The organism is Agrobacterium sp. DE0009 (assembly GCF_007680755.1).
GTDB classification, from domain to species: Bacteria; Pseudomonadota; Alphaproteobacteria; order Rhizobiales; family Rhizobiaceae; genus Agrobacterium; species Agrobacterium tumefaciens_B.
Genome location: NZ_VEIU01000001.1, coordinates 1,412,517 through 1,469,253, shown reverse-complemented (window position 1 = coordinate 1,469,253; position 56,737 = coordinate 1,412,517). Strand labels below are relative to the sequence as shown.

Annotated in this window: 54 protein-coding genes and 2 tRNA genes (2 of these 56 only partly in view); 25 read left to right on the top strand and 31 right to left on the bottom strand. The window is 59.9% G+C overall.

Features of this window, described 5'->3' with window-relative positions; all coding sequences use genetic code 11:
* Nucleotides 1-614: the 3' portion of a ligase-associated DNA damage response endonuclease PdeM gene (gene pdeM / locus FS804_RS07445; protein WP_144575909.1), read on the top strand. It extends 115 nt beyond the left edge of the window; the window shows 614 of its 729 coding nt (coding positions 116-729); its start codon lies off the left edge, out of view; it ends in the stop codon at nt 612-614.
* Between the two features lie 14 nt (nt 615-628).
* Here the strand turns inward: pdeM and FS804_RS07440 are convergent, their stop codons facing one another.
* The 4 genes from FS804_RS07440 to podJ form a co-directional block, all read right to left on the bottom strand.
* Nucleotides 629-1,066: a universal stress protein gene (locus FS804_RS07440; protein ID WP_144575907.1), complete on the bottom strand. Its 438-nt coding sequence runs from the start codon at nt 1,064-1,066 to the stop codon at nt 629-631.
* A 154-nt stretch (nt 1,067-1,220) separates the two neighbouring features.
* Complete coding sequence (locus FS804_RS07435; RefSeq protein WP_063949658.1) at nt 1,221-2,048, bottom strand: TIGR02186 family protein; 828 nt, start codon at nt 2,046-2,048, stop codon at nt 1,221-1,223.
* Entirely contained in the window at nt 2,045-2,971 is a 927-nt protein-coding gene (locus FS804_RS07430) for a sulfite exporter TauE/SafE family protein (RefSeq protein WP_144575905.1), read from the bottom strand. The genes FS804_RS07435 and FS804_RS07430 overlap by 4 nt, the downstream gene beginning before the upstream one ends.
* A gap of 262 nt (nt 2,972-3,233) precedes the next feature.
* Nucleotides 3,234-6,977 (bottom strand): cell division protein PodJ, encoded by a 3,744-nt coding sequence (gene podJ, locus FS804_RS07425; RefSeq protein ID WP_144575903.1) that lies wholly within the window; start codon nt 6,975-6,977, stop codon nt 3,234-3,236.
* A gap of 373 nt (nt 6,978-7,350) precedes the next feature.
* Between podJ and FS804_RS07415 the strand changes: the two genes are divergently transcribed.
* The 7 genes from FS804_RS07415 to FS804_RS07385 all read left to right on the top strand — a co-directional run bounded on the left by FS804_RS07415 (nt 7,351) and on the right by FS804_RS07385 (nt 14,507).
* Entirely contained in the window at nt 7,351-9,147 is a 1,797-nt protein-coding gene (locus FS804_RS07415; RefSeq protein ID WP_144575901.1) for an acyl-CoA dehydrogenase C-terminal domain-containing protein, read from the top strand.
* A gap of 37 nt (nt 9,148-9,184) precedes the next feature.
* The gene (locus FS804_RS07410) at nt 9,185-10,393 is read left to right on the top strand and encodes an acetyl-CoA C-acetyltransferase (RefSeq protein ID WP_004439838.1); all 1,209 of its coding nucleotides are present in this window, start codon (nt 9,185-9,187) and stop codon (nt 10,391-10,393) included.
* A 98-nt stretch (nt 10,394-10,491) separates the two neighbouring features.
* Nucleotides 10,492-12,708: a 3-hydroxyacyl-CoA dehydrogenase NAD-binding domain-containing protein gene (locus tag FS804_RS07405; protein ID WP_144575899.1), complete on the top strand. Its 2,217-nt coding sequence runs from the start codon at nt 10,492-10,494 to the stop codon at nt 12,706-12,708.
* A gap of 161 nt (nt 12,709-12,869) precedes the next feature.
* A complete protein-coding gene (locus FS804_RS07400; RefSeq protein ID WP_144575897.1) occupies nt 12,870-13,301 on the top strand; it encodes a hypothetical protein in 432 nt (143 codons plus the stop codon).
* Between the two features lie 252 nt (nt 13,302-13,553).
* Nucleotides 13,554-13,629, top strand: a tRNA-Phe gene (locus FS804_RS07395).
* A gap of 153 nt (nt 13,630-13,782) precedes the next feature.
* Nucleotides 13,783-14,055 carry a hypothetical protein gene (locus tag FS804_RS07390; protein WP_144575895.1) on the top strand — a complete coding sequence of 91 codons (273 nt, stop codon included), beginning with the start codon at nt 13,783-13,785 and terminating at the stop codon, nt 14,053-14,055.
* Between the two features lie 98 nt (nt 14,056-14,153).
* Nucleotides 14,154-14,507 carry an alpha-ketoglutarate-dependent dioxygenase AlkB gene (locus FS804_RS07385; protein WP_246665861.1) on the top strand — a complete coding sequence of 118 codons (354 nt, stop codon included), beginning with the start codon at nt 14,154-14,156 and terminating at the stop codon, nt 14,505-14,507.
* Nucleotides 14,508-14,511: 4 nt separating this feature from the next.
* On the opposite strand, the gene mnhG is transcribed toward FS804_RS07385, so the two are convergent.
* From mnhG to FS804_RS07350, 7 genes are all read right to left on the bottom strand, one after another.
* Nucleotides 14,512-14,856, bottom strand: a complete 345-nt coding sequence (gene mnhG / locus FS804_RS07380; protein ID WP_063949663.1) for a monovalent cation/H(+) antiporter subunit G — start codon at nt 14,854-14,856, stop codon at nt 14,512-14,514.
* Nucleotides 14,853-15,134, bottom strand: coding sequence for a K+/H+ antiporter subunit F (locus FS804_RS07375; RefSeq protein ID WP_004439850.1), 282 nt, complete (start codon nt 15,132-15,134; stop codon nt 14,853-14,855). The genes mnhG and FS804_RS07375 overlap by 4 nt, the downstream gene beginning before the upstream one ends.
* Nucleotides 15,131-15,619 (bottom strand): Na+/H+ antiporter subunit E, encoded by a 489-nt coding sequence (locus tag FS804_RS07370; RefSeq protein ID WP_063949664.1) that lies wholly within the window; start codon nt 15,617-15,619, stop codon nt 15,131-15,133. The genes FS804_RS07375 and FS804_RS07370 overlap by 4 nt, the downstream gene beginning before the upstream one ends.
* A complete protein-coding gene (locus FS804_RS07365) occupies nt 15,616-17,262 on the bottom strand; it encodes a monovalent cation/H+ antiporter subunit D (protein ID WP_186376692.1) in 1,647 nt (548 codons plus the stop codon). Before FS804_RS07365 ends, FS804_RS07370 begins: the two co-directional genes overlap by 4 nt.
* Nucleotides 17,259-17,594 carry a Na+/H+ antiporter subunit C gene (locus tag FS804_RS07360; RefSeq protein ID WP_003493763.1) on the bottom strand — a complete coding sequence of 112 codons (336 nt, stop codon included), beginning with the start codon at nt 17,592-17,594 and terminating at the stop codon, nt 17,259-17,261. Before FS804_RS07360 ends, FS804_RS07365 begins: the two co-directional genes overlap by 4 nt.
* Nucleotides 17,594-20,512: a monovalent cation/H+ antiporter subunit A gene (locus FS804_RS07355; RefSeq protein WP_063949666.1), complete on the bottom strand. Its 2,919-nt coding sequence runs from the start codon at nt 20,510-20,512 to the stop codon at nt 17,594-17,596. The genes FS804_RS07360 and FS804_RS07355 overlap by 1 nt, the downstream gene beginning before the upstream one ends.
* 102 nt (nt 20,513-20,614) lie before the next feature.
* Nucleotides 20,615-20,992 (bottom strand): hypothetical protein, encoded by a 378-nt coding sequence (locus tag FS804_RS07350; RefSeq protein ID WP_144576359.1) that lies wholly within the window; start codon nt 20,990-20,992, stop codon nt 20,615-20,617.
* A gap of 452 nt (nt 20,993-21,444) precedes the next feature.
* On the opposite strand from FS804_RS07350, the gene FS804_RS07345 reads away from it, so the two are divergent.
* From FS804_RS07345 to FS804_RS07285, 13 genes are all read left to right on the top strand, one after another.
* Nucleotides 21,445-23,103, top strand: coding sequence for a methyl-accepting chemotaxis protein (locus FS804_RS07345; RefSeq protein WP_371417824.1), 1,659 nt, complete (start codon nt 21,445-21,447; stop codon nt 23,101-23,103).
* Nucleotides 23,103-23,402, top strand: a complete 300-nt coding sequence (locus FS804_RS07340) for an STAS domain-containing protein (protein ID WP_144575891.1) — start codon at nt 23,103-23,105, stop codon at nt 23,400-23,402. The genes FS804_RS07345 and FS804_RS07340 overlap by 1 nt, the downstream gene beginning before the upstream one ends.
* Entirely contained in the window at nt 23,399-23,764 is a 366-nt protein-coding gene (gene cheY1, locus FS804_RS07335; RefSeq protein WP_003493773.1) for a chemotaxis response regulator CheY1, read from the top strand. Before FS804_RS07340 ends, cheY1 begins: the two co-directional genes overlap by 4 nt.
* 16 nt (nt 23,765-23,780) lie before the next feature.
* Nucleotides 23,781-26,045, top strand: coding sequence for a chemotaxis protein CheA (locus tag FS804_RS07330; RefSeq protein WP_144575889.1), 2,265 nt, complete (start codon nt 23,781-23,783; stop codon nt 26,043-26,045).
* Nucleotides 26,046-26,058: 13 nt separating this feature from the next.
* On the top strand, nt 26,059-26,967 hold the full coding sequence (gene cheR / locus FS804_RS07325; RefSeq protein ID WP_144575887.1) for a protein-glutamate O-methyltransferase CheR: 909 nt from the start codon (nt 26,059-26,061) through the stop codon (nt 26,965-26,967).
* Nucleotides 26,964-28,019: a protein-glutamate O-methylesterase CheB gene (cheB, locus tag FS804_RS07320; protein WP_063949672.1), complete on the top strand. Its 1,056-nt coding sequence runs from the start codon at nt 26,964-26,966 to the stop codon at nt 28,017-28,019. Before cheR ends, cheB begins: the two co-directional genes overlap by 4 nt.
* Nucleotides 28,019-28,408 carry a chemotaxis response regulator CheY2 gene (cheY2, locus tag FS804_RS07315; RefSeq protein WP_003503467.1) on the top strand — a complete coding sequence of 130 codons (390 nt, stop codon included), beginning with the start codon at nt 28,019-28,021 and terminating at the stop codon, nt 28,406-28,408. Before cheB ends, cheY2 begins: the two co-directional genes overlap by 1 nt.
* Entirely contained in the window at nt 28,405-28,950 is a 546-nt protein-coding gene (gene cheD, locus FS804_RS07310; RefSeq protein ID WP_063949673.1) for a chemoreceptor glutamine deamidase CheD, read from the top strand. Before cheY2 ends, cheD begins: the two co-directional genes overlap by 4 nt.
* A gap of 14 nt (nt 28,951-28,964) precedes the next feature.
* A complete protein-coding gene (locus FS804_RS07305) occupies nt 28,965-29,348 on the top strand; it encodes a hypothetical protein (protein WP_063949674.1) in 384 nt (127 codons plus the stop codon).
* A 128-nt stretch (nt 29,349-29,476) separates the two neighbouring features.
* Complete coding sequence (gene fliF, locus FS804_RS07300) at nt 29,477-31,159, top strand: flagellar basal-body MS-ring/collar protein FliF (RefSeq protein ID WP_186376691.1); 1,683 nt, start codon at nt 29,477-29,479, stop codon at nt 31,157-31,159.
* A 373-nt stretch (nt 31,160-31,532) separates the two neighbouring features.
* Entirely contained in the window at nt 31,533-32,264 is a 732-nt protein-coding gene (gene visN, locus FS804_RS07295) for a transcriptional regulator VisN (protein ID WP_063949676.1), read from the top strand.
* 51 nt (nt 32,265-32,315) lie between these two features.
* Nucleotides 32,316-33,017, top strand: coding sequence for a transcriptional regulator VisR (visR, locus tag FS804_RS07290; RefSeq protein ID WP_063949824.1), 702 nt, complete (start codon nt 32,316-32,318; stop codon nt 33,015-33,017).
* A 140-nt stretch (nt 33,018-33,157) separates the two neighbouring features.
* Nucleotides 33,158-35,005, top strand: coding sequence for a methyl-accepting chemotaxis protein (locus tag FS804_RS07285; RefSeq protein ID WP_063949677.1), 1,848 nt, complete (start codon nt 33,158-33,160; stop codon nt 35,003-35,005).
* 52 nt (nt 35,006-35,057) lie between these two features.
* On the opposite strand, the gene FS804_RS07280 is transcribed toward FS804_RS07285, so the two are convergent.
* Nucleotides 35,058-38,567, bottom strand: coding sequence for a hybrid sensor histidine kinase/response regulator (locus tag FS804_RS07280; protein WP_144575883.1), 3,510 nt, complete (start codon nt 38,565-38,567; stop codon nt 35,058-35,060).
* Between the two features lie 219 nt (nt 38,568-38,786).
* Between FS804_RS07280 and mscL the strand changes: the two genes are divergently transcribed.
* The 3 genes from mscL (at nt 38,787) to galE (ending at nt 41,872) form a co-directional block, all read left to right on the top strand.
* A complete protein-coding gene (gene mscL / locus FS804_RS07275) occupies nt 38,787-39,215 on the top strand; it encodes a large conductance mechanosensitive channel protein MscL (RefSeq protein WP_144575881.1) in 429 nt (142 codons plus the stop codon).
* Nucleotides 39,216-39,347: 132 nt separating this feature from the next.
* Entirely contained in the window at nt 39,348-40,514 is a 1,167-nt protein-coding gene (locus FS804_RS07270) for a pyridoxal phosphate-dependent aminotransferase (protein ID WP_144575879.1), read from the top strand.
* Between the two features lie 326 nt (nt 40,515-40,840).
* The gene (gene galE / locus FS804_RS07265; protein ID WP_144575877.1) at nt 40,841-41,872 is read left to right on the top strand and encodes a UDP-glucose 4-epimerase GalE; all 1,032 of its coding nucleotides are present in this window, start codon (nt 40,841-40,843) and stop codon (nt 41,870-41,872) included.
* 83 nt (nt 41,873-41,955) lie between these two features.
* Here galE and yacG read toward each other — a convergent pair whose 3' ends face one another.
* The 9 genes from yacG to FS804_RS07220 form a co-directional block, all read right to left on the bottom strand.
* A complete protein-coding gene (gene yacG / locus FS804_RS07260; RefSeq protein WP_063949682.1) occupies nt 41,956-42,180 on the bottom strand; it encodes a DNA gyrase inhibitor YacG in 225 nt (74 codons plus the stop codon).
* 3 nt (nt 42,181-42,183) lie between these two features.
* Nucleotides 42,184-42,807, bottom strand: coding sequence for a Maf-like protein (locus tag FS804_RS07255; RefSeq protein WP_063949683.1), 624 nt, complete (start codon nt 42,805-42,807; stop codon nt 42,184-42,186).
* Between the two features lie 33 nt (nt 42,808-42,840).
* Nucleotides 42,841-43,059 carry a translation initiation factor IF-1 gene (gene infA, locus FS804_RS07250; protein WP_027673809.1) on the bottom strand — a complete coding sequence of 73 codons (219 nt, stop codon included), beginning with the start codon at nt 43,057-43,059 and terminating at the stop codon, nt 42,841-42,843.
* 143 nt (nt 43,060-43,202) lie between these two features.
* Nucleotides 43,203-43,691, bottom strand: coding sequence for a low molecular weight phosphatase family protein (locus FS804_RS07245; protein ID WP_063949684.1), 489 nt, complete (start codon nt 43,689-43,691; stop codon nt 43,203-43,205).
* Nucleotides 43,692-43,693: 2 nt separating this feature from the next.
* The gene (locus FS804_RS07240; RefSeq protein ID WP_144575875.1) at nt 43,694-44,167 is read right to left on the bottom strand and encodes a UPF0262 family protein; all 474 of its coding nucleotides are present in this window, start codon (nt 44,165-44,167) and stop codon (nt 43,694-43,696) included.
* Nucleotides 44,168-44,170: 3 nt separating this feature from the next.
* The gene (hisD, locus tag FS804_RS07235) at nt 44,171-45,469 is read right to left on the bottom strand and encodes a histidinol dehydrogenase (protein WP_144575873.1); all 1,299 of its coding nucleotides are present in this window, start codon (nt 45,467-45,469) and stop codon (nt 44,171-44,173) included.
* Nucleotides 45,470-45,601: 132 nt separating this feature from the next.
* Nucleotides 45,602-46,042 (bottom strand): DUF2948 family protein, encoded by a 441-nt coding sequence (locus FS804_RS07230; protein ID WP_063949687.1) that lies wholly within the window; start codon nt 46,040-46,042, stop codon nt 45,602-45,604.
* A 111-nt stretch (nt 46,043-46,153) separates the two neighbouring features.
* Entirely contained in the window at nt 46,154-47,446 is a 1,293-nt protein-coding gene (murA, locus tag FS804_RS07225) for a UDP-N-acetylglucosamine 1-carboxyvinyltransferase (protein ID WP_144575871.1), read from the bottom strand.
* A 102-nt stretch (nt 47,447-47,548) separates the two neighbouring features.
* Entirely contained in the window at nt 47,549-47,788 is a 240-nt protein-coding gene (locus FS804_RS07220) for a hypothetical protein (RefSeq protein WP_236734428.1), read from the bottom strand.
* A 182-nt stretch (nt 47,789-47,970) separates the two neighbouring features.
* Between FS804_RS07220 and FS804_RS07215 the strand changes: the two genes are divergently transcribed.
* Nucleotides 47,971-48,045 (top strand) — tRNA-Thr (locus FS804_RS07215).
* A gap of 186 nt (nt 48,046-48,231) precedes the next feature.
* Here FS804_RS07215 and FS804_RS07210 read toward each other — a convergent pair.
* The 10 genes from FS804_RS07210 to flgG form a co-directional block, all read right to left on the bottom strand.
* Entirely contained in the window at nt 48,232-49,173 is a 942-nt protein-coding gene (locus FS804_RS07210; RefSeq protein ID WP_063949690.1) for a flagellin, read from the bottom strand.
* 240 nt (nt 49,174-49,413) lie between these two features.
* The gene (locus FS804_RS07205; protein WP_144575869.1) at nt 49,414-50,370 is read right to left on the bottom strand and encodes a flagellin; all 957 of its coding nucleotides are present in this window, start codon (nt 50,368-50,370) and stop codon (nt 49,414-49,416) included.
* Between the two features lie 405 nt (nt 50,371-50,775).
* On the bottom strand, nt 50,776-51,636 hold the full coding sequence (locus FS804_RS07195) for a flagellin (RefSeq protein WP_144575867.1): 861 nt from the start codon (nt 51,634-51,636) through the stop codon (nt 50,776-50,778).
* A gap of 373 nt (nt 51,637-52,009) precedes the next feature.
* Entirely contained in the window at nt 52,010-52,747 is a 738-nt protein-coding gene (gene fliP / locus FS804_RS07190; protein ID WP_063949693.1) for a flagellar type III secretion system pore protein FliP, read from the bottom strand.
* Nucleotides 52,744-53,244 carry a flagellar basal body-associated FliL family protein gene (locus FS804_RS07185; RefSeq protein WP_144575865.1) on the bottom strand — a complete coding sequence of 167 codons (501 nt, stop codon included), beginning with the start codon at nt 53,242-53,244 and terminating at the stop codon, nt 52,744-52,746. Before FS804_RS07185 ends, fliP begins: the two co-directional genes overlap by 4 nt.
* Before the next feature lie 28 nt (nt 53,245-53,272).
* A complete protein-coding gene (flgH, locus tag FS804_RS07180) occupies nt 53,273-53,992 on the bottom strand; it encodes a flagellar basal body L-ring protein FlgH (RefSeq protein ID WP_063949695.1) in 720 nt (239 codons plus the stop codon).
* Nucleotides 53,989-54,525, bottom strand: a complete 537-nt coding sequence (locus FS804_RS07175; RefSeq protein ID WP_063949696.1) for a MotE family protein — start codon at nt 54,523-54,525, stop codon at nt 53,989-53,991. Before FS804_RS07175 ends, flgH begins: the two co-directional genes overlap by 4 nt.
* Entirely contained in the window at nt 54,522-55,643 is a 1,122-nt protein-coding gene (locus FS804_RS07170; RefSeq protein WP_144575863.1) for a flagellar basal body P-ring protein FlgI, read from the bottom strand. The genes FS804_RS07175 and FS804_RS07170 overlap by 4 nt, the downstream gene beginning before the upstream one ends.
* A complete protein-coding gene (gene flgA / locus FS804_RS07165; RefSeq protein ID WP_077224842.1) occupies nt 55,640-56,128 on the bottom strand; it encodes a flagellar basal body P-ring formation chaperone FlgA in 489 nt (162 codons plus the stop codon). Before flgA ends, FS804_RS07170 begins: the two co-directional genes overlap by 4 nt.
* A 20-nt stretch (nt 56,129-56,148) precedes the next feature.
* Nucleotides 56,149-56,737: the 3' portion of a flagellar basal-body rod protein FlgG gene (flgG, locus tag FS804_RS07160; protein WP_063949698.1), read on the bottom strand. Its footprint extends 200 nt past the window's final position; the window shows 589 of its 789 coding nt (coding positions 201-789); its start codon lies beyond the right edge, outside the window; the stop codon is at nt 56,149-56,151.

The window sequence follows — 56,737 nt, the reverse complement described above, 5'->3', positions numbered from 1 at the left end:
TGCCTGACCTCTCGCTTCTCGTCGTCTCCGATCTGCATCTGGAAAAGGGCGCGGCCTTCGCTCGGCGCGGCTCCATGCTGCCGCCCTACGACACTATCGCCACGCTTAAAATCCTGTCGTCGCTGATCAGCCGCTACGATCCGAAGATCGTTGTCAGCCTCGGCGACAATTTTCATGATCGTGTCGGCTCGCAGCACCTGCCGCTGCCGCTGCGCGAACTCATCCGCGAGATGGCCCGCGGTCGCGAATGGATCTGGATCAACGGCAACCATGATCCCGATGGCACGGTCGATCTGCCGGGTTCTTCGGTGGATGAGATGTTTTACGGCAATCTCGTTTTCCGCCACGAGCCGAGGCTCGGGGATGCCCTGGGGGAGATCGCCGGGCATCTGCATCCGTCTGCAACCGTGCGCCGTCGCGCGAAGACGGTACGGCGGCCCTGTTTCGCGACCGATGGGTCGCGTCTGCTGATGCCGGCATTCGGCGTGATGAGCGGCGGGCTGGACCTGCGTCATAAGGCCATGCACGGCCTTTTCGATCATGCCGCCCTCGTCGCGCATCTGATGGGGCGAGACCGCATCTATTCGGTGCGGTTTTCCAATCTGCTCGGCTGAGATTTTACCGCGCCCTATTGGCGGTAGACCAGCACCGGTATCTTCGAATTCTTGAGGACTTTGGCCGTGATGCTGCCGAGCAGCATCTCGATAAAGCTCCTGCGCCGGTGCGAGGCCATGGCGATGAGATCGCAGCCGGTCCTGTCGGCAATTTCGATGATCGCTTCATCCGGCCGGCCCGCGCGGGCAAGCAGCGCCTCGCAGTCTATCCCCATGGCGGCGGCATGCGCCTGCGTGTCGCGGAGCAAATGCTCGGCCTCTTCGCATCGGTGAAATTCTTCTTCGGCAATGGCGGCAATGTCGTCGACATCGCTCGCAATCACGTGAAAGGGCTCCGATACCGTCACGACGGTCACCTTCGCGCCTGCCTCCCTGGTGAGGGCGAACCCTTGGTCGATTGCGATCTGCGCCAGCGGCGAGCCATCGGTGGGAATGAGAATGTGCTTGAACATGACATTTCTCCTTTTCATCCCCGCTACAAATCCGCGCTGCCTTGAAGGCTACGCAGGGTCGTAACGGCATGAATTTTACCGCAAACCGGTGACGGAAGCGAATGCTATCTCTGGCGGGCGGGTTGCTTCGCCGGATTTCCCAGAGTGAGAGGGATCAGTCCTTGCGGAAGATGATACTGGCGCCCCAGCCGGTCACGACCGCGAGCAGGACGCAGAGCGCGCCATAGGCAAGCGGTGTCTGGTGCGCGGCATCGGTGATCGCCTGTTCCATGCCGGTCTTGACGACGCGCAGTTTCAGTTCGCGCTGAGCGATGAACTTGCCGCTCTTGAAGAGATAGGCGCGCGCGGTGTGCACACCATTCGGCACGTTGGCGGGCAGGCGCAGCGTCGCCCAGAACAGGCCGGTTCGTTCCAGCCGCACCCCGGTCGTGTCGTTGCGATAGATGCCGCTTGAAAGCTTGAGCCGACGATAGGCCTCCTGGAAATCGAAGACGTTGTCCGGCACGCCGGAGAAGACGGCACTTTTGAGCGACAGATGGTCGACGCCGAGCCCCATGGCGCGCAGCGTTCCGGGCGAGGCGACGTCGTTGATATTGCGCGTGCTGGCCATGGAATAGGATTCCGGCAGCGGCGTGAAGGTGATGGCGCTGGTGTTGATCCAGATGCCTGCCACACGCTGCTTCTTGCGCACGGTCATATAGTCGCTCGGCCCTTCCAGCGTCACGACGATATCATATTGGCCGATGGCCAGGAGCAGCTGGTCGGTATTGTTGAGCGCGCCGAAGAGGGTGAAATCCGCCCCGCGAAAATCAGACGCGATGGGGATTTCGGTCGTCGAAGCGCCGATTTCGATATTTTCCTGCAACGGTCGCTGCTGCGGGCCGGGCGGCAGGGCAAGCGGGGGTGTCTGCGCAGAAGCTGTCTGTCCGACGACAAGCAGGAAGAGAAGCGACAGAACGGCGAGCAGCGGGCGTGCGGTCAATACCCCAGCCCTCCAACCGCTACCGAAAACAGATCGTCCGGCCGCACCACGAGCGAAACCGCAAGACGCAGCGCAACGGCAAGGACAAGCAGCGCCAGCAAGGCGCGCAGCTGTTCGCCGCGCAGCTTCTGGCCCACCCGCACGCCATATTGTGCACCGATGACGCCTGCCACCATCAGGATGAAGGCGAGCACGACGTCGACGGAGTAGTTGGTCGCGGCCTGGACGATCGTCGTATAGGCAGTCACGAAAATGATCTGGAACAGCGATGTGCCGACAACAACGCTGGTGGGGATGCGCAAGAGATAGATCATCGCCGGCACCATGATGAAGCCGCCGCCCACACCCATGATCGAGGTGAGAATACCAATGCCGAAACCCAGGGTGATGACCGGAATGATGCTGAGATAGATCTTCGATTTCTTGAACCGCATTTTTAGCGGCAGGCGATGAACCCAGTTGTGATGGCCGGGCCGACGCAGGGTCACGGTTTCGTTGCGGGCGGCGCGGCGAAGCGCCGAAATGCTTTCCTTCAGCATCAGCCCGCCAACGGTGCCGAGCAGGATGACGTAAAGCAGTGAGACGATGAGATCGAGTTGGCCGATGCTGCGCAGGAAAGAAAATATCCACACGCCAACGGTAGCCCCGACGAGGCCGCCGACGAGAAGCACGCTGCCGAGCTTGATATCGAGCGTCCCGCGCCTGAAATGCGTGATCGAGCCTGAAACGGAGGATGCAACCACCTGGTTCGCACCGGTCGCCACGGCGACCACGGGCGGAATATTGTAGAAGATCAGAAGTGGGGTGATCAGAAAGCCGCCGCCCACACCAAACATGCCGGACAGAAAACCGACGGCCGCGCCCATGCCGAGAATGATGAAAATATTCACCGACAGTTCTGCGATCGGCAGATAGACAGTCACGGCTCGGACCTCGGGCAAATGGTTCCGGGCGGCAGGGCTGTCCGGGTGAGGGGGCCGCGCCGCGATTTACACTTTCTGTCTGAAAAGACCGGGCATGCCCAGCCTTCCTTCGTCATGCCCGCGAGGGCCTGACCTGTCAACATTCAACGGTAAATACGTTGATAATTAGGAAAGATAGCTGACATGCGTGGGCACGGGGCCACATTCCGGCGCGGCGTCGCACAGAAGCGGCCACAGGGGCCGCCTCACATGGTTTCAAAACTTATTTGTTGCGGGCGAGAAGCGCGGTCACCAGCTCATTGGTGATACGCCCATCCGGCGTCTGGCCGACGGACTTCTGGAAGTCCTTGATGGCTGTCACGGTGTTCTTGCCCAGCTTCCCGTCCGGCTGGCCGGCATCGAAACCGTTCTTGTTGAGGATCGCCTGAATGTTGCGGATTGCCTTCTCCATGTCGACGGAGGCGGTTTTCACACCTTCCTTACCCGCCCATTCCTCGGGTGGGTTGACGCTATTGGCGTCTTCCGAAAGCGGCTTCACCTTCCAGGCATCCACCTTGGCCTTGGCGCTCTGAAGCTGCTGCGGGCTCATGGCGCCTGCAACCTCGTCACGCTTTTGTGCTGCGTCCGCATCGCCATCCTTGGCGGCGATGGCGAACCATTTGTAGGACTCCTCGATATCCTGCTTCACACCGCTGCCGCGCGCATAGAGAATGGCGAGGTTGAACTGGCTGTCACGCACACCGAGTTCGGAGGCCTTGATGAACCATTGCGCGGCCGCGCCGAAATCCGGCTGGCCGGCTGCGTCGGAGGCAAGCAGAACCGCGAGATTATGCATTGCTCCGGCATTCCCCTGTTCGGCAGCCAGCGTGTAATAGCGCTTTGCTTCGGCAAGATTGCGCTCGACCCCGTTTGCCTTCTCGTAGAGGTTGGCAAGACGGTATTGCGCAGGGGCAAGGCCGCGATCGGCCGCCATTTTGTACCACTTTGCTGCTTCCGCACGGTCAACGGTGACGCCGCGACCCTCGGTGTAGCGCGCCGCGATCTCGAACAGGGCCTGTGTATCGCCTTTGGCAGCGGCTTCAGCAAGCGATGCGGGCTCGATGCCGGCGGGGACCGCAATGGCGTTTTCCGCAGACGGTGCGGCCACAGTAGATTGAGCCGGTGCCGGAGTGCTGCTCTGTGCGACGGTGCCGGCCTTCGTGGGTTCCACGGCAGGTACATCCGCAACTGGAGGCTCGTCCGGCAGCGGCGCGCCGCCTATCGTGCGGTTGTCGATGATGTTTTGTGCCGGGGCCGAGTTTTCGATGCTGTCGGCCGATGCCGCATCTTCCGGATCGACGGCGAGGGTGGAGGGAATGGTGACGGCCTTCTCGCCCGTTTCCGGAAGCGCGGAAACCGGCGCGTTGTCCATCTTCTGCTCGATGAGCCGTGCCGGGGCTTCCGCGCCACCGATCAGCGTCTTGACGAGCGGCATGGCCATCATCGCCAGCAGAATGGCGCCGATGCCGAGCAGCAACGGGCGGCGATAGCGTGAAAGAGCGGACGCGTCTGCCTTGCGGCTCTTCTTTCCGGTGTCCAGCTTCTCGGGCGATGTTTCCATCGCGGCGGCCTGGGCGGCGCGGCGGGCAGCGGCGATAAAATCCGTCCGTCCTTCCGCATCTGCGGGCTTACCGGTTGCGGCCACCTGGCTTGCACGCACGCGCTCGAGGATTTTCTTGATATCGGGCGCGCCTGAGCCTGGCTCCAGAAGTTCATTCTCCTGGCCAGCCGGCAGAACGTCGATCGGATCGAGCGACGGGGCTGGCTCAACCTGCGTGCGGGCGGAAGAGGCCGAAACGGGCTCTTCCTTCGTCTTGGCGGGCTTTGCCGTGCTTGTCTTGAAGCGCTTGGTCAGGCCGGCGAGCAGGCTCTTTCTTTCCGTTTTTGCTGGCTTGGCGGCGGCCGGCGGCACGATCGCGGTCGCGTCGTCTTCGCCGGCATCGTTGAGAATGGCCTGCTCTTCGGCGATATAGCCTTCTTCCGGGAAGATAGCGGCAGGCATCGCGATGTCTTCGCGGTCTGCGGCAACCGCCTGCTGCGTAACGTGGCGAGGAGCCGCCTCGCGGTAGCCGTTGTCGAGATTGTCGAGGCGGCCGGCGATCTGCACCAGCGTTTCATGCAATGCTTCGAAGGTGCGGTGCGTACGCTCTTCGGTGTTGCGGCTCAGTGCTTCAAGGTTGCGCAGATCGGCCGCAAGATCGGTCAGCATCGACATGTCGGCGATGTTTGCGCCAGCGGAAAGATTGTTGCGCGTATAGGCGTCGAGAACGGCCTCGGCCGCCTGCCGGGCCGCTTCGATGATATATTCGTCGTTGGACGCCATGTAGTCTTCGATCGCCGCCATACGGGCGTCGAGTTCCGGCGACATGCCAGCCGCCTGCACCTGCACCGGCTGGCTGATCAGCGTGGAGAGATGGGCGATCTGGTTTTCTAGGCTCGCCAGTGCGTGGCTGTCGGCGGGCGCGGCATGGGCGGACTCGTCAAGGCGGGCGGCGATCGTGCCGAGACGCTCTTCCAGACGGGAGAAGGCGCCGTCGCTGAAACCCGAAGCCGGCTGCGGCTGGCTGTAGCGGTAATCGAGATCTTCGATCCGGCGCGACAGCAGGTCGAGCCGCTCGGCCAAGCCGTCATTGACGGCACCATGATCCAGCGCATCGATCTTGCGAGAGATATCGCTGAGGAAAGATGTCAGTTCCGCCTGCTGGGAGGGGCGCTGCGAGCGCTCCAGAAGCAGGGAAAGCTGGTCCAGCCGGTCGTGCAGCTGCGCAGCGTCGCGCGCGGTGCTGAGTTCATCGATCTTGCCGGAGAGCGCTTCAAGGCGGGCGGTGAGGTCGGACGCCGGTTCCGGCTTAGCGGCGGCAAGGCGATTGATGTCGCCGAGCTGTTCGGCAAGGCCGTTCAGCCGGCTTTCCAGCCGCTGCGCCAGCGCATTGTCCGTTGCCTGTGCATTGGCATGTGTGCCGGTTGCGGCTATGGCGCGGCTGATTTCGTCCAGCCGCTGGTCGAGACCCGAAAAGTGCTCGGTAAAGGCAGCCTCGTTGGGCTGCATATGCTTGCCGAGCTGCTCCACGGCGCTGGCAATGGTGATGAGCTTGTCCTCAAGCACGCGCACGGCGGGATTGTTGCTCATGCCGCCGAGCTGGGTCTTGATGTCATCGAGACGGTAGGCGAGCGAAACGATCTCATCCTGCAACGAGGCCGCATCGAAACCGCGCAGCGTGTCTTCCACAGTGTTCCAGCGGCTTTCGATCCGATGCATGCTGTCTTCGCGCGCAAGCTGGTCGATGGTCAGACGCAGGTCTTCGAATTCGTTGCGCAGGCCATAAACGTCGGGCGATGCCAGATTGCCAAGCTGGTCGATGCTCCCGGCAAGCCGTGCGATGTCGTCACGCAGATCGCCGATAAATTGCTGGTCTTCCGCCACCGCGCGGATGTTGCGGATTTCGTCGCGCAGTCCCTGCGCTTCCCGCGCAACCCCCTCGGCAATATCGCTCTTCAGCTCATGGCGAAGATTAACGAGCGCCTGGGCGATTTCCTGCAGGGCCGCGTCATTGCGCGGTGTTTCCTGCTGGTAGGAAGGAATGGCGCGCGCGCGTGGCGCAGCCTGAGGAGCCGGCTGAGCCTCCCTCTGCCGATATTCCGGCGCGAGCGGCCGTGTGATGGTGCGTTCCGGGCGGGCCGCAGGGTCCTGCGGCCGCTGGAAGCTCGTCTCCAGCAGACGCTGACGCTGGCGAATTTCATTGACGGGGTCGAGCTGCGGCGGGGTCACGCTCGCGCGGACTTCACGCGGCGCGGCAGGGGCGTCGTTCTTCTCCACTGGCTGCGCGCTCGCAGACCGCGGGTCGCGCGGAAACTTCTGGCTCATCAGCCCTTCGATACGGGCTTCAAGGCCTTCAATGGTGCGATTGAGAGCATCAAGAGACGACCTGTCGCCTGGCTGTTGGGTTTTCGATCGCAATCCGTTCATCTTCTCGCTCGCTTCGCTTCCGCCCGCCGTGCCCGGTTTCTGTCGCGACGTTCTGTCCCATCACGTCATCGCCGCAACATGCAGCAGTTCCTGAGCCGGTATTTGCCCCCATCGAGGAAATTGCGCCGCCGAACGAAGCAGTTACCTCTGTCCGGAGAATTCACGAAACGTGGTAAAGAAGTGGTTAACCGTGGTCGGAATTTTTTAACTTTTGCCGCGTCTGACCGGCCCGAGGCCGATGGGCAGGGTAATGCGCAACACGCCTTGGCAATATTCCGCCGAAATCTGTTTGACGTTTACGCGCACGTCAAATATTGTCACGTCATATCGGCCGGATTAGCTCCGGCGCCCACGATGCGGAGGAACATCGGTAATGCCTGTTTACAAGGCCCCAGTTAAGGACACGCTTTTTATCCTGAATGACGTTCTCGGCCTGGAGCGGTATAATAACCTGCCCGGCTTCGAGGATGCGACGCCTGACATGATCGAGGCAATCACCGGCGAAGCGGCAAAGCTTGCCGAAGAGCGGCTTTTCCCGCTTAACCTTTCCGGGGACCAGCAGGGCTGCAAGCGCGCCGATGACGGCTCCGTCTCCGTGCCGGATGGTTTCAAGGAAGCCTATGACGCCTATTGCGAGGGTGGCTGGATCGGTCTTGCCGTGCCGCCGGAGTTTGGCGGTCAGGGCCTGCCCTATACGCTGCATGCGGCAATCGGCGAATATATGTCGTCCGCCAACCTTTCCCTGATGATGTATCCCGGCCTGACGCAGGGCGCGATCGCTGCGATTTTAGTGCACGGCACGCAGGAGCAGAAGCAAACCTATCTGCCGAATATGGTTGGTGGCACATGGTCCGGTACCATGAACCTCACCGAACCCCATTGCGGCACCGATCTCGGCCTGCTGCGCACCAAGGCCGTGCCACAGGCTGACGGCAGCTACAAGATTTCCGGTCAAAAGATTTTCATCTCGGCCGGCGAACATTCCATGACTGATAACATCGTCCATCTGGTGCTCGCCCGCATCGAGGGCGCGCCTGAGGGCACCAAGGGCATTTCGCTCTTCATCGTACCGAAGTTCCTGGTGAAGGAAGACGGCACGCCGGGCGAGCGCAACGGCGTCACCTGCGGTGCGATCGAACACAAGATGGGCATTCACGGCAACGCCACCTGCGTCATGAACTACGATGACGCGACCGGCTATTTGCTGGGTGCGGAAAACAAGGGCCTCTCGGCCATGTTCGTGATGATGAACGAAGCCCGCCTCGGCGTCGGCCTGCAGGGGCTCTCGGTTGGCGAGATTGCCTATCAGAACGCCGTCGAATACGCCCGGGAGCGCGTTCAGGGCCGTTCGCTTTCCGGCGCAAAATTCCCGGACAAGAAAGCCGATCCGATCATCGTGCACCCGGATATCCGCCGCACGCTGATGACCATCAAGGCCTATAACGAGGCAGGCCGAGCTTTCCTTTTGTGGACGGCGCTGCAATCCGATATCGCCCATCGCTCCACCGATGAGAAGGAGCGGCAGGCGGCAGACGACCTGCTCGGTCTCGTCACGCCGATCCTCAAGGGCGTGCTGACCGACAAGGGCTTCGACCACGCCGTGATGGCGCAGCAGGTCTTTGGCGGTCACGGCTACATCGAAGAACATGGCATGAGCCAATATGTCCGCGATGCGCGCATCACCATGATCTATGAGGGGGCGAACGGCATTCAGGCACTCGATCTGGTGGGCCGCAAGCTCGGCATGAATGGCGGCCGCGCAGTCATGGCGCTGTTCAAGGAAATCGGTGATTTCTGTGAGGAAAACCGCGCCGACGAAAAGCTGACCCTCTACACCAAGGGTCTGAAGAAGGGTTTGAACGACCTTCAGGCCGCAACCATGTGGTTCATGCAGAACGCCATGGCCAAGCCCGACAATGCCGGTGCCGGTTCGACCGACTATATGCATCTCTTCGGCATCGTGGTGCTGGGTTACATGCAGGCGCGCATGGCGAAAGCGGCAAGCGAAGCGCTTGCGGCAGGCAGCGCGTCGGACGAAGATTACCTCAAGACCAAGCTTGTCACGGCGAAGTTTTACATGGAGCGCATCATGCCGGAGACGGCGCTGCGCAAAGCGCGCATCGAAACCGGCGCGGATACCATGATGGAACTGGCCGCAGAAGCATTCTGAGACATCTGGCGTTCAAGACGCCGCAGGGAGAGAATTGATGACCGACGTATTTATCTACGACCATGTCCGCACCCCCCGCGGACGCGGCAAGAAGGATGGCAGCCTGCATGAGGTGCCCTCCGTTCGCCTGGCCGCCAAGACGCTGGAGGCCATCCGCGACCGCAACGGACTTGATACATCTGCTGTCGACGACATCATCATGGGCTGCGTCGATCCCGTCATGGATGCCGGCGCGGTGATCCCCAAAGCCGCCGCCTTCGAGGCCGGTTACTCCAACAAGGCCCCGGGCATGCAGATTTCGCGCTTCTGCGCTTCGGGTCTTGACGCCATCAACTTCGCGGCCGGCAAGGTGAAGGCCGGTTCGGACGATATCGTCATCGCCGGCGGCGTCGAAAGCATGTCCCGCGTCGGCATGGGCATGTCGGGCGGCGCCTGGTACATGGACCCCTCGGTCAACTTTCCGGCGTTCTTCATGCCGCAGGGCGTGTCGGCCGATCTCATCGCCACAAAATACGGTTTTTCCCGTGACGATGTCGACGCCTATGCCGTCGAAAGCCAGAAGCGCGCCGCGCATGCCTGGGAAAAGGGCTATTTCAACAAATCGGTCATTCCGGTGAAGGACCAGAATGGCCTGACGATCCTTGACCGCGATGAGCACATGCGCCCCGGCACCGATATGCAGGCGCTGGCCTCGCTCAACCCGTCCTTCCAGATGCCTGGTGAAATGGGTGGCTTCGAAGCCGTTGGCATCATGGCCCACCCGGAAGTCGAGCGGATCAACTACGTCCACCACGCCGGCAACTCATCCGGCATCGTTGATGGTGCTGCTGCCGTGCTGGTTGGTTCGAAGGCGGGCGGCGAGGCAATGGGCGTGAAGCCGCGTGCCCGCATCAAGGCTTTCGCCAATATCGGCTCCGACCCCGCGCTGATGCTGACCGGCCCGGTGGACGTAACCGAAAAGCTTCTGAAGAAGACCGGCATGTCGCTCGCCGATATCGATCTCTTTGAACTCAACGAAGCCTTCGCCGCGGTGGTCCTGCGTTACATGCAGGCCTTCGACATCGATCATGATCGGATGAACGTCAATGGCGGCGCGATCGCCATGGGTCATCCGCTGGGTGCAACCGGCGCGATGATCCTCGGCACGGTGTTGGATGAACTGGAACGGCGCGATCTGAACACCGCACTCGTCACGCTTTGCATCGGCGCCGGCATGGGCACGGCGACGGTTATCGAGCGGGTCTGAGACAGCGGCTACAGCCCGCTTCCGTCATCCTCGGGTAAGGTCCGAGGATGACGAGGAAAGCGAAGCGGCCATTACGATTCAGGGAAGAGGAATCCCAAATGAGCACTTACACCAATTTCACCATCGAGACGGATGCAGACGGCATTGCCCTCGTCACCTGGGACATGCCGGAAAAATCCATGAATGTCTTCACGTCGGAGGTTCTGGAGGAACTGAACGCCGTCGTTGATGCGACCGTCGCCGATGCTGCGGTCAAAGGCGTTGTCTTCACATCAGGCAAGAGCACCTTTTCCGGTGGTGCCGATCTCTCGATGATCAAATCGATGTTCTCCTTTTACCACGAGGAAAAGGCAAAGAACCCGAACGAAGCGGCACAGAAGCTGTTTGATCTTGTCGGCAGGATGAATGGCCTGTTCCGCAAGATTGAGACCAACGGCAAGCCCTGGGTCTCCGCCATCAACGGTACCTGCATGGGCGGCGCGTTCGAGCTGTCGCTCGCCTGCCACGGCCGCGTGGCCTCCAGTGCCAAGAACCTCAAGATGGCGCTACCGGAGGTCAAGGTCGGCATCTTCCCAGGTGCGGGCGGCACCCAGCGTGTGCCGCGCCTGACCGATGCACAATCCGCCTTGCAGATGATGACCACGGGCCAGTCGCTGACCGGTGCGCGCGCCAAGGCCATGGGGCTGGTGCACCAGGTGGTCGAGCCGGATCAGCTGGTCGCAACCGCAAAGCAGATGATCAAGGACGGTCTGAAGCCAGTCGCGCCTTGGGATGAAAAGGGCTTCAAGGCCCCCGGCGGCGGCATCTGGACGCCTGCGGCTGCCCAGCTCTGGCCCGCAGCCCCCGCGATCCTGCGCCGCGAGAGCGCCGGCAACTATCCGGCGGCACTCGCCATCCTCAAATGCGTCTATGAAGGCCTGCAATTGCCCTTCGATACGGCGCTGAAGGTGGAGCAGCGCTATTTCACCGAAATCCTTCGCTCGAAGGAAGCCTTCGGCATGATCCGCTCGCTGTTCATTTCCATGCAGGAACTGGGCAAGGGCGCGCGCCGCCCGGCCGGCCAGCCGAAGACCGAGTTCAGGAAGGTCGGCGTCGTCGGTGCGGGCTTCATGGGGGCGGCCGTCGCTTATGTCACTGCCGCAGCCGGCATCCCCGTCACGCTGGTGGATCGCGATCAGGAAGCCGCAGACAAGGGCAAGGGTCATTGCGAGGAAAGCGTCAAGGCCGCCATCGGCAAGGGCAAGCTGACGCAGGATGAAGGCAAGGCCCTGCTTGACCTCGTCACGCCCACATCCGACTACGCCGTACTCTCCGACGCCGATCTCGTCATCGAAGCCGTGTTCGAGGACCGCGACGTGAAGAAGGCCGTCATCGAAGCCGTGGAAGCCGTTTTGCCTGAAGGCGCGATCTTCGCCTCCAACACCTCCACCTTGCCAATCACGGGGCTGGCAAAGAACTCCAAGCGTCCAACCGATTTCATCGGCATCCACTTCTTCTCGCCGGTCGAGAAGATGATGCTGACGGAAGTCATCTTGGGCAAGGAGACCGGCGACAGGGCCCTCGCCGTCGCGCTGGATTACGTGGCAAAGATCAAGAAGACCCCGATTGTCGTCAACGATACGCGCGGCTTCTTCGTCAATCGCTGCGTCCTGCGTTACATGGCGGAAAGCTACGATATGCTGATCGAAGGCGTGCCGCCCGCCATGATCGAAAATGCCGCGAAATTCGCCGGCATGCCGGTCGGCCCGCTGGCGCTGAACGATGAGGTGGCCATCGATCTCTCCTACAAGATCCTCGAAGCCACCGTCGCCGATCTCGGTGAAAAGGCCGTCGATCCGCGTCATATGGAGCTCGTGAAGAAGCTGGTGGAAGGCGAGGGCCGCTTCGGCCGCAAGAACGGCAAGGGCTTTTACGACTACCCGTCAAAGCCCGCTAAAAAATCCCTCTGGCCCGGCCTGAAGGATCTTTATCCGCAGCAGAAGCCTGAAGACGTGGATATGGAGGTGCTGAAACAACGCTTCCTCGTCACCGTGGCGCTGGAAGCCGCCCGCACGGTGGAGGAAGGTATCGTCACCGATCCGCGCGAGGCCGATGTCGGCTCCATCCTCGGTTTCGGCTTTGCGCCCTATACCGGCGGTGCGCTGTCCTACATCGACGGCATGGGCGTGAAGACCTTCGTGGCGCTCGCCGAAAAGCTCAGCGAGACCTATGGCCCGCGCTTCAGGCCGACGCCGCTGCTGAAGGATATGGCCGCCAAGGGTGAAACCTTCTACGGCCGCTTCGATCCCTATGCCGGCGCGGCCAAGGCCGCGTGATCGACGGTCAAGGCAGGATTTTTGAGCAGGCCCTTCGGGGCCTGTTTTATTATGTTGGCACTGCCGCTTTCCGTGCATCCTTTGCCCGGCTCAGGCGTTGACTGGCAGGACAGGGCAGGAAACGCCCGCCCCAAGCAATAAGCACGTCTCAGGAGACAGCCATGAAAGCGCCACTGCGATCCCACGGTTTTGAAAAGCCTTCCGACCTCGATGATGAACTCGCCGAATTGGACGAAGAGGCCGAGGCTGTCGCCGCAGAAGAGAAGACAGAGACATCCGCCGCACGAAGCAACAGCGCCGCCGATGCCATCGACCCTGCGGTAAGGGCCGAACTCGATGAGCTGCGTCGGCAAGTCGACAAGATCAGACGCGAACTCAAACGGCTGGAGGCTGCCCAACACCCCCGTCGGGAGCACGAACACCCAAGGCACGAGCGCGACCGGGAAAATTCCCGTTTGATGACCGTCGTGCGCTCCGTGGCCGTCACGTCGCTCGCCAGCCGTATATTCGCCACGTCACCGGTCATGGCGGCACTCGTCGCAGTCGTTCCGTTCGCATTGGGCTTCGCCGCGCGTCGAAGCGAGGACGCCTAACGCAGGACCTGTCCGTCCCACGCATTTGTGGTCTCATCCGTCAGCCTGTTACGGGTGGGGCCGGGCATTCAAGCCGCCTGGTGATGCGGTCGAAATGCAATGTTTATCCCATCCACAGGCAGTTTGAAAAAACTGTCAAAAAACTTTGCGATGGCGCTTGCCATGTTCGAACAAGATGTTATAACCCCGCTCACTTTCGGGGCGCAAACAACCCCGACCGCGAAAAGCGGAGGTTCTTCAAGGACCTGAAGTGCCCGGATAGCTCAGTTGGTAGAGCAGCGGATTGAAAATCCGCGTGTCGGTGGTTCAAATCCGCCTCCGGGCACCATTAAATTTCCCGATGCCGAGACTGTCATCGACCAACTCCCAGTCTGGTTCGATCACTACAATCGCATTATCCCTCGCAAAGCTCGCGGCTACCGTTCGCCAAGGAAATTCCTGGCCGACAAGATACGCCAGCCTCGTTCATTGGAGAAATTCGATGAGAGTAACTGTGATATTCGGTCCGGAATACGATGGGACCCTACGAACAACGGTCATGGATGTTGTGGAGCAGCTCGGTGCTTCAGTCGAAAGTCGGAATTGGTCCGTTGCTGGTTCGCAGGAAATTGAGACCGTTCAGGCGCGATTGGCCGACCAAGAAATCATCATAGAGGCAGAAACCTATATGGGCCTTTCCATCACTGGCGATGAGGCCACGGTCAATGAAATCTCCGAGCGAGTGAGGCAGGCCACTCAAACGATCCCAACCTGATCCTGTCCGGTATCTGGGGCCATTACAGAGCGCGCAGTCACGGCGGATGCCTCTTGGAGCCTTTGCCGCCATGGCCGGGCGTTTTCGCCAAAAGATTGGTGAGGGACTGCAGGAAATTGGCTGATCAGATTATCGCAAACGAATATTTTCCGGGGCGGGGCATCAGCGCGCATGTCGACTGTATCCCACGTTTTGATGATGCAATCGGGTCGATAAGCCTTCTATCCGCTTGCGAAATGTTTTCGCGATCTGCGCGGACCGGCACATGCGCCGTGCTTCAGCCCCGAGTGCTTCAGCCCCGATCGGGCGGCCTGCCCACGGACTCCGGCCGGTTTGATTGGACCCATGAAGTTTCGGCTCGCAAATCGGATATTGTGACAGGGGTAAGGACCGTCCGAAGCAGAAGGATTTCCCTCACTTTTCGCAAGGTCATTGCTTCAACATCGACCTGAGCAATTACAAATGCTCCCGGTTATCCGTATTCTGCTCCGCCCGGTCCCGGTAAAGTGCTGCCCGCCCGAGGAGCATCAGGGAAACCGGCGTCGTCACCGTCATGAAGATGCCGATGAAGATCTCGTGGAAAGCGAAGCGGCCGCCGGAGACGGAGAAATAGATGATGGAGGCCATGACAATGCCGCCGGTGCCCCAGCTGGTGCCGAGTGTGGGGGCATGCAGCCGCTCGTAAAAGCTGCTTAGCTTTGCAAAGCCGATGGAACCGATCAGCGTCAGCGAAGCGCCAAGGAGGACGAAGAAAGCCACGGCGATCGCGGCCCAGAGCGGGAATTCTTGAGCTTCGATCATTCGATCACCTCGCCACGCATGAGGAATTTTGAAAGGGCCACGGTGGACACGAAGCCCAGGATGGCGATCAGCAGCGATGCCTCGAAGTAGATATCGTTGCCGGTGCGCAGGCCGAAGGTCAGCAGCAGCAGCATGGCGTTGACATAGAGCGTGTCCATACCCAGCACTCGGTCCTGCGCACGGGGGCCGATGGCGATGCGATAGACCGAGATCGTCATGGCGATGGCCAGCATCAGCTGCGCTAGTGAAAAGGACCAGAAAAGGATAATCGAACTCATTCGAATATCTCCATCAGCAGTTTTTCATATCGGTTCTTGATAAGGCTAATCCAGGCGGCCTCGTCGACGTCGTCGAGAACGTGCAGCAGAAGCGTGCCTTGGCTGGAATTATATTCGAGCCAGGCGCTCCCGGGCGTCGAGGTCAGGATGGTCGCCAGAACGGCCAATGCCATCGGGTCGCGGATGTCGAGCGGCACCGCCAGAAAGCCGGATGTACGGTCGCGGTCACGCCGGAACAGAATGATCGTCATGACCGCGAAATTGGATCTGATGATGTCGTAAAGCACGATCAGGATCAGATAGGCGAGCTTGTGCCAGTTGCGGATGCGCGGCTTGGCTGGACGCAGCGACGCCATCGACCAGGACGCGATGAGCGCGACGCCGGTGCCAAGCAGCAGATGGCCGGGGGAAAAGCTGTTGATCGTCATCCAGAAGATGATGAGTGAGAGCGTCAGCAGCGGATAGGGAAGGAGACGGCGGATCATGGCTCTGCCTCCGGATTGGTGCCCGCTCGTGGTGCGGAAATGACGCCCTGAATATAGCTCGCCGGCAAATCCAGAATGCGCGCCGTCTCCTGCATGTAACGCATGACAGGCCCGGCCTGCACGGTCATGGCAAGGGTGAGGGCGAGCAGCAGCATGATCGGCGCGATTTCGATGACGAGCACACGCGGCACGGTGCCCTCGATGGACGCCCAGAAGGTGCGGATGCCGGCTCGGGTCATCGAAATCAGTGAGGCGAAACCGGAAAAGACGATCAGGAAAATGATCCACCAGGAGAGCGTGGAAACGCTGTCGTTGGCACCGAGACCCGATGGGTTGAGGATTGCCGTGAGCATCGAGAACTTGGCGATGAAGCCTGATAGCGGTGGCAGGCCGGCAAGAAGAATGCCGCAGGCGGCAAAGCAGGCGCCGAGCACCGCCATGGTCGCGGGCATGGTGACCCCAACTTCCTCTTCTTCCTCCTCCTCCTCGCCTTCGCCATAGGCCTCCATGGTCACGGCAAGAACGTTCGCACCCGCGTCCTGGCCGCGCTCGACAAGTTCGATGAGCATGAAAAAGGCGCTGATCGTGAGGGTGGAGCTGACGAGATAATAAAGCGCGCCCGCCGCCACTGTCGGATTGCCGGTGCCCATGGCGGCGAGCAGCGTGCCTGAGGAAACCAGAACCGAAAAGCCGGCAAGCCTTCCCAACGCCTGCGATGCCAGAACCCCGATCGCCCCGAAGATGATGGTGGCGATGCCGCCGACGAGCAGCGCATCATGGCCAAAGCCGGCGGATTCCCCGGCTGTCTGTCCAAAAAGCAGGAAGGACAGGCGCGCGATGACATAAATGCCGACCTTGCTCATGATGGCGAACAGGCCGCCAACCGGGGCGGAGGCTGCACCATAGGCGGAGGGGAGCCAGAAATTCAGCGGCCACATGCCGGCCTTGACCAGGAAGGCAATACCGAGAATGGCGGAGCCGGTTTCGAGCAGCATGCGCTGGTCCGGGTTCAGCCCCTCTATCCGGTGGGCAAGATCACCCATGTTCAGCGTGCCCGTGACGCCATAGATCAGGCTGACGCCGATCAGGAAGAACAGCGCGGCCACGAGGTTGATGGCAATGTAATGCAAGCCCGCCTTGACGCGCTGCTGGCCCGAACCATGCAGCAAGAGGCCATAGGAAGCCGCCAGCATCACTTCGAAGAACACGAAGAGATTGAAGAGATCGCCGGTCAGAAACGCGCCATTGACGCCCATCAGCATCATCTGGAACAGCGAGTGGAAATGCGCGCCGGACTTGTGCCACTTCGCCATGGAATAGATCAGCGACGGAATGGCAAGCAGCGCTGTGAGCAACACCATCAGGCCGGAAAGCCGGTCGGCGACGAGCACGATACCAAATGGCGCCGGCCAGTTGCCGAGCAGATAGACCCCGCTCGAAACGACGGCGGCGATCTCGGTATTGACCGTCGAATTCACTTCGCGGAACAGCAGGATCGCAACCACCAGCAACAGCACGGTGGAGGTAAAGCTGATGGCGGCCTTCGCCACGCGCTGGCGCTCGTCGAAGAACAGCAGCAGCGCGGCGGTAATTAGTGGCAAAAGGATCGGCGCGATCACGATGTGGAAGGGGAACGACATCATTTCGACTCCCTCCCGTCCACATGGTCGGTGCCGGTAAGGCCGCGCGCGGCAAGCAGCACCACGAGGAAAAGCGCGGTCGTGGCAAAGCCGATGACGATGGCGGTCAGCACCAGCGCCTGCGGCACCGGGTCTGCCAGCGTTGAACTGTCGACGCCGTTGACCAGCACCGGCGGCGCATTGGTCTTGATGCCGCCGACGCCGAATATGAAGAGATTGACGGCGTAGGAGAGCAGCGACAGGCCGACGATGACCTGATAGGTGCGCGGGCGCAGGATGAGCCACACGCCGGAGCCGGTCATGATGCCGATGCCGATGGCGAGAATGAGTTCCATTACACGTCCTCCGCTTTTGCGGCGTCAGGCGTGCGAACGCGGTAGTTACGCAACGATTGGTGTGCCAGTGCTATCAGGATAAGAACGGTGGAGCCGACGACCAGCGAGAACACGCCGAGATCGAACAGCAGGGCGGAAGCAGTCGGCATTTTGCCGATATAGGGTATTTCCGTATATTGGAAATAGGACGTCAGGAACGGGTAGCCGAAATACCACGAGCCGATACCCGTGGCCGCGGCCATCAAGAGGCCAAAGCCCATCCAGCGCAATGGCAGGATGCGGATGCGATCTTCCGCCCAGCGCGCGCCCCCGGCCAGATATTGCAGCAGGAAGGCGATCGCCATGGTGATGCCGGCCGCGAAACCGCCGCCGGGCATGTCATGGCCGCGCATGAACAGGAAGATCGAGAAGGTGATGATGACAGGGAACATCCACTGCATGACGATGGACGGCACGTAGAGATAGTCGCGCACCGTATCGCCCTTGCTCCGGTCAGGACGTTCGGCATCGAAGGCATTCTGCAGCTGCTGCTGTTCCGGCACGCCAATGCTTTCATGAGCGGGACGGAAACGGCGGAGCAGGGCAAACACGGTAAGCGCCACAATGGCCAGAACCGCAATCTCCCCGAACGTATCGAAGCCGCGGAAGTCGACCAGGATGACATTGACGACATTGGTGCCGCCACCTTCGGTATAGGCCCGTTCCAGGAAATAGGTGGCGATCGCATTCGGCACCGGCAGCGTCATCACGGCGTAGGCGATGACGGACATGCCGATACCGCTGGCGGCGGCCAGCAGGAAGTCCCGGGCGCGGCGAAGCTGCGCCGGCAGTTCATCGCTGCTGTCGACCTTTTCGAAGCGTTTCGGCAGCCACCGGAGACCAAGCAGGATGAGAACCGTGGTGACGATTTCCACCAGCAACTGGGTGATGGCGAGATCCGGCGCGGAAAGCCACACGAAGGTGAGGCAGGTGACAAGCCCGGAGACGCCGAGCATGACGAGCGCGGCGAGGCGGTGATATTTCGCCTGCCAGGCGGCGCCCATGGCCGCAATCATGCCAATCAGCCACAGAATAGCGAAGATCGGATCGAAGGTCGTGACGCGCGGCAGCGAGAGGGAGAATTCAGAAAGGAAGAGCGGCGAGAAACCGGCAAGAAGCGCCACGAGGATGAGAAGCCTCAGCTGCGGCTGCAGACGCCGCGTGCCGAGCGTGCTTTCCAGCCACCGCGCCCATTTCCAGGACACGGTGACGATGATGCGCTCGAAGATGCGCTGTCCCCGTAAATGCCGGAAGACAGGCGGGCCATCGTCACAGCGCGAGAAATATCCGCCGAGGAGGGCGTAGATCGCCACGCCGCCGATCAGCGCCGCGATACTCATGATCAGCGGCAGGTTGAAGCCATGCCAGATTGAAAGGCTGTAGACCGGCGTCTGCGCGCCGAGCACCGAAAGCACGGCGGAATGCAGGAAGGGACCAATCGACAGGCTCGGAACGATACCGACGATCAGGCAGGCGAAAACCAGGAACTCGATCGGGAAGCGCATCCAGCGTGGCGGCTCATGTGGATTGGGGTTGGGCAGATCGACGGGCTTGGGTCCGAAGAAGACCGTGTGGATGAAGCGCAGCGAATAGGCGACGGCGAAGGCGCCCGACAGCGTCGCGACATAGGGCAGCGCCCGGTCGAGAAGCGAGTCGGCATGGGTCTCGACGGCCTCGGCAAAGAACATTTCCTTGGAGAGGAAGCCGTTGAACAGCGGCACGCCGGCCATCGCCGCGCTTGCCGCCATGGCGAGTGTCGCGGTTGCAGGCATATAGGTGTAAAGCCCGCTTAGGCGTCGCATGTCGCGGGTGCCGGTCTCATGGTCGATGATGCCGGCCGCCATGAACAGCGAGGCCTTGAAGGTGGCGTGGTTGACCATATGGAAAATGGCCGCCACTGCTGCGAGCGGACTGCCAAGGCTGAGCAGGGTGGTGATAAGGCCAAGATGGCTGATTGTGGAGTAGGCGAGCAGGCCCTTGAGGTCCTGCTGGAACATGGCGAAATAAGCGCCGAGCAGCAGCGTGATCACACCGGCGACACCCAGCAGCCAGAACCACTCGGGTGTGCCTGCGAGCACCGGCCAGAACCTTGCCAGCAGGAAAACGCCCGCTTTCACCATCGTGGCCGAATGCAGGTAAGCGGAAACCGGCGTCGGAGCGGCCATGGCATTGGGCAGCCAGAAGTGGAAGGGAAACTGCGCGCTTTTCGTCAGCGCACCGCCGAGAATGAGGATGAGCGCGGGCAGGTAAAGGGGATGGGCGCGGATGGTCGCACCTGCCTCGATAATCTTGTCGAGGTCATAGCTGCCGGCCATGTGGCCGAGGATCAGCAATCCGGCCAGCAGACTGAAGCCGCCGATACCGGTCACCGTCAGCGCCATGCGGGCGCCGTCACGCGCGCCAGCGTTCTGGTGCCAGTAGCCGATCAGCAGGAACGAAAAGATGCTCGTCATTTCCCAGAAGATGGAAAGCAGAATGACGTTGCCGGACAGGACGACACCGAGCATGGAACCCATGAAGGCAAGGAGAAAGGCAAAGAAGCGCGGTATCGGGTCTTCCGCCGACATGTAATAGCGGGCGTAGAGGACCACGAGCAGGCCGATGCCGGTAATCAGCATCGAAAAAATCCAGGCAAATCCGTCAAGCCGGAGCGTGAAGTTCAACCCCAGCTGCGGTAGCCATTCGACGTCGTATTTTAAGGCCGCGCCGCCGCTGACGCTGGTATAAAGGAAAATACTGCTGACCAGCCCGAAAAGGGCGACTGCACCCGCAACGGATGCGGGAGCGGCGGCGGCACCCTCGCGCGGCATGAATGCCGTCAGGAGGGCGCCGACGAAAGGCAATGCGACAATGAATGGTAGAATGGTTGCAAGTGTCATATGCGGCGGCGGTTTTCTCTCTGGAATGGAGCTTGCGGCGGATTTCCGACGACTCCAATCCTTCGGGATTCCCAATGAATCCCACGATGATCGCCGGAATGACTAGTACATAAGATGCGGAGGCGCGCGTGGTACCACGCTGGCAAAGTCTCGTGACGCTTGTGGCGCGACGGCAACAGCAAGGAGCCGCGCCTTGGTCTCGCGGGCGATGCCCATTACGGGCAAAGGAAATGCCGTCTGGTCAAACCCGGCAATACTATGACCGGCCCTGCAGCCGAAATTGCTGTCGCTATCGCACTGTTTGTCGCGAAGCGAAGGAGAACGGCCGAGATCGACGGTCTGCATGCGCTCGAGGCGGCTGGACTTCGTAAGGGGCTTGAAACCCGATGGCGCCTGGAAGCCGATCATCACGAGAAGGCTCGCGACCACGAGACCGATCAGCACTTGCGGATGGCGCCTTGAACTGCGGCCTTTCTCCATCCATTGCAAGTTGGCATCTCCTTGATCGAAAAGGTCTCTTTAAAGCATCACCGCTCAGCGAATATCCCGTTGATTTGTTTTAGGGGAAGCCACCGGCGCTTGTCCAGCACGCAGGCCGGAAAAACCGCCTTGAACGGCCAATTCCTTTTCGTTTTTGCCCGTTTGCGGCAAAGTCGGGGCGGGGGCTGTTAAAAGACTTTACAAATTTTACGGTTTGACCGGGAACGCGCCGTTTCTTAACTTTCAAGCAAGGAATTAACCATAAAGATTGGTGGTATTTCCACGGCGGAATGGGGCCTCTCCCCTTCCAGGCATGACGCCGCACTGCCGTACCGGTGCCGATCCGGTATTTCGTTTCTTGGTTCAAGAAGGTCTGGCAAGCGTCGATGCCGCATCGTCCGCGATGGGTATGTTCGTTCAAAAATCCCTGGAGGGTGCTGACGTTCTGAACCTTGGTCAATCTGGCCGGGTTCTTCCGGCTGTCATGGTGTTGGGGACGTCGGTTGGGGCAGGACTTGCCATCAGATCAAGCGCGCAGATCGCCAGGCGGGAGCCTGGCGGGACGGTTGCGCTTTGCCGGTCTCGATGAAAAGCAATCCGATTTTCTGCGCAGCTACCGCGGCATGCTGGAGCCTTACGTCAAGGCCGGCCTGCGCGACGTGATGAGCCGCTTCCAGTCCATGCCGGACTGTTCCCCGTCGTTCGAAAGCGAAAACCAGCTTGAGCGCCTGCACGATCTGCAATCCTCGCACTGGAGCGTGCTGACCGATGCGCGGTTCGACGCGCTTTACGCCGAGCGCGTGAAGGTTCTCTCAGACAATGCCAGCCGCATGGGTCTCGACCCGCGCTGGCAAATCGCCAGCCACGCCGTCGTTCTGGAACATCTTGTCGGTGGGCTGGTTGCCGAACACGCACCCCGATCCATCCTGCCGGGCGGCCGGAAAAAGAGCCGCGAGCTCGCCGAAGCCGTTAAGAATGTTGTTCGCCTGGTGATGGTCGATAGCGAGATAGCCGTCTCGTTGCGTTTTAACGAGTTGCGCCTGCGCCATGGCCGCGAGTTGCAGGAGCAGCGCGATAATGACCGTGCCGAAGCGGCAAACCTGCTCGGTTCGGCGCTGAAGGCATTTGCGGCGGGCGATTTGCAGGCACGTGTCGCAGGTGATGTTCCCGATGCCTACCGGGATGTCGCGACAAGCTTCAACACGGCGCTTGAGACCATAGGTGCGTCGCTGACGGCGGCCCGTAACAGCGTCGGCGAGGCCGAGGCCTTGAGCGGACGTTTTGCCGATATCGGTCGTTCCATTGCCGAGCGTTCACGCCAGCAGGCCGAAGCCCTTGCCGAAACCTCCCGCGCGATTCAGGGGCTCATCGGCAACGTTGCCGAAAACGGGGCTCGCATCGCGGCGACCGAAAGGGCCGTGTCTAGCGCCCGTGACGCAGCGGTCGAAAGCGGCCGGGCGATCGGCGAGGCCATCGACGCCATGTCCGATATCGAACAGTCAGCCGAGCAGATCGGCAGGATCATCGGCACTATTGACGAGATCGCATTCCAGACCAATCTTCTTGCGCTCAATGCAGGCATAGAGGCGGCCCGGGCGGGTGAAAGCGGTCGTGGTTTTGCCGTTGTCGCGCAAGAAGTCCGTGCGCTTGCGCAACGGTCCGCCGATGCCGCACGGGAGATCAAGAGCCTTGTCGGCACCACCAAGACCCAGGTCGAAGGCGGTGTGCGCATGGTCAACCGCACGCAGGAAGCAATCGGTGGCGTCGTCCAGCAGGTTTCCGGCATCAGCGACATGATCGTGGAAGTATCGCGGCACACGACCGGTCACGCCGGCGAACTGCAATCCGTCGCGGCCGATATCGTTGAGCAGCAGCAGCAGGCAACCCGCAATGCATCCGAAAGCGGCGCCAGCGCTTCCGAGGCGGACGCGCTTCACACCGTCATTCTGGAACTCGGCCGCACCGTGCGCGAATTTCGTATTGCCCGCCAGGAACATTTCGCTGCCGCCGCCGGTGTGGATCGGCATCAGGCATCATTTATCGCCCGTGAGGATAGCCGCACGGATTACCGCCAGGATTACCAACAATTCAGACGTCAGGGAGTCATGTAATGGCAGCCAGAAAAGCAGCTGAGGCGACGCTGAAACTGTCACCGGTGCTGGACCTCAACGAAGCATCGGCCCTGCACGGCAAGCTGATGACGTTGCGGGGAGCACCGCTGTCGGTGGATGCGTCAGAGGTGGAACGTATCGGCGCCCTTTGCGCGCAGGTCCTGATGGCCGGTGCCAAATCGTGGCAGGAGGACGGCAAACGCTTCGGCTTTGCCAGCGTGTCCGACGCATTCGACAAGACCATGAAACTGATAGGCGTCGATATCGATCATTTGCTCCTGAAGGAGATGCAAAAGTGAAGAAAAAAGTCCTTACCGTGGATGATTCCCGGACGATCAGGAACATGCTCCTGGTCACCCTCAACAATGCCGGTTTCGAAACCATTCAGGCCGAAGACGGGATTGAGGGCCTCGAAGTACTCGAGCAAAGCAACCCCGACGTCATCGTGACAGACATCAACATGCCGCGTCTCGACGGCTTCGGCTTCATCGAGGGTGTGCGTCGCAACGAAAAATATCGGGCGATCCCGATCCTCGTTCTGACGACCGAAAGCGATGCAGAAAAGAAAAACCGCGCCCGCCAGGCCGGTGCGACCGGCTGGATCGTCAAGCCGTTCGATCCTGCCAAACTCATCGATGCCATTGAACGCGTAACCGCCTGATACGGGACATTTCACGATGGATATGAACGAAATCAAGGAAATCTTTTTCCAGGAATGCGAGGAGCAGCTCGCCGAACTGGAATCGGGGCTTCTTAAATTGAATGACGGCGACCGTGACCCGGAAACCGTCAACGCCGTTTTCCGTGCCGTTCATTCCATCAAGGGCGGGGCTGGTGCCTTCGGTCTCGATGATCTCGTGGCCTTCGCCCACGTCTTTGAAACGACCCTCGACTGCGTGCGCTCCAACAAGCTGGAACCGACGCAGGACGTTCTGAAAGTCATGCTGCGTTCCGCCGATGTGCTGGCAGACCTCACCAATGCCGCAAGAGACGGCGGCAGTGTCGATGACAGCCGCACCCGTGGCCTCGTGAAGGAACTGGAGGCTTTGGCAAACGGCGAAGCCGTTCCGGCATCCGCGCCAGCTCCCGTTGCCGTCAAGGCGCCGGAACCCGTGAAGGCCAAGCCGACGGATGAGAGCGGTTTCGAGCCGATTCCTTTTTCCTTCTCGGATTTTGCCGACGAAACCACGCCGCTGATGAAAGCACCGTCCTTCCAGATCAGCTTCAAGCCGCATGCGTCGCTTTATTCCAAGGGCAATGAGGCAGCACTTCTCCTGCGTGATCTCTCGCGGGTCGGCGACATGAGCATCAATTGCGACATGTCGGCGCTGCCGTCGCTCGACAAGATGGACCCGGAGGCCGCTTATTTCTCGTGGACTGTTTCCATTACCACGGAAAAGGGCGAGGAGGGTATCCGCAGCGTCTTCGAATTCGCCGAGTGGGATTGCGATCTCGACATCGCGCCTCTCGTTTCGGAGGCCACCGCAGAGGCCGAAGAGCTGCCGATGATCCCGGTTCCGTTCGACCTTTCAGCACTCGATAGCGGACCGGAAGAACAGCCTGCTGTCGAAATCGTCGCGGCGCAAACGTCTTTCGTTGCCGAAGCCGTCGAGACCGCGGTCGCGACGACGCAAATCGCTCAGAGCGTCAATGCCGCCATCGAAAAGCGTGAAGCCGCGGCAGCGCCCGCCGCAGCGGCGCAGGCAAACGCCAATGCTGCTGCGAATGCGAGCGCCGGCCAGACCATCCGCGTCGATCTCGACCGCGTCGACCGCCTGATCAACCTCGTTGGCGAACTCGTCATCAATCAGGCGATGCTGTCGCAGAGCGTCATCGAAAACGACGCCAGCGGCACGTCTGCCGTCAATATGGGTCTCGACGAGCTTCAACAGCTGACGCGCGAAATCCAGGACAGCGTGATGGCCATCCGCGCGCAGCCGGTGAAGCCGGTCTTCCAGCGCATGTCGCGTATCGTCCGCGAAGTCGCCGACATGATCGGCAAGCAGATCCGCCTCGTCACCGAAGGTGAGAATACCGAAGTCGACAAGACGGTCATCGACAAGCTGGCCGAGCCGCTGACGCATATGATCCGCAACGCCGTCGACCACGGCATCGAAACGCCGGAAAAGCGCGAAGCCGCGGGCAAGAACCCGGAAGGCACCATCAAGCTTTCGGCCAAGCATCGTTCGGGCCGTATTCTCATCGAGCTTCAGGATGACGGTGCAGGCATCAACCGCGAGCGCGTCCGCCAGAAGGCCATAGACAACGATCTGATCGCTGCCGATGCGAACCTGACGGATGAAGAGATCGACAATCTCATCTTCGCGCCGGGCTTCTCGACCGCCGACAAGATTTCCGACATTTCCGGCCGTGGCGTGGGTATGGACGTGGTCAAGCGCTCCATTCAGGCGCTGGGTGGCCGTATCAACATCTCCTCGCGTCCCGGCTTCGGCTCCACCTTCACCATGAGCCTGCCGCTGACGCTTGCCGTTCTCGATGGCATGGTGGTAACGGTCGCCGGCCAGACGCTGGTGGTGCCGCTGACCGCGATCGTCGAAACCCTGCAGCCGGAAGCGAAGAACATTCATTCCTTCGGCGCGAACCAGCGGTTGATATCCATCCGCAACTCCTTCTGCCCGCTCGTCGATGTCGGCCGCGTTTTGAACTTCCGCCCGACCCAGGCCGATCCGGTCGAAGGTGTGGCGCTTCTGGTGGAATCGGAAGGCGGCGGCCAGCGTGCGCTGATGGTTGACGCCATCCAGGGCCAGCGTCAGGTCGTCATCAAATCGTTGGAAGCCAACTATACCCATGTGCCGGGCATTGCCGCCGCCACCATCCTCGGAGACGGACGCGTTGCGCTCATTCTGGATGTAGACGCCATCGTCAGCGCTTCGCGCGGGCAGCCACTCAAGCAGGAAATGTCGCTCGCGGCGACAGGTTGAAGGCGGATCATCCATGGCAGCACTTAATTTCAGCGACCAGCGCCAGTCTGCCGACGAGGTTCTTGCCAGCGGCGAATACCCGCTGACGAGGCGCGACCTGTCGGAAATCGCGGCGATGATCTATGCCGATGCCGGCATCTACCTCAACGACACGAAGGCGTCGCTGGTCTATTCCCGCCTGTCGAAACATATTCGCAATCTCGGCCTTTCCGGATTCCGCGAATATTGCGCGCTTGTCTCTTCGCCGGAGGGGGCGCAGCCGCGTCGGGAAATGCTGTCGCACCTGACGACGAATTTCACCCGCTTCTTCCGCGAAAACCATCATTTCGAACATCTTCGCGACGAGGTCCTGCCGGGGCTCATCGCCCGCGCAAAGAGCGGCGGGCGCGTGCGCATCTGGTCGGCCGCCTGTTCCGACGGACAGGAGCCCTATTCGATCGCGCTGACCGTGCTTGCCATGTTCCCGAACGCGGCCGATTACGACTTCAAGATTCTGGCGACGGATATCGATCCAAAGATTCTGGCGCAGGCCCGCGCCGGCGTTTACGACGACAATGCTCTCGAAACCGTGTCTCCCGCCATGCGCAAGCAGTGGTTTGCGGAGGTCGATGCCGGCGGTCGCCGCAAGTTCAAGATTGACGACAAGGTCAAGCGTCTCATCACCTTCAACGAGCTGAACCTGATGACGCAATGGCCTTTCAAGGGCAACTTCGACGTCATCTTCTGCCGCAACGTCGTCATCTATTTCGACGAGCCCACGCAGATGCGGATCTGGTCGCGTTTCGCCGGGCTGCTGCCAGAAGGTGGTCATCTCTATATCGGCCATTCCGAGCGTGTCTCCGGCGATGCCAAGAACCTGTTCGACAATACCGGCATCACCACCTACCGCTACATCGGGCAGGCATCCGGGAGGAAGGCATGAGCGCACTCGCACGGGTACTCGTCGTTGATGATAGTCCGACCATGCGCGGCCTGATCTCGGCTGTGCTCAAGGCCGACCCTGAGGTCGAAGTCGTGGGTCAGGCCGGCAACGCCATGGAAGCGCGCGCGGCCATCAAGCAGCTCAATCCCGATGTCGTGACGCTCGATATCGAGATGCCGGAAATGAACGGCCTCGAATTCCTCGAAAAGATCATGCGCCTGCGGCCGATGCCCGTCATCATGGTCTCGTCGCTCACCCATCGCGGTGCGGATGCCTCTTTGGCGGCGCTCGAAATCGGGGCCTTCGACTGTGTCGGCAAGCCCGCGCCCGGCGATTCACGCCCCTTCGGCGATCTGGCTGACAAGGTGAAGGCTGCTGCACGCTCACAGCATGCGGCTTACCGCGCCGTGCGCCCCGAAGTGGCCGCCGCGCCGCAGGCCGTTCCCGTCAGCGATTATCGTGCGGGGCGCAAGGTCGTGGCCATCGGCTCCTCTACGGGCGGCGTCGAAGCGCTGATCGCGGTATTGCAGAAGTTCCCGGCCAATTGCCCGCCGACCGTCATCACCCAGCACATGCCGCCGACCTTTACCAAGAGCTTCGCCGAACGGCTGAACCGCATCTGCGCGCCCGTCGTGGAAGAGGCAACCGACGGAGCGCGCCTGCAGACCGGCAAAATCTACCTTGCGCCAGGCGGCGAGCGCCATTTGCAGATCGCCAACCGGGCAGCACCCTGCTGCCGTCTTCTGGAGCGCGATCCTGTCAATGGCCACCGCCCTTCCGTTGATGTGCTGTTCGATTCCGTTGCCGAACTTGCAGGACGCAACGCCGTTGGCGTGATCCTGACCGGCATGGGTCGAGATGGTGCCGCCGGGCTTCTGAAGATGCGCCATGCCGGCGCCCGCACCGTCGGTCAGAACGAAAAAACATGCGTCGTCTACGGCATGCCCCGCGTCGCCTATGAGCTTGGCGCGGTAGAGCAGCAATTGCCGCTGGCCTCCATTGGCGAAGAAATCCTGAAACTAACCACTGCCCGCAAAGAAGGTGCTGACTAATGTCTCTCGCAGAAAAGATCAAAGTTCTGATCGTTGATGATCAGGTGACCAGCCGGCTGCTCCTCAGCGATGCCTTGACGCAGCTCGGTTTCAAGCAGATCACCGCCGCTGGCGACGGTGAGCAGGGAATGAAGATCATGGAGCAGCAGCCCCATCATCTCGTCATTTCCGACTTCAACATGCCGAAGATGGACGGTCTCGGTTTCCTGCACGCGGTGCGGGCGAACCCGACCACCAAGAAGGCCGCTTTCATTATTCTCACGGCGCAGGGCGACCGCGCGCTGGTGCAGAAGGCCGCCCAGCTCGGCGCCAACAACGTGCTCGCCAAGCCCTTTACCATCGACAAGATGCGTGCTGCCATTGAAGCGGTTTTCGGATCGCTGAAATGATTGAAACTGCGGCCAAGCGCGTACACATCATTCAGGGCGAGTATAAGGTCATCAGCGATCCCGACGTGGTGCTGACGACGATACTCGGTTCGTGCGTGGCCGCCTGTCTCAGAGACCCCGTTGCCGGCATCGGCGGCATGAATCACTTCCTGCTGCCGGGAACGGGGAGCGTGACCGGTGGAGATGCGACGCGTTATGGCGTGCATCTCATGGAACTTCTGATCAACGGGCTCCTCAAGAAGGGTGCGCGACGCGACCGGTTGGAAGCCAAGGTTTTCGGTGGCGCGAAAACGATCGCCAGCTTCTCCAATGTCGGTGAGCAGAATGCCATTTTCGCCATGCAGTTTCTGAAGGACGAAGGCATTCCTGTCCTCAGCTCTTCGACCGGCGGCGATCATGGTCGCAAGATTGAATTCTGGCCGGTCTCCGGTCGTGCCCGTCAGCATCCGCTGAGCGGCGCGGAAACCCAGAAGACGGTTGCTCTGGAAACACGTCCGGCACCGGCTCCCAAGCCTGTCGCCAACGACATCGAATTTTTTTAGTCACGGAGTTTCCAATGCAGCTTGCAGAGCCCACCGACGCCACTCCGTTCGAAGAAGCCTTGCCGGATGTGCTGATGCGGGTGGTATCGGAACTGCACGATGTCGCTTATCTCATCGAGCGTATCGAGCCGCAGTTGCTGGAGGTAACCAGCGGTCAATTGTCCACCGAAGGCGTAAAGCTGCTGCAGGGCATCGATCTTGCCGTGCAGAAGACGCGGGGCCTCGCCGAGTTCATCGATACCATTACGGGGTCGATCTCCAGTGAGTGGATCGTGGATGTCAGCACGGCGCTCAGCCTCGTGAAGCTGGCCGAGATGCAAAAGGCTCTCGGCGCTGCTTACCGTCACGGCCACTCGCAGCCCCTCGACAAGGCCTCAGGCGACTTCGACCTGTTTTAGAGCAAATCGGCCCTTCCTCCCTTCCCGCGCGGAATGCGGAGAAAGGCAACGCTCGCGCAAGCTTCGCACCCTATTGTCATCACGGGGCCAAAAGGTCTCGGACTCTATGAATGACGGTGCGGAACAGAATGAATCTGTTAAATCAAATCCCTCAGGTCTTGAAGAATGTCGCGGCGCTGGGGCAGACGCGGCTGCTGATGTTGGGCGGCGTGGGCGTTGTGTCCATGGCCATTATCCTCGCGGCAGCTCTTTATGTTAACCGTCCCGCTTACGAGACCCTGTATGTGGGACTTGAAAAGAGCGACCTCAACAAGATCAGCATTGCGCTCGCCGAGTCGGGTCTCGACTTTCAGGTGGGAACCGATGGTTCCAGCCTCCAGGTCCCCGTCGGCTCGACCAGCAAGGCGCGGCTGCTTCTTGCAGAACGCGGCCTGCCTGACAGCGCCAACGCCGGTTACGAGCTTTTCGACAATGTCGGCTCTCTCGGCCTGACCTCCTTCATGCAGGAAGTGACGCGCGTTCGCGCCCTTGAGGGCGAGATCGGCCGCTCCATTCAGCAGATCGACGGTATCGCGGCTGCCCGCGTCCATATCGTGATGCCCGATGTCGGCAATTTCCGCCGCGGCGAACAGAAGCCGACCGCATCCGTCATGATCCGGGCCAGCGCTTCAGCCGGCCGCAAAGCCTCCGCTTCGATCCGCCACCTCGTCGCGTCGGCCGTTCCAGGCCTTGAAGTCGATGATGTGACGCTGCTCGATTCGACAGGTCAGCTTCTCGCCTCCGGCGACGACGTTACCAATGCGGCGATGAACCGTTCGCTGACGCTGGCGCAGAACGTCCAGCAGGAAATCACGACCAATATCGACAAGGCGCTGGCGCCTTTCCTCGGCATGGACAATTTCCGCTCCAGTGTGACCGCGCAGCTCAATACCGACAGCCGCCAGGTCCAGGAAACCGTCTACGACCCGGAGTCCCGCGTCGAGCGCTCCGTGCGCACGGTCAAGGAAGATCAGAAATCGCAGGAAACCCAGCCCGATACCGCAGCGACCGTCGAACAGAACGTGCCGCAGGCAGCACCGCAGGGCGGCGGCGGCGGTCCGCAGTCTTCCGACCAGTCGGCCAAGAAGGAAGAGCAGACCAACTACGAAATCAATTCCAAGACGGTCGCCACGGTCAAGAACGGTTACACGCTCGAGAAGCTTTCGGTTGCCGTCGTCGTCAACAAGGGTCGCATCGCGAAAATGGTCGGCGAACCTGCCGATCAGGCCAAGATCGATGCCTATCTTGCCGAAATGCAGAAGATCGTCACCTCCGCAGCTGGCATTTCCGCTGACCGCGGCGACATGGTCACCCTGACGGCCATGGACTTCCTCGAAACGCAGCTGCTCGACGAAGCCGCCACCGGGCCTGGTGTCATGGAAGTGCTGAGCCGCAACTCCGCCGGCATCATCAACTCGCTCGCCTTCGTCGCCGTCGCCTTCCTGGTTGTCTGGCTTGGCGTCCGTCCTCTCGTCCGCACGGTCACAGGCAACGGTGCTGCCGCAGGCCAGCTCAGCCAGGAAGCGGCTGGTCTTGAACTGCCGGACTTCTCTCCGGGCATGGATGCAGGTGCTGGCGGCCTCATGGAAGGCTTCGGGGCGGACTTCGGCTTCGACAGCACCGACGATCTCCTGGCAGGAAACGATGGCGAAGGCACCTTCAACCGCCGGGTTCGCGAAGGACCGGAACGCAGGCTCTCCCGCATGGTGGAGATCAGCGAGGAAAGAGCCGCCAAGATCCTGCGAAAATGGGCAGTGGAAAAAGCAGCATGATGTGGAAAAAGGCCGGTTTCTCCGGCCTTTTTTCGTTGTCGCCGGGTTTTTGCTATCCTTGGCGAACGCATCGTGGCAGTGTCGGTTTGGGACACTGTTTACGAAAAATTCAGTAACGATACATTTTGCTGGGAATTGGCTGATAATGCCGTTTATCGATTGAACAGCTTTTCAGTATGTTTTTTGGCAATAGACGAACGGTGAAATACGTGGAAAGGCTGTTGCCAGGGAATGGCAAACTTCGGTCTGTTCCATAAAATGAAATGATTCGGTCTCCGGGGGCGTGCCAAGCCGCTTTTTTGGTTAGCTTCTCGAATGGAATGATTCCATCCCGATGTATCACCTCCCGTTGGGAGCAAGAGGGCGTAGGCGATTGAAAGTCGATGTTGATATCCGCAGGCTGTCGGCCAAGCCTATGGAGGGCATGGGTAAACCCCTGCCGCGCGATCAGCTTGCCAAGAACGTCGCAGCCACGGCTGCTGCCGGTAACGTTGCAGGCGCGCTTGATCTGCTGGTAACCTACGCTGGCGCCTCGCATTATCTGCTGGCGCGGGATGATCTTCTCGAAGAAACCGGGCTGAAATTCATCGTCACCTCCGACTGGCCGTTCGATCTGGTCCGTCGGCTCGGCGTCGAGCTGGCAAACAACCAGAACAGGTCGAGCGAGATGGAAAAATGCCTCTCGCTGCTGCAGCCGCGATTGCTGATGCTGCCTGATGATGTCCCTGTTCCCCACGGTATTGACCGTCAGTATTCGGCGCTGTCTTTCTGTGTGGGTCGCATTCGCCTTTCCCTTCTGCTTTTGTTTCCCGAGGAGGCAGTGCCTTCGCCGGAACGGCTGCGCGAAATCGCCCTTCTGACGGGCTATTGCGTCAGCTTCGGCATTGCCAGCGAAGCAAAGACGGTGCGCGATATTGATCTCACCGAGCGTGAGCTTGAGTGCCTGTTCTGGATCGCGGAAGGCAAGACAAGCGATGAAATTGCCATGATCCTTGGCATTTCGCGCAATACGATCAATAATTACATCACAAGCGTGATGCGGAAAACGGCGACAAAAACCCGCTCGGAGGCAATCGCCTACGCCGTGCGCAACAACCTCGTATAGGTCGGACGGATGGGACAGACGAAAGACAATGAAGGTACTGGCCAGACGGGCATGTTTTACCGCAGTCCCGTCGTGACGAGCCGGTCGGATCTGTTTCCGAAACTCGTCGCCATGCAGAAGCTTGTCGGCGCGCGAAATTTCGTGGTGACGAAAGCTGCCGCTTCCGGTTTCCCCAACAAGAAGAAGATGACCTGTGAGCTGGAAAACTGGGGCATGAATGCCGCAGAACAGAGCGCGCAGTTCATCCGCGCCGTCGGTGATATTCTCCTTGATCATATCGAGACGTCGCTCCTGCCTGTCATCTGGCGCAACAAGAATGCCGGCGGCTTTGCCGACCTTCCCGATGTTCCAGCGCTTCTGCGCCGCATCGAAAATGACGTCTTGCCCTATGCGGGGCTTGCCCTGCCAGTGCGGCTCGGCACAATCGGCAACGGCTATATCGTCTTCTGCGGCACCAATCTCGTCCTAGACAACGAGGTCGTGATCGAGCAGCACATCAAATGCTGCGAGATCATGGTGGATATGCTGGCGCTGGACGAGCGAAAGGCCGCCCCTTCGGAAGCGTTGAGCGAAAGGGAAATCGCCTGCCTGCAACTGGCGGGGGATGGTCGCATCAGTGAAGAAATCGCGGTCAAGCTCGGCCTTTCCGTGCATACCGTCAACGCCTATCTCGGTTCGGCAACGATCAAGCTCGATTCCGTCAACCGTATTCAGGCAATCGCCAAGGCGATCCGACTGGGCTACATCCATTGAAATGAACTGGCGGGTCCTCCGCTTGACCGTCAGGTAGCCGACTTGGCTTCTGCACCTTAAAACGTGCTATCCGCACTTCGCGGTTTTTTAACAGTTGCCAATTAGAACTTTCGTAAGTTTAGTTTTGGGGGCACTGTTTCATGCACAATCGGATATTCAGGTCCGTGGCGGGTAAGGTCGTTGCATTGACGATCGGCCTGATCGCGCTCAGCGTGGCGGCAGTTGGTTTTTCGACCTATATCCGCTTGAAGGACAACATCATCACCACCGCGCTGCGTGACACGAACAGCGCGATGCGCAACATGGCAATCCTCTATGAGATGAAGGTTGGCGGCGTTGCTCTCGAAATGGTGGATGGCAACCTCAAGAGCGTCGGCCGCGCCAGCATCGGAACGATGCGCGACAATGACCTCGTGGACCGCACCGCAGCCGGAAACGGCGGGATTTCCACCGTTTTTGAAGCCAAGGGTGGCGAGTTCATTCGCCTGACCACCAACCTCAAAAATGAGAAGGGTGAGAGAGCGGCGGGCACCAAGCTTGCGACCGATCATCCTGCGTTCGAAAAAGTCTCCAAGGGTGAATCCTATTTCGGCACGGCGACGCTGTTCGGCATCCGTTACATGACGGGCTACATGCCGGTCACCAACAAGACAGGCGCAACGGTCGGCATTCTTTTCGTTGGCGTTCCTATGGATGTCTACGACGCCCAGATTTACAGCCTGCGCGACATGATGCTGCTCTGCGGTTCGCTGGCCATGCTCGGCGTTGGACTGCTCGCTTATTTTGTCATCAGGCGTACGCTTCAGCCGCTGGGCAAGCTCACCGCGGCGGTCAAGTCTCTTTCTGACGGCGATCTCGATACGCCGATCCCTTACGCCACCAACACCAACGAATTCGGCAACATCGCTCGCGCCCTGGTCATCTTCCGCGAGAATGCACTTGAGAAACTGGCGATCGAAAGCCAGAGCGCGGAAGAACGCTCCGCTGCGGAATCCGAACGGCACCGCAACGACGCCGAAAAGCAGGAAATGGACAGCCAGATCGAGTTCGCCGTCGGTGAGATCGCGTCGGGTCTTGGCAGGCTGTCGCGTGGCGATCTCAGCCGCACCATCGACACGCCCTTTGCCGGCCGGCTCGATCGTCTGCGCACGGATTTCAACGAGTCCCTGCTCAACCTGCGCGATGCGCTGGGGCAGATCCGCGAGCGCACGCTCGTCATCCAGCACAGCGGTCTCGAAATCGAACAATCCTCGGTCGATCTGTCGAAGCGGACCGAAAACCAGGCCGCCTCGCTGGAAGAGACAGCGGCTGCCGTGGACGAAATCACCGCCACGGTCAGGTCCTCGGCCGAGCGGGCTCGTGAAGCCAACGAGGCCGTCCGGGTGACCAAGCAAAGTGCCGACAGCTCCGGCTCGGTCGTCAGCAACGCTGTCGATGCCATGGGGCGCATTGAGGACGCATCGCGCAAGATCGAACAGATCATCGAAGTCATTGACGATATCGCCTTCCAGACCAACCTCCTTGCCCTGAACGCCGGCATCGAGGCGGCACGGGCCGGCGAGGCTGGCAAGGGCTTTGCCGTCGTGGCGCAGGAAGTGCGCGAGCTTGCGCAGCGCTCGGCGGATGCGGCCCGCGAGATCAAGCAGCTCATCAACCAGTCCACCCATGAAGTCAGTTCCGGTTCGAAGCTGGTGCAGGAGGCGGGCACGGTTCTTTCCGCCATCAGTCAACAGATCGTCACCGTCAGCCAGCATGTCGAAACCATCGCGACGGCAACGCAGGATCAGTCCTCCGCACTTCACAACGTCAACAGCTCCGTCAACCAGATGGATCAGATGACGCAGCAGAACGCGGCGCTTGCCGAACAGTCGAGCGCGGCCAGCATGATCCTGTCGGGTGAGGTCAAGGCGCTTCTCGAGCTGGTGCAGCGGTTCCAGATGGAGCAGGGCTCTGCCGGACACTCGGATCGCTTCAACCGCGCGGCCTGAGGCTCCATTTCCAAATGATCCAGGACGCCCGGTCCGCAAGGTCCGGGCGTTTTTATTCGGCCGCTGCTTTCGCCGTGCTGGATATCTGGTTGATATAGGCCCTAAGGGCCGCCGGCTTCACCGGCTTGTGCTGGACGGAAATTCCATATTTCTCGGCTTCGCTGCGCACTTCGGGGCTGCGGTCTGCCGTGACCAGCAGGGCAGGGATCGCCTTGCCGTAAAATGTCCTGATAAAACGGATGGCGCCGATGCCGTCTCCATCATCAAGATGATAGTCGGCGATGATGACATCGGGTGCCGATGCCAGAGCGAGGAATGGCTCTTCCAGCGCGGCAACCGAACCGGCGGGCAAAACCTCGCAGCCCCATCCGCTCAGCAGCAGCGTCATCCCCTCCAGGATTGTCGGCTCGTTATCGATGCACAGCACCCGAACGCCCTGGAGGCGATTGCTGACCGGGGACGGCGCAATCGGACCATCGGACCTTGCTGGCCTGATACGGTCCGCCTCGCGCGGAAGATGGATGCGGAATGTCGTGCCTCTGCCGGGTGTGGAAATCAATTGAACCGGGTGATGCAACATGCGCGACAGCCGGTCGACGATGGAAAGGCCGAGGCCGAGGCCCGAGGCCGTTTTGGCGCCCTCGTCTAGCCTCGCAAATTCCTTGAACACGGTGCGGAACTTGGAGGAGGGAATGCCGATGCCGGAGTCCGTCACCTGAATGACCACTTCGCTACCCCGGCGGCGGGCACCGACAACCACCTTCCCTTGAAGCGTGTATTTGATGGCATTGGAGACAAGGTTCTGTATGAGGCGCCGAAGCAGATTGGGGTCGGAGCGCACCGTCAGCGATGTCGGCATGACAATAAGATCGAGGTTCTTTTCCTGCGCCATCGGCGCAAAGTCCGTCTCGATGCGTTTGAGCAACTCGTTCAAAGGCACAGATGTCAGCCGGGCCTTCATGGAGCCGGTATCGAGACGGGAAATATCGAGGACCGCGCCGAGAATGGTCTCAACCGATTCCAGCGCCGAATCGATATTCTGGACGAGATCGCTTTCTCTTGAAGCGCCAAGCCTTTCGACAAGCGAGGAAGAATAGAGGCGCGCGGCATTCAGGGGCTGGAGAATGTCATGACCGGCGGCGGCGAAGAACCGCGTCTTGCCGATATTCGCCTCATCGGCGGCAGCTCTGGCTTCCGCCAGTGCGCGGTTGACGCGGGTCAGTTCCACGGTGCGCTCCTCCACGCGCTGCTCCAGCGTTTCGTTTGCCTGTTTGAGAGCCTGATCGCTTGCGACGCGCTGGGTAATATCCGTGAAAGTGGCGACGATGCCCTTGTCCGGCATGGTGTTGGAGCGCACTTCAATGATGCGTTCACCGCCCCCGAGCACCAGCGAGAAAGGCAGGTCCATCGTCAGGAAACTGGTGATGAGCTCGCTCAAATCGCCTTCCGGCATATCGCCGCGTTCCTGCAGCATCGCAACGATGTCGGTAAGCGGCACGCCGACCTGACCGAATTGCTCGGGCAAATCCAAGAGCGTGCGGAAGCGGCGGTTCCAGATGGTCAATTGTTGCGAGCTATCGAAGACCGCAATGCCCTGATCCATCTGGGCCAATGCCGTCTGCAGCATATCCTGATTGTATTGCAACGCCTCGCTTGCCTGGTCGAGCAGCCAGGCCGTATCCGCGCTTGTATCCTCCGCCTTCTGGAGAATGATCGAGAGCACGAGACGGGCGGAGGAGGAGCCGATGGCGCTGCCGAGCAATTGTTCGGAGAAATGGATCAGCGCCATATCCGCCGGCTGGTCGTCATTGAGCTTTCTACCCGCGGTCTTCTCATAGGTGGCGAGTGACCGCAACATACGTTCTTCGCCGAGATAACGCGCGATCGCGGTCTTGAGATCGCCGACGCTGACCCGGGTTTTCCAGCCGCGCGTCGCAAATTGCGATTTCGAATGGCGCTTGACGAAGATGCCGGACTGGATGCGCTCCACCGGTCTCGGATTGCGGGAGAGCGAACCCAGAACGAAAGCAAGGCTGTTGACCAGCAGGCTGAGGATGACGGCATTGACGAAAGGATCGGCCTCCGGTCCATTAAAGATGGTGCTGCCGGAAAACAGGAAGCCGAGGATATTGGCCGCGACTTCGGAATTGTCAGGGCCGCCAAAACTCGGCAGGAACAGCAGGTAGGCCCAGACGAAAAAACCGGAGCTGAGGCCGGCAATGGCGCCACGCGCATTGGCCCGCCGCCAGAAAAGCCCGCCGAACAGGGCAGGCGCCATCTGGGCGATGGCCGCGAAGGCGAGAAGGCCGATGGAGGCGAGGCCCGTGGCACTGTCTGCGGCGCGATAATAGCCATAGCCCAGCAACATGACCGCAAAGATCGCGGTCCGGCGGATGTTGAGCAGCTCCTTGGCGAAGTTGTCCCGGTGCGGCGAACGGTTCAGCAGTTTCTGCCGTAGGAAGATCGGCATGACGATGTCGTTGGAAATCATGATCGACAGGGCCACCGAAGCGACGATCACCATGGCGGTTGCCGCCGAAAATCCACCGATGAAGGTGATGAGCGACACCACCGGCATCTCGTGGGTAAGGGGCAGTTGCAGCACATAAAGGTCTGCATCGCCATTGGCCCCGAGCGTCAGAATGCCGGCGAGCGCGATCGGCAGCACGAAGATATTGATGGCAATGAGATAAAGCGGCAGCAGGAAGCCCGCCATGCGCAACTCTTCAGGTGTGCGATTTTCGACCACCGTCACATGAAACTGGCGCGGCAGAAGAATGATGGCAAAGCCCGATAGCAGCGTCATCACGATCCAGCGGCTGACCGGCGTGTGATAGGTGACGGCCCGCATGGCCTCCTCGTTCGCCGTTGCCAGCTGCCAAAGATGCGCTGGCCCATCGAACAGGACGAAGAGCACGTAAAAGCCGACGGTGCACATGGCAACCAGTTTGACCAGCGATTCCATCGAGATCGCCAGGATGAGACCGTCCTGGTGCTCGGTTGCATCCGTGTGACGAGTGCCGAACATGACGGCGAAGCCAGCCATGACGAGGGTGACCACAAGCGGCAGATCAAGAAAATAAAGATTACCGCTGCCGATACCGTAATCGCCGGGATCGACCATCGTCGCCACGGAACTGGAAACCGCTTTCAGCTGCAGCGCGATGTAGGGAATGGCGCCGACCAGCGCGATGATGGCGACGATCATTGCCACGGTGGAGTTCTTGCCGTAGCGGGCGGCGATGAAATCCGCAACTGAGGTCAGCTTCTCCGTCTTTGCCAGATCGACGATACGGCGGATGATCGGCATGCCAAGGGTGAAGGCCAGGATGGGGCCCGTATAAATGCCCAGAAATTCGAGACCCTTGTCGGCAGCAAGCCCGACCCCACCGAAATAGGTCCAGGAGGTGCAATAGATCGCAAGGCTGAGCGCATAGACGAACGGGCGTCCCTTTTTGGGCGCCTTCCTCTCACGACTTTTCCTGTCCCCGTAGCTCGCGACCGCAAACAACAGGAGGATATAGGCGAAAGCCGAGCCGAATATGATCCACCCAGGAAGCACGCATCCTCCCATGCAAGAATTCCCTTGTATCAAGCATAGGCGAAATCCGCGCCCTTGAGAATGAGCGCGATCTGATCATAAAGTTCAAGACGAGCGTGCAAAAAAGCTAATAAATGCAATCTTGACGAATTCCAAAAGTGTAAGGGAATCTGTATGGTTGAAGGGGTAGGGACAGTCACATAGCTTCAGCGCGTGAAGCAGGAGAGAGGGACAATCTGAATGCTTAACGAATTTAAAACCTTCATTGCCCGCGGCAATGTCATGGACCTTGCCGTGGGTGTTATTATCGGTGCTGCTTTCAGCAAGATCGTCGACTCCGTCGTCAACGATCTTATCATGCCTATCGTCGGCGCAATCTTTGGCGGGTTCGACTTCTCGAACTACTTCCTGCCACTGAGCTCCAACGTCAATGCCACCTCGCTCGCCGCAGCCCGGGAACAGGGCGCCGTTTTTGCTTACGGCAACTTTCTGACCGTTCTCATCAACTTCCTCATCCTCGCCTGGATCATTTTCCTGATGGTGAAGGGCGTCAACAAGCTTCGTGATTCCGTCGAACGCAAGAAAGTGGAGGAAAAGCCGGCAGCCGCGCCGCCGCCGGAAGACGTCAGGCTCCTCATCGAAATCCGCGATCTGCTCAAGACGCGTTGAAACTGTGACCGATCCCCGGCGGGCCTGTTGGTGCCGGGGACGACCCATAAAGAAAATCCATGGCCGCCTCACGGATTATCATGCACATGACGGGTGTGATGCGATAAGAAGGCACGAAATGGAGTGTCTTTAATGTCGGTTTTGAACAGTCTGAGCGCGCGCTCTCTGGCGGCTCCCGAAAGCGGTATCGTCGAAGTCGTGAACTATGCCCGCGGCCGGGACAACCTGCTGCCGCTCTGGGTTGGCGAAGGCGATCTGCCAAGCCCCGATTTCATCAATCAGGCGGCCATTGATGGGCTGAACAACGGTGAAACCTTCTATACCTGGCAGCGTGGCATTCCGGAACTGCGTCAAGCGCTGAGCAGATATTATGAGCGCCATTTCGCGGCATCGCTGTCGCCGGAGCATTTTTACGCGACTGGTTCCGGCATGCAGGCAATCGTGCTTGCCGTACAGGCGCTGACATCGCCCGGCGACGAAATGGTCTATCTGTCGCCGACATGGCCGAATATCGTTGCCGCCATCGGTGTGGCCGGCGCGAAGGCGGTTCCGGTTGGTATCGATTTCAGGGATGGTCGCTGGGATCTCGATATCGACAGGCTGGAAAACGCCATTACCGGCAAGACGAAGGCGCTTTTCATCAATACGCCCTCCAATCCAACCGGCTGGACGGCGACGCTCGACAATCTCCGTGACGTTCTGGCACTTGCCCGCAAACACGATCTGTGGATCGTCGCGGATGAGATTTATGCGCTTTATCATTACGCGGGCACGCGCGCGCCTTCCTTCCTCGATGTGATGGAACCGGATGACAAGGTCGTCTTCGCCAACTCCTTTTCCAAAAATTGGTCCATGACAGGCTGGCGCGTCGGCTGGCTCGTCGCGCCGCCAGCCATTGGTCAGGTCATCGAAAACCTCATCCAGTACTCGACATCGGGCGTGGCGCAGTTCATGCAACGCGGAGCAGTTGCCGCGCTCGATCACGGTGACGGTTTCATCCATGAGAATTACCAACGGGCTCTGGCGTCCCGCGATATTCTCTGCGACGCGCTGATTGCCACCAACCGCGTGGAAACCCTGAAGCCGGATGGCGCTCTCTATGCCTTCCTCAAGATCGACGGTGTCAAGGACAGCCGCGCCACGGCGATTGATATCGTGGACAAAACCGGCGTCGGCCTCGCTCCCGGTACGGCTTTCGGCCCCGGCGGGGAGTTGTTCCTGCGTGCCTGCTTCCTGCGGGATCCCAGGCAGATTGAAGACGCTGCGGACAGGCTGGCCTCATACATTCTCGGCAGATGAGTTTTCATGTTGCCGTTTCTCTTTCACGCCGACGGGCGATCGCGCTGAAGTAGACAAATCGGCAACAAAATCACGGCTCATATCAAAAAATTGCAACCCCACGGCGTAACCATCGACGTGGGGTTTTTTGTGTGATATGCGCAATCTGTTCCGTTCGTGAGAACATCTTCATCTAATAAATAAAAAGCATCTGAAGACGCTAACCAATCGTAAGCCACCTTTTTAACGGGGCGGGGGATCGGCTGGGTATTGGCTGTGCAAGTAATCAATGATGAAGAATTATTGGCTTTGATGAACGCAAGAAAAGCAAACAGGGAAGTGGTGTCATGGCTGTTCTGGTCACGGGTGGGGCCGGTTATATAGGAAGCCACATGGTGTGGGCTTTGCTCGATGCCGGGGAGGAGGTCGTTGTCATCGACCGGCTCTCCACGGGGTCGCGCTGGGCAATCGCGCCGGCGGCGCGGTTCTATCTTGGCGACGTCGCGGACCGCGTGCTGCTCGACCAGATTTTCGAGCAAAACCACATCGAGACCATTTTCCACTTTGCGGGCTCCGTCAGCGTGCCTGAATCCATCAGCCGACCGCTTGAATATTACGAAAACAACACAGGCACGACGCGCGCTCTTGTCGCGGCGGCGGTCGCCCACGGTATCGGCAACTTCATCTTTTCGTCCACAGCGGCCGTTTACGGAAACCAGCCCTTCGATGGCCCGGTTCCAGAAACCGCGATCCTGAGCCCTGAGAATCCTTACGGCCTGTCGAAGCTCGCCTCCGAAATCATGTTGCGCGATGTCGTGCAGGCCCATGATTTCAACTATGTGGCGCTGCGCTATTTTAATGTCGCCGGTGCCGATCCCTTAGGTCGCGCGGGGCCATCACCCACGGGTGTCGCGAACCTCATCAAGGTCGCCTGTGAAGCCGCAACCGGTTGTCGCGACCGCGTCGATGTCTATGGGACGGATTACCCGACCGCCGACGGCACAGGCGTGCGCGATTATATCCACGTCAGCGACCTGATCGATGCACATCTGCTGGCCATGGCGCATCTGCGCGCCGGCGGCGGCACGCGCACCCTCAATTGCGGTTACGGCGTGGGCTACTCGGTGCTGGAGGTCCTGCAGTCCGTACAGCAGGAATCGGGATGCGATTTCCCGATCATCCACTGCCCGCGACGTCCAGGCGACATTGCCGCCATGGTTGCGGACTCGACGCGTATTCAGTCGGAATTCGGCTGGCGGCCCCGCTTCAACGATTTGACGACGATTGTTAGAACCGCGCTGCAGTGGGAGGCCAAACGTCAGGCCCAGCAAAGCAATAGAATTCCCCAAGTACGACGCAAGTTGGCGGCAATAGGCTGAGCGGCGTTTTCCTCACGGAAGACGGTTTTCGGGCGTGAAAAGAGCTTCGGGCTTCGACTGGCCTGCCGGACAAAAGCCGTGGCCTACTCCGAGTTGCCCTGCCGGCTGTCCTGGTTTTCCGCGCTGCTTTCATCGTCGGCAACAGGAATGGCATAGGAGCCATTCAGCCAGCGGGCGAGATCGAGCGAGCGGCAGCGGTCCGAACAGAAGGGATAGTCCTCCCGCGTTGAGGGCCGGCCGCATTCCGGGCACGGCTGGGCCTTGCGAAGCGGCGTGACGTTACCGGCGCTGTCTGTGGGTTTTGCCATGGCTTATCCCTCGAGCCAGCCCGACGTCACTTCAAATCCTTCTCCGGAAAGAAGCGACATGGTCTCGTAGAGCGGCAGGCCGACAACGTTGGTATAAGAACCGGTCAGCTTCTGCACGAACGCACCGGCGATGCCCTGAATACCATAGGCGCCAGCCTTGCCGCGCCATTGCCCGGAGGCGATATAGGCGTCGATCTCGCGTGTGGAGAGGCGCTTGAAACGCACCTTGGTCTCGGCAACCTTCTGGCGGATCTTGCCGCCCGGGGTCACGAGGCAGATGCCGGTATAGACCCAATGGCTGCGCCCCGAGAGAAGATGCAGCGCCGCCGAGGCCTCTTCCGTGTATTCCGCCTTGCCGACGATGCGGCGACCAACGGCGACCACGGTATCGGACCCGAGAACATAGGCGTCCTTCCACGTCTGCTCGCCTTTGAGCGCCGCCCGCGCGGCTTCCGCCTTCTGCAGTGACAGACGGCGACACAGCGTGCGCGGATGTTCGAGCTTGGCTGGCGTTTCGTCGATATCCATCGGCATCAGGCGCGCCGGTTCGACGCCGATCTGATTCAGCAGCTCCAGACGCCGCGGCGAGCCAGACGCCAGAACGAGCTTTTGTTTTGAATTGGTCATTGCGCGGCCCGGACGTCCGATGCGGAACGTGGATTACTTGAAACGATAGGTGATGCGGCCTTTGGTCAGGTCGTAAGGCGTCATCTCAACCAGCACCTTGTCGCCGGCGAGAACGCGGATACGGTTCTTGCGCATGCGGCCAGCGGTGTGGGCGATGATTTCGTGTTCGTTCTCAAGTTTCACGCGGAATGTTGCGTTCGGCAGCAATTCGGTTACGACGCCCGGGAATTCAAGGACTTCTTCTTTTGTCATGTAAGGGTTTTCTTCCTGTTGATAGTGCCGGACGTGTCCTGTCCGGGAAAATTGCGCGGAAACTACACAATCCCGGCACATTTGTGAACCTCTAAAGCATCGGCTTGAAAATCGCGATTGATTTTAACGCGCCTAGGCAAATTTCAGTCTTTTGAAAGCGTATCCGCCACCGGCTGCTGCCGCTTTGGCAGGCGTTCGGCGATCAGTTTTGCAAGATGATCCCGCACCTCGCGGTAGGCGTCGAGAATCTGCTCGCGCGTGCCTGTGGTCACCGTCGGATCCATGGTGGGCCAATAGACGACATCGAGAGAGTTCGAGCGCGTCAGTTCCAGTGCGGCGTGATGCGCTTCTGGGGTTAATGTAATGATCAGATCGAAAAAATCATCCTCGATCTCGTCCAAAGTGCGCGGTTTATGTTTGCCGAGCGAAAAACCCTGCTCCTCCAGCACCGCATCCACGAAGGGGTCGCGCTCTCCCGCCCGAACGCCCGCCGACTGAATGTAGATGCCGGGCGCCACCAGCCGTTTGGCGATGACCTCCGCCATGGGTGAGCGAATGGAATTCATGCCGCACATGAAAAGGACCGATTTCGGCGCTCGTCCTTCATTCGGCGCTGCGGCAGGATCGCTCATCTCTAACCCCGCCAATAAAGGACACAGACCAGGGTGAAGAGCCGGCGCGCAGTATCGAAATCCACCTTGATCTTGCCGGACAGCCGGTCCATCAGCGTCTGCGAACCATCATTGTGGATGCCGCGCCTGCCCATGTCGATCGCCTCGATCTGGCTTGGCGTAGAGGAGCGGATCGCCTCGTAATAGCTTTCGCAGATCAGAAAATAATCCTTGATGATGCGGCGGAACGGCGTCAGCGACAGGATATGGGTGGAGACATCCTTGTCGTCTTCGGTCTTGATCGAGAAGACCAGTTTGGAATCGACGAGCGATATATGCAGCCTGTATGGCCCGCCGTCATGCCCGGCAGGCTCAAAGGTGTTTTCTTCGATCAGGTCGAAAATCGCGACGGCACGTTCGTGCTCCACGTCGGGCGTGGACCGGCCGATGCTATCGTCCAGTACCACGTCGCAGAGCCGGAAGTCGCCTGACGCCATCGCTTAGCTTTCCGGGTTGAGGCGGATGGAGACTGAGCGCGCATGCGCGTCCAGCCCCTCCGAGTGGGCGAGCGTGATCGCTGCCGGCGCGAGCTGGCGCAGCTGATCAGGGCCTAGGCGCAGGATGGACGTGCGCTTGACGAAGTCCAGCACGGAAAGGCCGGAGGAAAAGCGGGCCGAGCGCGCAGTCGGCAGAACGTGATTTGAACCGCCGACATAATCGCCGATAACTTCAGGGGTGTGACGTCCAACGAAGATTGCGCCCGCGTTGCGGATATGCGCCATCAGGCTATCCGGATCATCGACGGCAAGCTCCAGATGCTCGGCGGCAATGCGGTTGGCAAGCGGAATGGCGTCGGTTAGCTTGTCGACCAGAATGATCGCGCCGAAATCCGCCCAGCTGGCCGCTGCCGTTTCGGAACGAGAGAGGCGTTTCAGCTGCCGCTCGACAGCAGCTTCAACCGCTTTACCGAGCTCGGCATTGTCAGTGATGAGAATCGATTGCGCGCCGCGATCATGCTCCGCCTGCGCCAGAAGATCGGCCGCGAGCCAATCGGGATTATTGTCCCTGTCAGCAATGACAAGCACTTCAGAGGGACCGGCGATCATGTCGATGCCGACGGTGCCGAAGACCTGCCGCTTGGCTGCCGCTACATAGGCATTGCCTGGACCGACGATCTTGGCAACCGGCGCTATGGTCTCGGTGCCGTAGGCGAGCGCGGCCACGGCCTGCGCTCCGCCGATGCGGTAGATTTCCTCAACGCCGGCGATACGCGCCGCCGCGAGCACGGCGGGATTGACCGCGCCGCCATTGGCGGGGACGACCATGACGACGCGCTCCACACCGGCGACCTTGGCTGGCACGGCATTCATCAGCACGGAGCTTGGATAGCTGGCGGTACCGCCGGGCACATAAAGGCCAACTGCCTCGATGGCCGTCCAGCGCGAACCGAGGCCGACGCCGATATCGTCCTCGTAGATGTCATCCTTCGGCATCTGTCGCGCGTGGTGTTTTTCGATGCGACGCGCCGCGAGTTCGAGCGCCTCGATGACGTTTGTATCGACCATCGAGAACGCGGCGTCGATTTCATCCGCCGTCACCCGCATGGAAACCTTGGTAAAATCAATGCCGTCGAATTTATGGGAATAATGGGCAAGGGCCGCATCGCCGCGATCACGGACATCAGTGATGATGTCGCGAACGATCGCGTTGACGTCTTCGGAAACTTCTCTCTTGGTTGTCAGGAAGGCCGCAAATTTCTGTTCGAAATCAGCCGATGCCCGCTCCAGCCAGATTGCCACGCCATTACCCTTTCATAGTCCCCGCGGGTGAACCCGCGAGGTGCACGAACTTGCCCGCTTAAAATGCGGCTCTGGTAAGTGGCATAAATCGAAACGGCAAGGAAAGGCAACCGTCGCGACGGCTGGCGACAGTTATTCGCTGTCGGGATGATGCGGTTTTGTGGTTGTTTCCCACGCGCCGCTGACATCGGTCAGCTGCGCCTCGATGCATTCGACATCCAGGGCGATGGTTCCCCCGCCGGAAAGCGCCAGTTCGACGACACCATCGGGTCCCTCGCCATTGGGGATGAAGCGCACGGCCAGAAGCGAAAGCACCTGTTCCCTGTCGGCGAGATTGATGGATTGCGAGCGCACGGCCAAGACGCGCTTCAGAAAAATCACACTGCGGCAGCGTTCCGGCGGCGTATTCTTTTTGGTGGTGCTCTCCCAGACGAAACGGTTGGCGGAGAGTGTGAACTGCCTGTGCTTCGGCTCGAAGGCAACATCCTTCAGCTTGAAGACGCTGTCCTGCAAATGTGTCGAGATGATCGAGAGATCTTCGGTATCCAGCGCCAGCAATTTGAGGCCGCTCATCGTTATCGTCCTTTTCTGCGGCCACGAGCCGCCCTGTCTATTTCTGATAGTTGAAATAGGCAGTCACGGCCCGGTCTGCAACGGGCAAGCGGATGAGCGGCGTTGAGATGATCAGTCGCTGACACGCTCAACCAGCGCGCCGCAGCGGGTGAGCTTTTCTTCAAGACGCTCGAAACCGCGGTCGAGGTGATAGACGCGTGACACCATGGTCTCGCCTTCCGCTACGAGGCCGGCAATCACCAGCGACACGGAAGCGCGCAAATCGGTCGCCATCACAGGCGCACCCTTGAGGCGGGACACACCCTCGATGCGGGCCATCTGGCCGGAGAGCGAAATCCTGGCACCAAGACGGGCGAGTTCCTGCACATGCATGAAACGGTTCTCAAAAATCGTCTCTGTAATGTGCGAGACGCCCTGAGAGCGCGTCATCAGCGCCATGAACTGCGCCTGCAGGTCGGTCGGGAAGCCGGGGAAGGGCTCGGTGACGATGTCGACCGGCTGGATGCCTTTGCCGTTGCGCACGACGCGCAGGCCGGTCTCCGTCTCACTGATCGTGGCGCCTGCAAGCTTGAGTGTGTCGAGCGCGTTGTCCAGCAGCGATGCCCGCGTTCCTTCCAGCACCACGTCACCCCCGGTCATCGCGACCGCCATGGCGTAGGTGCCCGTTTCGATGCGGTCTGGCAGAACACGGTGGCGCGCGCCGGAAAGCGAGGTGACACCTTCGATGGTGATGGTGGAGGTGCCGGCGCCTTCGATCTTCGCGCCCATCGCGATAAGGCAATTGGCGAGATCGACGACCTCGGGCTCGCGGGCGGCGTTGTGGATGACGGTGGTGCCGCGGGCAAGGCTTGCCGCCATCAGCATAACATGCGTTGCGCCAACGGAAACCTTCGGGAAAGTATAGACGGCACCGATCAGGCCACCCTTGGGTGCGGAGGCGTTGATATAGCCGCCATCGATCTCCATCGTCGCGCCGAGCGCCTGCAGCCCCTCGATGAACAGATCCACCGGTCGCGTGCCGATGGCGCAGCCGCCGGGCAGCGAAACACGGGCGCGGCCTTCACGCGCCAGCAGCGGGCCGATGACCCAGAAGCTTGCGCGCATCTTGGAGACCAGCTCATAGGGAGCTGTCGTATCGACAATGGTGCGGCAGGTGAAATGTACGGTGCGGGAATAGGCTTCGCCCTGGCTTTCGCGGCGGCCGTTAACCGAGATGTCGACGCCGTGATTACCGAGAATGCGGATGAGCTGCTCCACGTCCGCCAGATGCGGGACGTTTTCGAGCGTCAACGTATCGCTTGTCAGAAGCGATGCTATCATCAACGGCAGGGCCGCGTTCTTGGCGCCGGAGATGGGAATGATGCCGTTGAGCGTATTGCCACCCGTAATTCTGATGCGATCCATGCGTCCCTACGGGCCTTTGCCCGCCTTTCTTATCCTGCCTTGTGGAAAGGCGTGTCCATAGACCAGTTTCCACGGCGTTTCAATTTATGCTGGTTGAATTGTCTATGAAGATGATTCGTCCGTTTTTGCGGCAGGCAGGCCGACCGTGTGGTCTTCCTCGCCCGCGCGGCGCGCGCGAACCTGCTGTTTGCGCTTCAGGAGATTTTCCCGCAGCTTCTTCGCCGCCCGCGCCTTCCGCTCCGCCTCCCGTTGCCGCGCCTTTTCGCCGGGCCCCGCCTGGGCCTTGCCATCGCTCGGCGCTGCAGAGGCGTCGTCAGAAGCGCCACGGGAAACGGTGGCCATTGCCTGTTTGTCATGATGGTCGTTCATAGAGTGAGCAATATCTGAAAAATGCATTTTTCAACAGGGGGCACGCTTTTTTGCCCTGCTGGATGAAGAATATCGTTTTGCGACTTGCGCTCGTCAAAAACCTATGGCAATAGGCCGCCACGCTTGATGCTGAAGCAAATGCTTCGGCACCGGATGCTGCTATAGCTCAGGGGTAGAGCACTCCCTTGGTAAGGGAGAGGCCGAGAGTTCAAATCTCTCTAGCAGCACCATTCTTTCCCAAAAATCAAATATTTACATTGGTTGTTAAGCTGATCGGCCAAATCGTGGACACATGCGAGCATCGGTCGATCGTCAGCAAAAGGAAAACCGCGCCCCTTGCGAAGCGCGGTTTCCATATCCGAATATTCTGTTGCTGCCAGAGCGGGACGAAACCGCCCGTAGCCATCGGGCGCCGCTTACTGACGGAATAGCGACAGAATATTTTCGGAGCTGGTGTTGGCAATGGAGAGCGACTGGATGCCCAGCTGCTGCTGTGTCTGAAGAGCCTTGAGCTTTGTGGATTCTTCGTTCATGTCAGCATCAACGAGACGGCCAATGCCCTTGTCGATGGAGTCGGTCAGCTTCGAGACGAAGTCTTCCTGAAGGCCAATGCGCATTTTGATCGAGCCGAGGGCGGCGGACGCGCTGCTGATCGACTGAAATGCGGTTTCAACATCGGTCAGAAGATTACCGATGGTGTAAGTCGGTGGTGTTGCCGCGTTGAACAGCTTGAGATCGATATCCCAAACGGAAATGCCGGAGGCCGTGCCGGGCTGGCCGATGATGCCCTTCGTCGTATCAAGCGTCGCGGGAGTGCCTGTCAGGCCGAAAAGCACATTGGCGGTCGTCGTACCGGCGGTGGTGTCGACCAGCGTGTAGTCGGTTTTCGTCACGCTGACGGTGCCGCCCGCGGTGCGCACGAAGCCGGAAACGACGGTCTTTGCGCCAGTGCCCAGCAACCAGTTTTCGCCGCTGAAGGATGCGCCCTGCGCAATCGATTCGAGCTGCTTCTTCAGCTGATCGATTTCTTCCTGGATCTTCGTCTTGTCGACACCTTCTTCGGTTGCCGCGACGATCTTGGACTTGATCTCCTTGACGACTTCGACGGTGCTTTCCATTGCAGAATAGGCAACATCGACCTTGGCGGCGCCAAGTCCGAGCGCGTCCTGAACGGCGGAGAGCGCCATGTTGTCGGAACGCATGGTTGTTGCGATCGACCAATAGGCGGCGTTATCGGAGGCCGACTTTACCCGCAGGCCGGAAGACACTCTGGATTGGGTTTCCTCGAGCTGGCTGCTGATGCCGCGCAACGTCTGAAGAGCCGACATGGCGGCGATGTTTGTGAGAATACTTGTCATAATTGCCCCTCTGAGCTGGCTAAAAGGAAGGGACATTCCGGGATCGCCGGAAACGACAGCGCGGCGTGATGCCTGTTAACCTCTTTTTCGTCTTGGTTAACGAGTCGTTTCGATGCGTCGATTTAGCCGTGATTTGGTTAATGATCTCTTAATCGAAAATTTTTTCAATTGCGCAGGTGAGCGTATAAACAAAAACCGCGCCTTTCGGCGCGGTTGATGGTTCCGATTGTATGCTACCGATTAACGGAAGAGCGTCAGGATGCTCTGCGAGTCGCTGTTGGCGATAGACAGGGCCTGAACGCCGAGCTGCTGCTGCGTCTGCAGAGCCTTGAGGCGGGTGGACTCTTCGTTCATGTCGGCGTCGACGAGGCGGCCAATGCCCTTGGTGACCGAGTCGGACAGCTTGGAAGCAAAATCTTCCTGCAGGCCGATACGCATGGAGAGCGAGCCGAGCTTTGCTTCGGCGCTTGTCATTGCTTTCAACGCAGTTTCAACCATCGTCAGAGCTTCAGCCATATTGGTGGCACGGTCAGCTACTGCGAACGTGTTGAGGTCCAGAGTGTAGACGGACTGGGCGCCGGCTGCGCCAGTGAGAGTGGAGGTTGTGCCCAAGATACCAAGAGTACCAGGCACTCCGGTAGCGGGATCGATTGAATCAAACAGAACGTTGCCGGTATTAGCGGTGTCAAGAGCGTACTTCGTCGTGGTGACGCTTACAGCGCCACCGGTAGCGCGTACGAATCCAGAAACAACAGACTTATCCGGGGCGGCCGCTGTACCGGTCGCTACGCCGACCAGCCAATTTTCACCGTAGAAGGAAGCGCCTTGCGCAATCGATACCAACTGCTTCTGCAGCTGGCTGATTTCTTCCTGGACCTTGGAGCGGTCGACGCCTTCTTCGGTCGCCGTAACCAGCTTTGCCTTGATTTCCTTGACGACGTCGATTGCAGCGTTCATGCCGGCAGAAGCGGTGTCAACCTTGGCGGCGCCGAGGCCGAGCGCGTCGGAAACAGCGGAAAGCGCCATGTTGTCGGAGCGCATGGTGGTCGCGATGGACCAGTAGGCAGCGTTGTCAGAAGCGTCGCCAACGCGAAGGCCGGAGGAAACGTGTGCCTGGGTGGTTTCCATGTTCTGGCCGATAGAGCGCAGGGTCTGGAGCGCAGACATTGCTGCGACATTCGTGATAATGCTCGTCATAGTAGTGTGCCCCTTGAATGGCTGATTAAAGAAGGGACATTCCGGTTTCACCGGGAACGGTGCGCAGCATCATGCTTGCTAACTGGCTGATTTTTAACGTTAGCTCACCGTTTCGATGAGCATTAGGTAACGCGGGTTTGGTTAATGAATCGATAAACGGCAAAAGAAATTCAGCAGCAGCAATATTTAAAATGCAACCCTTGCGCGCGCACGCGCGTAACCTCAAATGTTTAAAAAAAAGATAAGGCCGCACCCGTTTCAGGATGCGGCCTCATGCATGCATCGGGTCCGGTTCAGCCTTCCGGACCTTTATGCCTTCTATCTCATCTGCGTTCGGTCAGCCCCCGATTGCCTCTGAGAAGAAATCTGTCCCCCAGCCCCCAAGGGCTATGAGAAGCGCGGCTCTTAACGGAAGAGCGACAGGATGCTCTGCGAGTCGCTATTGGCGATCGAGAGAGCCTGGATTGCCAGCTGCTGCTGCGTCTGCAGAGCCTTCAGCTTGGTGGACTCTTCGTTCATGTCGGCGTCGACCAGACGACCAATGCCCTTTTCGAGAGCATCACCCAGCTTGTCGGCGAAGCTCTGCTGCAGGTCGATGCGAGCAGAGATCGAACCAAGGTTGGATGCAGATGTCTGCATTGCCTTGAGAGCCGTTTCCACGGTGGTCAGGTCGGCGGCAAGGTCGGTGGACGTCGTAACGTTGATCGCGATGGTGTTTGCCAGCAGGCCACCCGTGCCGGCACCCGTTGCCGGGTCGACGCTGTCGAAAAGCGGAGCGGTGGTGTAGGATGCGGTCGTAACCTTGACGCCGGCCGTATCACGGACGAAGCCCGAAACGACGGTCTTGGCGCCCGCGGTGCCGACCAGCCAGTTTTCGCCGTTGAAGGAAGCGCCGTTGGCAACGCTTGCCAGCTGAAGGTTCAACTGGTTCAGTTCTTCCTGAACCTTTGCCTTGTCAACGCCCTGTTCGGTGGCGGTAACGAGCTTGCTCTTGATTTCGGTGACGACCTTGATTGCGGCATCCATGCCGGCATAAGCCGTATCGACCTTCGCGGCGCCGAGCCCGAGAGCGTCCTGGGCAGCGCTGATAGCGCCCTTATCCGAACGCATGGTCGTTGCGATGGACCAGTAAGCGGCGTTGTCCTTGGCGGCGCCGACGCGCATGCCCGTGGAAATGCGATCCTGCGTCGTGGACATGTCGCTGGAGATGGAGCGCAGCGTCTGGAGAGCGGACATCGCCGAAGCGTTAGTGAGAATGCTTGCCATAATAAATGTGTCCCTTTGTTTTTACGAGATACTGGAGTGGGGACATACCGGGCTTTGTATTACCGGTCGCAACGTTTCGGCTTCATGCCACTCGGTTCAGAAATACTCAGTTTCAGAAACCAAACCCGCTGCGTGTGATTGGAATTTCGCAGCGAAAAATTGCCCAATTATTAATTTGAACGTCCAGAAATAGTGGAGTGTACTTATGGTTACTACTGGATTTATTGAATTGGTAAATTTTTAATCCAGATATATAGTTACCACTCGCTTAGCAAAAATGGTAAACAAAAGCTCAAAACGCGAAAACCCCGCGGCCGTGGGCACGCGGGGTTAAAAAACAGGGTTAACGGGTGTCAAACCGGCACAGGCGTCGTCAGTTGAACGATCTGACGAGACTGCCGACAAGCAGGTTCCAGCCGTCGATCAGCACGAAGAAAAGAATCTTGAACGGCAGGGAGATGGAGGTGGGCGGCAGCATCATCATACCCATGGCCATGGTGATGGTCGCGACGATGAGGTCAATGACCAGGAATGGCAGGATGATGAGGAAACCGATCTCGAAACCGCGCCTGATCTCCGACAGCATGAAGGCCGGAACCAGCACGCGATAATCGACGACGTTGTCGGTCATCACGTCCTGACCGCGTTCGCGCGCGATATCGACGAAGAGCTTCAAATCCTTGTCACGCGTGTTGGCGTTCATGAAGGTACGGAAGGGCTCGGCAATGCGCTGCACGGCCTGCTGCTCGTTGATCTGGTTCTGCAACAGCGGCTGCACGCCATCAGTCCATGCTTTATCGAAGGTGGGGGACATGACGTAGAAGGTCATGAACATCGCCATCGACAGCAGAATCATGTTTGACGGGGTCGATGCCAGCCCCATGCCGGAGCGCAGGATCGAGAAGGCGATCACGAAGCGCGGAAAGCTCGTGACCATGATCAGGATGCCCGGAGCAATCGACAGAACCGTCAGAAGGCCGAAGGTGCGGATAATCCATGCCGCGACCGAACCGTCCACCTGTGTATTAAACAGCTCGGACGGAAATTGCTGGGCACTGGCAAGGCCCGGCAAGGCGAGGAGGACGGCGATGGTTACAAGAAATCGAATCATTCGATGACAAAGGTCCGGAACATGACCTTGGATACGCGCCCTTGAGAGCGCAGGTCAACTCGTTCCTGGATGTCATCCTTAAGATATTGAAAGCCGCGCGGGCCTTCCAGCTGCTGAAGGGAAACGGTGCGCACATAGGCCAGGATATCCTGATGGATATCCTCCGCCAGCGCTACTTCCACCGGCCCCTTGAACATCAGCGCCACTTCCAGCCGCACCCAGTTGGTCGCGGGATAGGCAAGGTTGGTGGTGATGGGATCGAGCTGGACAATGCCGTTCGCCTCGGCGGCGATTTTCTCGATCCCTTCGCCCTTCGTCTCCCCGTGGCCGCCGGCGGTGGCAGACGCATGCGCCTGCGCGCCCGCAGTCTTCGGGGCAATCATCCCGCCCACAACCCAGCCGCCGCCCGCACCCAGAACGGTGAGGATCGCAAGGCCAGCGATGGTCATGACCATCGAGGAGGATTTTTTCTTACCCTCTGCCTGTTCGTTTTCCATGCGTCAGTCCCGTTCCCGTGTGCCGGCGTCAGAGTGGCGAGAACAGGTCGACGACCTGCTGCCCGACCGGAGGCTGCTGCACTTCCGTCAGACGGCCACGGCCGCCGTAGGAGATGCGCGCTTCGGCGATACGCTCGTAGGAGATCATGTTCTGCGCATCGACATCCTGCGGCCGCACGATACCGCCCACGTTCAGGATGCGGATTTCGTGGTTCACACGCACTTCCTGAGAGCCGCTGATGATGAGGTTGCCGTTTTCAAGAATGCCTGTCACGACGGCAGCGACGAGCAGCGTCAGCTTTTCGGAGCGCTTGGTCTTGCCCTTGGCTTGCGTGTCGGTGTCTGAACCGTACTTGATGCTGGAATCAGCCTGCGGGTTCCAGCCGAATATTTCCGCCTTTGCCTTCCAGTTCAGACCACTCGCATTGGTGCGGTTGCGCTCGGTTTCGTTGTCGAAATCGGCCTTGTCGTTGATCTGGATGTTGACGGTCAGGATGTCGCCGATGTTCAGCGCACGCAGGTCCTTGAAGAGCGCGCCCTGGCTGTCGCTCCAAAGCGAATAGCCGCTCGCCATGTGCTTCGGCTGCTTGGGATACATGCCCATCTGCGGAGTCTGGCTGAATTGCAGGCCGCTGCCGATCGGACTCATCGCGGGTGCGTTACCGATTTCTTTCAGGGTCTGGTTGTTCTGGCAGCCGGCGAGCAGGGCAAGCGGCAGGAGGAGGGCCGGAAGACGACGCGTGCTCATGAGGGATCCTTCGAAGTGTTTTTATCGATCGCCTGCGACATGATGCCAGCGACGGTGGCGGCCTTCTGTGCGTCCATCTCGCTGAGGATGAGACCGGACTGACGCGGCGGCAGCTGCATGATGATGGCGGCCGCAATTTCCACATGCATCTTTTCGAGCTGCGGTGCTGCGGCGTCCGCCTTCATCGTCTTATAAATGTCGACGAGATTGCTTTTTGCCTGGTTGAGGAAGTGCTCGCGACGCGCCAGCCAGTCCTCATATTCGGCCTTACGGTTTTCCAGCACGGCGATGCGCTCGTTGACGTCGGACTGAAGCTTTTCAAGCTCCTGCTTCTGCATCAGGTAACGCTGGTCGCGGGCCGCATCGGCGATGTTGGTGCAGAATTTCTGGATTTCGTCCTGCGTGCTGAGTTCCGAGACCACATTCTGCTGGCTCTCGGCACCGGCAGCAGGCAGCAGGAAAAGCAGCGACGCCACCGCTGCAAAGCGGACGAGGCCATTCGAAAATACGTTTCTCTTCTGAGCGTCCATCATTGCAGCACGAGCTCCGCCTGAAGGGCGCCGGCGGATTTGATGCCTTGCAGGATGGCGATGATACCGTCCGCCTTGAGCCCGATGCTGTTGAGACCGGCAACCAGCGTGCGAAGATCGGGACCTTCGACGATGGCGACCTTGCTGCCTTCCTGCATGGCCATGATATCCGTCTGGGGCTGAACGGCGGTCTGGCCGCGCGAGAAGGGCGCGGGCTGAATGACCTGCGGCGATTCCGTCACCTGGACAGTCAGCGTTCCATAACTGACGGCGACACGGGAGATGCGCACATCCGCGCCGATAACGATGGTGCCGGTGCGTTCGTTGATCACGACCTTGGCGGGCGTATCGGTCTCTACCGTCAGATTTTCGATTTCCGCCATCAGTCGCGTCAGGTCGGCGGTGCGCGGCTTCTGCACCGCGATTTCCTGCGAATCCCGCGGTTCGGCAATGCCATCGCCGTAACGGGCGCGGGCAAAGGCGTTAACGACATCGGCCACCCGCACTGCCGTTGAAAAATCCGGGTTGCGCAGCTGCAGGACCAGATTGACCGAATCCTTGAACTTCGATGGCAGCTCGCGCTCGATGATCGCGCCATTCGGCACGCGGGCGGAGGTGGTCACACCCTGCGTCAGCGTTGCTGCATCGCCCTGGGCTGAAAAGCCGTTGACGATCAGCGCTCCCTGCGCGACCGCGTAAATCTGCCCGTCCGCGCCGGAAAGCGACGTCATGATGAGGTTGCCGCCACGCAACGAAGAGGCGTCGCCGAGCGAACTCACTGTCACGTCGACGCGGCTGCCTGGGCTGGCGAAGGGTGGCAGATTGGCCGTCACCATTACGGCTGCGATGTTCTTTGCGTTCGACTGCCCGCCCTGTGTCGTGATGCCGAGATTTTGCAGCATCGCGCGCATGGACTGTTCGGTAAACGGCGAGGAGCGCAGGCTGTCGCCGGTGCCCTGCAGGCCGACCACGAGACCATAGCCGATCAGCTGGTTGTCACGCCCCGCCTGCAGCGATGCGATATCCTTGATGCGGGAGGTGTCGGCCTGGGCGGGCGGCGTCGAGAGGAATGGCTGTGCCGAAAACAGGATGGCCGCAGCGAGGATACGAAGCACTTTCATTTCGCCATCACCTGAATGGTTCCGTCCTTCATGACCGTGCCGCTGACCATCACGCCGGAATCGATGTTGCGTACCCTGACGACTTCGCCGAGCGAGCCGTCTGTCATCGGCGTTCCCGAGGCCATCAGCGTCATGTTGCCGATGGTGAAGACGAGTTTGACGCTGGTGCCGCGCGTAACCAGCGAGGGTTCGCGCAGGGCGGCAACGGGAATCGTGCGTCCGGGAAGCAGGGTCTGCTTGGAGATCATGCCCTCGACTTCGCTGATGTCGCTCGCGTAACCTGAGGAAATATTGGGATTGGTCACTTCAACTGGCTTCACCTGATCGGACGAGATTGTCTCGCCCGGATAGATGGTCCGCGTTGGAACTAGGGCCATCGGCGCCTGTGCGAGGGCAGGGGCCAGGGCCCCCAGCGAAAAGGCAGACGCCAGACACATACGGACGAGCGCCGTTCTGTAACTGTTTTTGTTCCGGCCAAACCTCATGTTCGCCTGCCTTTCCGTTCTTACTTCAGGTTCTTGCTGACAATCGAAGCCATTTCGTCAGCTGTGGTGATGACCTTGGAATTCATCTCATAGGCGCGCTGCGCCGTGATGAGGTCGGTGATTTCCTTGACGGCATCGACGTTCGAGCCTTCGAGATAGGACTGCTTGATGTAGCCGTAGCTCGGATCGTCGGGCACGCCGACGACCGCATCGCCCGACGCCGGCGTCTGGGCGAAGAGGTTGTCGCCGAGCGGCTTCAGGCCGGCTTCGTTGGCGAAATTGGCGATGGTGAGCTGGCCGAGTTCGGTGAAGTCGGTAGCGTTGCCGATGCGAGCCGTCACCTGACCCGTGCGGGTTACGGTAATATCCTGTGCGTCGGTCGGGATGTTGATGTTCGGGATGACGTTATAGCCGTCGACCGTCACCAGATTGCCGTTGGCATTCTTGTTGAAGGAGCCGGCGCGGCTGTAGAGCGTCGAACCGTCCGCCGCCTCGATCTGAAACCAGCCCTGTCCGATGATCGCGACATCGAGCTTGTTGCCGGTTTCGATCAGATTGCCCTGGGTGTGGATGTTGCGCACCGCAGAAGTCTGAACGCCGAGGCCGATA

Excerpts from the sequence above, each read along its gene's own strand:
- FS804_RS07440 (WP_144575907.1), bottom strand. The coding sequence starts at position 1,066 with ATGTTCAAGCACATTCTCATTCCCACCGATGGCTCGCCGCTGGCGCAG.
- podJ (WP_144575903.1), bottom strand. The coding sequence starts at position 6,977 with ATGAACGGATTGCGATCGAAAACCCAACAGCCAGGCGACAGGTCGTCT.
- FS804_RS07415 (WP_144575901.1), top strand. The coding sequence starts at position 7,351 with ATGCCTGTTTACAAGGCCCCAGTTAAGGACACGCTTTTTATCCTGAAT.
- FS804_RS07410 (WP_004439838.1), top strand. The coding sequence starts at position 9,185 with ATGACCGACGTATTTATCTACGACCATGTCCGCACCCCCCGCGGACGC.
- FS804_RS07405 (WP_144575899.1), top strand. The coding sequence starts at position 10,492 with ATGAGCACTTACACCAATTTCACCATCGAGACGGATGCAGACGGCATT.
- FS804_RS07400 (WP_144575897.1), top strand. The coding sequence starts at position 12,870 with ATGAAAGCGCCACTGCGATCCCACGGTTTTGAAAAGCCTTCCGACCTC.
- FS804_RS07390 (WP_144575895.1), top strand. The coding sequence starts at position 13,783 with ATGAGAGTAACTGTGATATTCGGTCCGGAATACGATGGGACCCTACGA.
- mnhG (WP_063949663.1), bottom strand. The coding sequence starts at position 14,856 with ATGATCGAAGCTCAAGAATTCCCGCTCTGGGCCGCGATCGCCGTGGCT.
- FS804_RS07375 (WP_004439850.1), bottom strand. The coding sequence starts at position 15,134 with ATGAGTTCGATTATCCTTTTCTGGTCCTTTTCACTAGCGCAGCTGATG.
- FS804_RS07370 (WP_063949664.1), bottom strand. The coding sequence starts at position 15,619 with ATGATCCGCCGTCTCCTTCCCTATCCGCTGCTGACGCTCTCACTCATC.
- FS804_RS07365 (WP_186376692.1), bottom strand. The coding sequence starts at position 17,262 with ATGATGTCGTTCCCCTTCCACATCGTGATCGCGCCGATCCTTTTGCCA.
- FS804_RS07360 (WP_003493763.1), bottom strand. The coding sequence starts at position 17,594 with ATGGAACTCATTCTCGCCATCGGCATCGGCATCATGACCGGCTCCGGC.
- FS804_RS07355 (WP_063949666.1), bottom strand. The coding sequence starts at position 20,512 with ATGACACTTGCAACCATTCTACCATTCATTGTCGCATTGCCTTTCGTC.
- FS804_RS07350 (WP_144576359.1), bottom strand. The coding sequence starts at position 20,992 with ATGGAGAAAGGCCGCAGTTCAAGGCGCCATCCGCAAGTGCTGATCGGT.
- FS804_RS07340 (WP_144575891.1), top strand. The coding sequence starts at position 23,103 with ATGGCAGCCAGAAAAGCAGCTGAGGCGACGCTGAAACTGTCACCGGTG.
- FS804_RS07330 (WP_144575889.1), top strand. The coding sequence starts at position 23,781 with ATGGATATGAACGAAATCAAGGAAATCTTTTTCCAGGAATGCGAGGAG.
- cheR (WP_144575887.1), top strand. The coding sequence starts at position 26,059 with ATGGCAGCACTTAATTTCAGCGACCAGCGCCAGTCTGCCGACGAGGTT.
- cheB (WP_063949672.1), top strand. The coding sequence starts at position 26,964 with ATGAGCGCACTCGCACGGGTACTCGTCGTTGATGATAGTCCGACCATG.
- cheY2 (WP_003503467.1), top strand. The coding sequence starts at position 28,019 with ATGTCTCTCGCAGAAAAGATCAAAGTTCTGATCGTTGATGATCAGGTG.
- cheD (WP_063949673.1), top strand. The coding sequence starts at position 28,405 with ATGATTGAAACTGCGGCCAAGCGCGTACACATCATTCAGGGCGAGTAT.
- FS804_RS07305 (WP_063949674.1), top strand. The coding sequence starts at position 28,965 with ATGCAGCTTGCAGAGCCCACCGACGCCACTCCGTTCGAAGAAGCCTTG.
- fliF (WP_186376691.1), top strand. The coding sequence starts at position 29,477 with ATGAATCTGTTAAATCAAATCCCTCAGGTCTTGAAGAATGTCGCGGCG.
- visR (WP_063949824.1), top strand. The coding sequence starts at position 32,316 with ATGTTTTACCGCAGTCCCGTCGTGACGAGCCGGTCGGATCTGTTTCCG.
- FS804_RS07285 (WP_063949677.1), top strand. The coding sequence starts at position 33,158 with ATGCACAATCGGATATTCAGGTCCGTGGCGGGTAAGGTCGTTGCATTG.
- mscL (WP_144575881.1), top strand. The coding sequence starts at position 38,787 with ATGCTTAACGAATTTAAAACCTTCATTGCCCGCGGCAATGTCATGGAC.
- FS804_RS07270 (WP_144575879.1), top strand. The coding sequence starts at position 39,348 with ATGTCGGTTTTGAACAGTCTGAGCGCGCGCTCTCTGGCGGCTCCCGAA.
- galE (WP_144575877.1), top strand. The coding sequence starts at position 40,841 with ATGGCTGTTCTGGTCACGGGTGGGGCCGGTTATATAGGAAGCCACATG.
- yacG (WP_063949682.1), bottom strand. The coding sequence starts at position 42,180 with ATGGCAAAACCCACAGACAGCGCCGGTAACGTCACGCCGCTTCGCAAG.
- FS804_RS07255 (WP_063949683.1), bottom strand. The coding sequence starts at position 42,807 with ATGACCAATTCAAAACAAAAGCTCGTTCTGGCGTCTGGCTCGCCGCGG.
- infA (WP_027673809.1), bottom strand. The coding sequence starts at position 43,059 with ATGACAAAAGAAGAAGTCCTTGAATTCCCGGGCGTCGTAACCGAATTG.
- FS804_RS07245 (WP_063949684.1), bottom strand. The coding sequence starts at position 43,691 with ATGAGCGATCCTGCCGCAGCGCCGAATGAAGGACGAGCGCCGAAATCG.
- FS804_RS07240 (WP_144575875.1), bottom strand. The coding sequence starts at position 44,167 with ATGGCGTCAGGCGACTTCCGGCTCTGCGACGTGGTACTGGACGATAGC.
- FS804_RS07230 (WP_063949687.1), bottom strand. The coding sequence starts at position 46,042 with ATGAGCGGCCTCAAATTGCTGGCGCTGGATACCGAAGATCTCTCGATC.
- murA (WP_144575871.1), bottom strand. The coding sequence starts at position 47,446 with ATGGATCGCATCAGAATTACGGGTGGCAATACGCTCAACGGCATCATT.
- FS804_RS07220 (WP_236734428.1), bottom strand. The coding sequence starts at position 47,788 with ATGGCCACCGTTTCCCGTGGCGCTTCTGACGACGCCTCTGCAGCGCCG.
- FS804_RS07210 (WP_063949690.1), bottom strand. The coding sequence starts at position 49,173 with ATGACAAGTATTCTCACAAACATCGCCGCCATGTCGGCTCTTCAGACG.
- FS804_RS07205 (WP_144575869.1), bottom strand. The coding sequence starts at position 50,370 with ATGACGAGCATTATCACGAATGTCGCAGCAATGTCTGCGCTCCAGACC.
- FS804_RS07195 (WP_144575867.1), bottom strand. The coding sequence starts at position 51,636 with ATGGCAAGCATTCTCACTAACGCTTCGGCGATGTCCGCTCTCCAGACG.
- fliP (WP_063949693.1), bottom strand. The coding sequence starts at position 52,747 with ATGATTCGATTTCTTGTAACCATCGCCGTCCTCCTCGCCTTGCCGGGC.
- FS804_RS07185 (WP_144575865.1), bottom strand. The coding sequence starts at position 53,244 with ATGGAAAACGAACAGGCAGAGGGTAAGAAAAAATCCTCCTCGATGGTC.
- flgH (WP_063949695.1), bottom strand. The coding sequence starts at position 53,992 with ATGAGCACGCGTCGTCTTCCGGCCCTCCTCCTGCCGCTTGCCCTGCTC.
- FS804_RS07175 (WP_063949696.1), bottom strand. The coding sequence starts at position 54,525 with ATGATGGACGCTCAGAAGAGAAACGTATTTTCGAATGGCCTCGTCCGC.
- FS804_RS07170 (WP_144575863.1), bottom strand. The coding sequence starts at position 55,643 with ATGAAAGTGCTTCGTATCCTCGCTGCGGCCATCCTGTTTTCGGCACAG.
- flgA (WP_077224842.1), bottom strand. The coding sequence starts at position 56,128 with ATGAGGTTTGGCCGGAACAAAAACAGTTACAGAACGGCGCTCGTCCGT.